Annotated in this window: 49 protein-coding genes (1 of these 49 running past the window's edge); 21 read left to right on the top strand and 28 right to left on the bottom strand. The window is 68.7% G+C overall.

All coding sequences use genetic code 11. The features are described 5' to 3' along the window. Positions 1-219, top strand: partial view of a phosphoribosylformylglycinamidine synthase subunit PurQ gene (purQ, locus tag ITJ67_RS00245; RefSeq protein ID WP_104240145.1) — the final stretch only. 486 nt of this gene lie to the left of the window's left edge; 219 of the gene's 705 nt are visible here — the last part of the coding sequence; its start codon lies off the left edge, out of view; the stop codon is at positions 217-219. Positions 220-252: 33 nt separating this feature from the next. Continuing rightward, a complete protein-coding gene (locus ITJ67_RS00240) occupies positions 253-759 on the top strand; it encodes a DUF3817 domain-containing protein (protein ID WP_160073862.1) in 507 nt (168 codons plus the stop codon). A 109-nt stretch (positions 760-868) separates the two neighbouring features. On the opposite strand, the gene ITJ67_RS00235 is transcribed toward ITJ67_RS00240, so the two are convergent. Then, entirely contained in the window at positions 869-1,897 is a 1,029-nt protein-coding gene (locus ITJ67_RS00235; RefSeq protein ID WP_160073860.1) for an ATP-dependent 6-phosphofructokinase, read from the bottom strand. Between the two features lie 192 nt (positions 1,898-2,089). After that, a complete protein-coding gene (locus tag ITJ67_RS00230) occupies positions 2,090-3,610 on the bottom strand; it encodes an MFS transporter (RefSeq protein WP_160073858.1) in 1,521 nt (506 codons plus the stop codon). Positions 3,611-3,664: 54 nt separating this feature from the next. Between ITJ67_RS00230 and ITJ67_RS00225 the strand changes: the two genes are divergently transcribed. After that, entirely contained in the window at positions 3,665-4,219 is a 555-nt protein-coding gene (locus ITJ67_RS00225; protein WP_160073856.1) for a TetR/AcrR family transcriptional regulator, read from the top strand. A gap of 251 nt (positions 4,220-4,470) precedes the next feature. Here the strand turns inward: ITJ67_RS00225 and ITJ67_RS00220 are convergent, their stop codons facing one another. Further along, positions 4,471-5,514, bottom strand: coding sequence for a LacI family DNA-binding transcriptional regulator (locus ITJ67_RS00220; protein ID WP_160073854.1), 1,044 nt, complete (start codon positions 5,512-5,514; stop codon positions 4,471-4,473). Between the two features lie 177 nt (positions 5,515-5,691). On the opposite strand from ITJ67_RS00220, the gene ITJ67_RS00215 reads away from it, so the two are divergent. The 3 genes from ITJ67_RS00215 (at position 5,692) to ITJ67_RS00205 (ending at position 8,877) form a co-directional block, all read left to right on the top strand. Beyond that, positions 5,692-6,627, top strand: a complete 936-nt coding sequence (locus tag ITJ67_RS00215; RefSeq protein WP_104332182.1) for a dihydrodipicolinate synthase family protein — start codon at positions 5,692-5,694, stop codon at positions 6,625-6,627. A 190-nt stretch (positions 6,628-6,817) separates the two neighbouring features. Beyond that, positions 6,818-8,119: an Nramp family divalent metal transporter gene (locus tag ITJ67_RS00210; protein WP_160073852.1), complete on the top strand. Its 1,302-nt coding sequence runs from the start codon at positions 6,818-6,820 to the stop codon at positions 8,117-8,119. A 185-nt stretch (positions 8,120-8,304) separates the two neighbouring features. Next, complete coding sequence (locus tag ITJ67_RS00205; protein ID WP_194676359.1) at positions 8,305-8,877, top strand: YdeI/OmpD-associated family protein; 573 nt, start codon at positions 8,305-8,307, stop codon at positions 8,875-8,877. 195 nt (positions 8,878-9,072) lie between these two features. On the opposite strand, the gene thrC is transcribed toward ITJ67_RS00205, so the two are convergent. Next, the gene (gene thrC / locus ITJ67_RS00200) at positions 9,073-10,497 is read right to left on the bottom strand and encodes a threonine synthase (RefSeq protein ID WP_194676358.1); all 1,425 of its coding nucleotides are present in this window, start codon (positions 10,495-10,497) and stop codon (positions 9,073-9,075) included. Positions 10,498-10,559: 62 nt separating this feature from the next. After that, positions 10,560-12,050 (bottom strand): amino acid permease, encoded by a 1,491-nt coding sequence (locus tag ITJ67_RS00195; protein WP_160074354.1) that lies wholly within the window; start codon positions 12,048-12,050, stop codon positions 10,560-10,562. Between the two features lie 247 nt (positions 12,051-12,297). Here ITJ67_RS00195 and ITJ67_RS00190 point away from each other — a divergent pair, with 247 nt between their 5' ends. Next, the gene (locus ITJ67_RS00190) at positions 12,298-12,813 is read left to right on the top strand and encodes a GyrI-like domain-containing protein (protein WP_194676357.1); all 516 of its coding nucleotides are present in this window, start codon (positions 12,298-12,300) and stop codon (positions 12,811-12,813) included. 714 nt (positions 12,814-13,527) lie between these two features. Here the strand turns inward: ITJ67_RS00190 and galK are convergent. Both galK and galT read right to left on the bottom strand, forming a co-directional pair. Next, complete coding sequence (gene galK, locus ITJ67_RS00185; RefSeq protein WP_194676356.1) at positions 13,528-14,691, bottom strand: galactokinase; 1,164 nt, start codon at positions 14,689-14,691, stop codon at positions 13,528-13,530. Further along, entirely contained in the window at positions 14,688-15,818 is a 1,131-nt protein-coding gene (gene galT, locus ITJ67_RS00180; protein ID WP_323741336.1) for a galactose-1-phosphate uridylyltransferase, read from the bottom strand. The genes galK and galT overlap by 4 nt, the downstream gene beginning before the upstream one ends. Positions 15,819-15,888: 70 nt before the next feature. On the opposite strand from galT, the gene ITJ67_RS00175 reads away from it, so the two are divergent. Beyond that, positions 15,889-16,692: a DeoR/GlpR family DNA-binding transcription regulator gene (locus ITJ67_RS00175; RefSeq protein ID WP_236558256.1), complete on the top strand. Its 804-nt coding sequence runs from the start codon at positions 15,889-15,891 to the stop codon at positions 16,690-16,692. 128 nt (positions 16,693-16,820) lie between these two features. Here the strand turns inward: ITJ67_RS00175 and ITJ67_RS00170 are convergent, their stop codons facing one another. From ITJ67_RS00170 to ITJ67_RS00155, 4 genes are read right to left on the bottom strand one after another with little or no spacing between them, the layout of a single operon-like run. Continuing rightward, complete coding sequence (locus tag ITJ67_RS00170) at positions 16,821-18,047, bottom strand: ABC transporter ATP-binding protein (RefSeq protein WP_194676354.1); 1,227 nt, start codon at positions 18,045-18,047, stop codon at positions 16,821-16,823. After that, positions 18,044-18,916 carry an ABC transporter permease gene (locus ITJ67_RS00165; protein WP_194676353.1) on the bottom strand — a complete coding sequence of 291 codons (873 nt, stop codon included), beginning with the start codon at positions 18,914-18,916 and terminating at the stop codon, positions 18,044-18,046. Before ITJ67_RS00165 ends, ITJ67_RS00170 begins: the two co-directional genes overlap by 4 nt. Beyond that, positions 18,913-19,863, bottom strand: a complete 951-nt coding sequence (locus ITJ67_RS00160; protein WP_228502147.1) for an ABC transporter permease — start codon at positions 19,861-19,863, stop codon at positions 18,913-18,915. Before ITJ67_RS00160 ends, ITJ67_RS00165 begins: the two co-directional genes overlap by 4 nt. Beyond that, complete coding sequence (locus ITJ67_RS00155) at positions 19,863-20,990, bottom strand: ABC transporter substrate-binding protein (RefSeq protein ID WP_160070771.1); 1,128 nt, start codon at positions 20,988-20,990, stop codon at positions 19,863-19,865. The genes ITJ67_RS00160 and ITJ67_RS00155 overlap by 1 nt, the downstream gene beginning before the upstream one ends. A 269-nt stretch (positions 20,991-21,259) precedes the next feature. Here ITJ67_RS00155 and purL point away from each other — a divergent pair, with 269 nt between their 5' ends. The 4 genes from purL (at position 21,260) to ITJ67_RS00135 (ending at position 26,829) form a co-directional block, all read left to right on the top strand. Beyond that, entirely contained in the window at positions 21,260-23,644 is a 2,385-nt protein-coding gene (gene purL, locus ITJ67_RS00150; RefSeq protein ID WP_236558257.1) for a phosphoribosylformylglycinamidine synthase subunit PurL, read from the top strand. Positions 23,645-23,668: 24 nt separating this feature from the next. Beyond that, a complete protein-coding gene (zapE, locus tag ITJ67_RS00145; RefSeq protein ID WP_194676352.1) occupies positions 23,669-24,952 on the top strand; it encodes a cell division protein ZapE in 1,284 nt (427 codons plus the stop codon). Positions 24,953-25,105: 153 nt separating this feature from the next. Continuing rightward, on the top strand, positions 25,106-26,665 hold the full coding sequence (locus ITJ67_RS00140) for a sodium-dependent transporter (RefSeq protein ID WP_194676351.1): 1,560 nt from the start codon (positions 25,106-25,108) through the stop codon (positions 26,663-26,665). Next, positions 26,662-26,829, top strand: coding sequence for a methionine/alanine import family NSS transporter small subunit (locus ITJ67_RS00135; RefSeq protein ID WP_160070775.1), 168 nt, complete (start codon positions 26,662-26,664; stop codon positions 26,827-26,829). Before ITJ67_RS00140 ends, ITJ67_RS00135 begins: the two co-directional genes overlap by 4 nt. Before the next feature lie 94 nt (positions 26,830-26,923). Here ITJ67_RS00135 and ITJ67_RS00130 read toward each other — a convergent pair whose 3' ends face one another. From ITJ67_RS00130 to ITJ67_RS00120, 3 genes are all read right to left on the bottom strand, one after another. Further along, positions 26,924-27,277, bottom strand: a complete 354-nt coding sequence (locus ITJ67_RS00130) for a VOC family protein (protein WP_160070776.1) — start codon at positions 27,275-27,277, stop codon at positions 26,924-26,926. A gap of 101 nt (positions 27,278-27,378) precedes the next feature. Continuing rightward, positions 27,379-28,215 (bottom strand): MerR family transcriptional regulator, encoded by an 837-nt coding sequence (locus tag ITJ67_RS00125; protein ID WP_160070777.1) that lies wholly within the window; start codon positions 28,213-28,215, stop codon positions 27,379-27,381. 175 nt (positions 28,216-28,390) lie between these two features. After that, positions 28,391-29,167, bottom strand: a complete 777-nt coding sequence (locus ITJ67_RS00120; RefSeq protein ID WP_194676350.1) for a lysophospholipid acyltransferase family protein — start codon at positions 29,165-29,167, stop codon at positions 28,391-28,393. 198 nt (positions 29,168-29,365) lie between these two features. On the opposite strand from ITJ67_RS00120, the gene ITJ67_RS00115 reads away from it, so the two are divergent. From ITJ67_RS00115 to ITJ67_RS00105, 3 genes are all read left to right on the top strand, one after another. Beyond that, positions 29,366-30,082, top strand: a complete 717-nt coding sequence (locus ITJ67_RS00115; protein WP_160070779.1) for a triose-phosphate isomerase — start codon at positions 29,366-29,368, stop codon at positions 30,080-30,082. A 38-nt stretch (positions 30,083-30,120) separates the two neighbouring features. Continuing rightward, entirely contained in the window at positions 30,121-30,969 is an 849-nt protein-coding gene (locus ITJ67_RS00110; RefSeq protein WP_104240125.1) for a class II fructose-bisphosphate aldolase, read from the top strand. Between the two features lie 83 nt (positions 30,970-31,052). Beyond that, on the top strand, positions 31,053-31,583 hold the full coding sequence (locus ITJ67_RS00105; protein WP_160070780.1) for a YjbQ family protein: 531 nt from the start codon (positions 31,053-31,055) through the stop codon (positions 31,581-31,583). A gap of 780 nt (positions 31,584-32,363) precedes the next feature. Here ITJ67_RS00105 and ITJ67_RS00100 read toward each other — a convergent pair. The 6 genes from ITJ67_RS00100 to ITJ67_RS00075 form a co-directional block, all read right to left on the bottom strand. Then, the gene (locus tag ITJ67_RS00100) at positions 32,364-33,317 is read right to left on the bottom strand and encodes a sugar-binding transcriptional regulator (protein ID WP_194676349.1); all 954 of its coding nucleotides are present in this window, start codon (positions 33,315-33,317) and stop codon (positions 32,364-32,366) included. Between the two features lie 267 nt (positions 33,318-33,584). Further along, positions 33,585-34,886 carry an NAD(P)H-dependent oxidoreductase gene (locus ITJ67_RS00095; protein ID WP_160070782.1) on the bottom strand — a complete coding sequence of 434 codons (1,302 nt, stop codon included), beginning with the start codon at positions 34,884-34,886 and terminating at the stop codon, positions 33,585-33,587. A gap of 45 nt (positions 34,887-34,931) precedes the next feature. Beyond that, the gene (locus tag ITJ67_RS00090) at positions 34,932-35,417 is read right to left on the bottom strand and encodes a transcriptional regulator GutM (protein ID WP_194676348.1); all 486 of its coding nucleotides are present in this window, start codon (positions 35,415-35,417) and stop codon (positions 34,932-34,934) included. Positions 35,418-35,420: 3 nt separating this feature from the next. Further along, a complete protein-coding gene (locus ITJ67_RS00085; RefSeq protein WP_104298078.1) occupies positions 35,421-35,795 on the bottom strand; it encodes a PTS glucitol/sorbitol transporter subunit IIA in 375 nt (124 codons plus the stop codon). Positions 35,796-35,882: 87 nt separating this feature from the next. Further along, the gene (locus ITJ67_RS20080) at positions 35,883-36,959 is read right to left on the bottom strand and encodes a PTS glucitol/sorbitol transporter subunit IIB (protein ID WP_104240119.1); all 1,077 of its coding nucleotides are present in this window, start codon (positions 36,957-36,959) and stop codon (positions 35,883-35,885) included. Continuing rightward, positions 36,956-37,558 carry a PTS glucitol/sorbitol transporter subunit IIC gene (locus ITJ67_RS00075; protein ID WP_104240118.1) on the bottom strand — a complete coding sequence of 201 codons (603 nt, stop codon included), beginning with the start codon at positions 37,556-37,558 and terminating at the stop codon, positions 36,956-36,958. The genes ITJ67_RS20080 and ITJ67_RS00075 overlap by 4 nt, the downstream gene beginning before the upstream one ends. A 275-nt stretch (positions 37,559-37,833) precedes the next feature. Between ITJ67_RS00075 and ITJ67_RS00070 the strand changes: the two genes are divergently transcribed. Both ITJ67_RS00070 and ITJ67_RS00065 read left to right on the top strand, forming a co-directional pair. Then, complete coding sequence (locus ITJ67_RS00070; protein WP_194676347.1) at positions 37,834-38,718, top strand: aldo/keto reductase; 885 nt, start codon at positions 37,834-37,836, stop codon at positions 38,716-38,718. A 433-nt stretch (positions 38,719-39,151) separates the two neighbouring features. Further along, complete coding sequence (locus tag ITJ67_RS00065; protein ID WP_194676346.1) at positions 39,152-40,036, top strand: helix-turn-helix transcriptional regulator; 885 nt, start codon at positions 39,152-39,154, stop codon at positions 40,034-40,036. Positions 40,037-40,573: 537 nt separating this feature from the next. Here ITJ67_RS00065 and ITJ67_RS00060 read toward each other — a convergent pair. The 4 genes from ITJ67_RS00060 to ITJ67_RS00045 form a co-directional block, all read right to left on the bottom strand. Continuing rightward, on the bottom strand, positions 40,574-40,984 hold the full coding sequence (locus ITJ67_RS00060) for a cupin domain-containing protein (protein ID WP_160070786.1): 411 nt from the start codon (positions 40,982-40,984) through the stop codon (positions 40,574-40,576). A gap of 85 nt (positions 40,985-41,069) precedes the next feature. After that, positions 41,070-42,131: a zinc-binding dehydrogenase gene (locus ITJ67_RS00055; RefSeq protein ID WP_194676345.1), complete on the bottom strand. Its 1,062-nt coding sequence runs from the start codon at positions 42,129-42,131 to the stop codon at positions 41,070-41,072. Between the two features lie 588 nt (positions 42,132-42,719). Next, positions 42,720-43,769 carry an FUSC family protein gene (locus ITJ67_RS00050; protein WP_194676344.1) on the bottom strand — a complete coding sequence of 350 codons (1,050 nt, stop codon included), beginning with the start codon at positions 43,767-43,769 and terminating at the stop codon, positions 42,720-42,722. Between the two features lie 57 nt (positions 43,770-43,826). Beyond that, positions 43,827-44,486 (bottom strand): hypothetical protein, encoded by a 660-nt coding sequence (locus ITJ67_RS00045; protein WP_160070787.1) that lies wholly within the window; start codon positions 44,484-44,486, stop codon positions 43,827-43,829. A gap of 37 nt (positions 44,487-44,523) precedes the next feature. On the opposite strand from ITJ67_RS00045, the gene ITJ67_RS00040 reads away from it, so the two are divergent. Next, positions 44,524-45,462, top strand: coding sequence for an alpha/beta hydrolase (locus ITJ67_RS00040; RefSeq protein WP_194676343.1), 939 nt, complete (start codon positions 44,524-44,526; stop codon positions 45,460-45,462). 63 nt (positions 45,463-45,525) lie between these two features. Here ITJ67_RS00040 and ITJ67_RS00035 read toward each other — a convergent pair whose 3' ends face one another. From ITJ67_RS00035 to ITJ67_RS00025, 3 genes are read right to left on the bottom strand one after another with little or no spacing between them, the layout of a single operon-like run. Continuing rightward, on the bottom strand, positions 45,526-46,656 hold the full coding sequence (locus ITJ67_RS00035; RefSeq protein ID WP_194676342.1) for a hypothetical protein: 1,131 nt from the start codon (positions 46,654-46,656) through the stop codon (positions 45,526-45,528). Then, a complete protein-coding gene (locus ITJ67_RS00030) occupies positions 46,653-48,698 on the bottom strand; it encodes a hypothetical protein (RefSeq protein WP_194676341.1) in 2,046 nt (681 codons plus the stop codon). The genes ITJ67_RS00035 and ITJ67_RS00030 overlap by 4 nt, the downstream gene beginning before the upstream one ends. 3 nt (positions 48,699-48,701) lie before the next feature. After that, positions 48,702-50,321: a phenylacetate--CoA ligase family protein gene (locus tag ITJ67_RS00025; protein WP_323741335.1), complete on the bottom strand. Its 1,620-nt coding sequence runs from the start codon at positions 50,319-50,321 to the stop codon at positions 48,702-48,704. Between the two features lie 171 nt (positions 50,322-50,492). Here ITJ67_RS00025 and ITJ67_RS00020 point away from each other — a divergent pair, with 171 nt between their 5' ends. Next, positions 50,493-51,497 (top strand): intradiol ring-cleavage dioxygenase, encoded by a 1,005-nt coding sequence (locus tag ITJ67_RS00020; protein WP_194676340.1) that lies wholly within the window; start codon positions 50,493-50,495, stop codon positions 51,495-51,497. A gap of 43 nt (positions 51,498-51,540) precedes the next feature. After that, entirely contained in the window at positions 51,541-51,834 is a 294-nt protein-coding gene (locus tag ITJ67_RS00015; RefSeq protein WP_194676339.1) for a twin-arginine translocase TatA/TatE family subunit, read from the top strand. Here the strand turns inward: ITJ67_RS00015 and ITJ67_RS00010 are convergent. Continuing rightward, positions 51,786-54,362, bottom strand: a complete 2,577-nt coding sequence (locus ITJ67_RS00010) for an excinuclease ABC subunit UvrA (RefSeq protein ID WP_194676338.1) — start codon at positions 54,360-54,362, stop codon at positions 51,786-51,788. The two genes, ITJ67_RS00015 and ITJ67_RS00010, sit on opposite strands and share 49 nt — an antisense overlap. Positions 54,363-54,507: 145 nt before the next feature. Here ITJ67_RS00010 and ITJ67_RS00005 point away from each other — a divergent pair, with 145 nt between their 5' ends. Then, positions 54,508-55,689 carry a Gfo/Idh/MocA family protein gene (locus tag ITJ67_RS00005; protein ID WP_160070794.1) on the top strand — a complete coding sequence of 394 codons (1,182 nt, stop codon included), beginning with the start codon at positions 54,508-54,510 and terminating at the stop codon, positions 55,687-55,689. The last annotated feature ends 569 nt before the right edge of the window (positions 55,690-56,258 follow it).

Here is a 56,258-nt window from a genome sequence, read left to right as displayed (position 1 = left end):
CAGGTCGCGTTCCGCTACGTCGACGTCAACCCGAACGGCTCCCGCAACGACATCGCCGGTCTCACGAACGAGCGCGGAAACGTCGTCGGCCTCATGCCGCACCCCGAGCACGCGGTCGAGCTCGGCTTCGGTCCGGACACGGCAACCCACATGGCCTCGGGCCTCGATGGGCTCCCGATCTTCCGCAGCGCCGTCGAGGCGCTGCTCGCGCGCGTCTAGACCTTGTCGCAGACGGAGAGCGCAGCGCAGCCGATGACGCAGACCCAGGTGCCCTCGCACGAGACCACCGCCGACGACCGGCGACTCACCCCGCGGGTCCTCCTGCGCGCCGTGTCGATCGGCGAGGCCATCACGTGGGCCCTGCTGCTCACGGGCATGTTCCTGAAGTACGTGACGCAGACCACCGACGTCCTCGTGTCGGTCGGCGGCTCACTGCACGGCGCCATGTTCATGGTCTACCTCGTCGTCACGGCGTTCGTCGGCATCAACCAGCGCTGGCCGTGGTGGATGTTCGGGCTCGGCTGGTTCGCCGCCATCCCGCCGTTCGCGACGCTCCTCTACGACTGGTGGGCAGAGCGGCGCGGTGCGCTCGAGGGCGGCTGGCGCGAGGCCCCGTCGAAGGGCTTCTCGCTGCAGCGCATCGTGCGCTGGTTCGTCGACCGCCCCATCACCATGAGCGCGGCCGTCATCGTCCTGGCCGTGGTCATCCTCACGGGCTCCCTCAGCGGCGCCCTCGTCGGCCCGACCGGCGCCCACTAGGCCCACTCGACCGTCGGAAGCAGACGGCTCCCAACACCCAAACGACACGAAGAGGGCGGATGCACGCGCATCCGCCCTCTTCGCTCGTCTCGGCCCGGGGGCCTCTGGCCTAGCGGCCGAAGAAGATCTTCGCCTGGTCCCAGCGGTCCTGCGGCACGGTCTTGAGGCCGTCGAGCGCCTCCTCGAAGGCAACCGTCTGCATCTCGGTTCCGCGCAGGGCGACCATGTTGCCCCACTGCTTCGCGTTGACCATGTCGACGGCGTACTGGCCGAAGCGGGTCGCGAGCACGCGGTCGAACCCGGTCGGAGCCCCGCCGCGCTGGATGTGGCCGAGCGTCGTGTTGCGGGTCTCGATGCCCGTCAGCTTCTCGAGCTCAGCGGTCACGTAGTCGCCGACGCCGCCAAGCAGCGGACGCCCGGAGACCTCGGTGCCCTGCGACAGCACGTCGTCCATACCCTCGGGGATGAAGCCCTCGGCGACGACGACAAGCGGGGAACGCCCACGCTGGTGGACCTCGGAGACCCACTCGGCGACCTGCGTCATGGGCACCTTCTGCTCCGGGATGAGCACGGCGTGAGCGCCAGCGGCCATTCCCGAGTGCAGGGCGATCCATCCGACGTTGCGACCCATGACCTCGGCGACCATGACGCGGTGGTGCGACTCGCCAGTCGTGCGGAGGCGGTCCATGGCGTCGGTCGCGATCTGCACGGCCGTGTCGAAGCCGAACGTGTAGTCGGTGGCCTGGAGGTCGTTGTCGATCGTCTTCGGCACGCCGACGACGGGGATGCCGGCGTCAGCGAGGCGCTTGGCTCCCGCGAGGGTGCCCTCTCCGCCGATCGCGATGAGCGCATCCACCGAGTGACGCTCGAGCATCACGGCGATGTTCTCGGGGCCGCCGTTCGGCCCGTCGAAGGGGTTGGTGCGGGACGTGCCAAGGATCGTGCCACCCTGCTTCGCGAGGCCGCGGACCTTGGTGCGAGGGAGATCCATGATGTCGCCCTCGGTGACACCACGCCAGCCGTCGCGGAAGCCCACGAACTCGTTGTCGTAGGTCTTGATGCCGTGGAGCACGCTGCCGCGAATGACAGCGTTGAGTCCGGGGCAGTCGCCGCCGCTGGTCAGCAGTCCGATCTTCATGCGTTCGCTCTCCTCTGGGTGTGGCAAATCTCGCAAACAGCCATCACGGTCGAGTAGCCCACCCCACGGAAACGAGTTCAGTGCAGAAGCGGATTCCTGCGTTGGAAGACGGCTCGACAGCGACAGTACCGGGTCCGGGTGGCTTGCGCGATTTCGGAGACCGGACGAGGACGCCGCAGCGCGCGCCGTCGGCTAGGCCGTGGCCTTGCCGACCATGCGCAGCGCGAGGATGATCGCGCCCACCATGAGCACGGCCCCGACGGCCGACGTGACGGTGCTGCCGGCGTCGAACGCGTGGAACGCCGAGTCGAGGAGTGTCTGCGCCTGCGCGGTCATGCCGCCGGCCTCGAGCTCGTTCGAGACGTTCACGGCACCGGCGAGGGTCTCGCGGGCGGCATGCGCCTGCTCGGCCGTCGCCCCCTCCGGGACGACCATCCCGGAGCGGTAGCTCGCCGTGAGCACGCCGCCGAGGACGCTCGTGCCGAGCACCGCGCCCACCTCGTAGGCCGTCTCCGAGACGGCGGACGCCGCCCCCGCCTTGGCGGGCGGGACACTCGCGATGATGACGTCGTTGGAGAGCGTCTCGGCGATCGCGATGCCAGCCGCGAGGAGCGTGAATGCCGCGACGAGCATCCACAACGGGGCTGAGCCGCCCGTGATCGCCAGCGAGAGGTAGGCGAGGAACGCGAGTCCCAGGCCGAACGCCATGGCGATGTGCACCTTCACGCGGCGCACGACGCGCACGATGAGGAGCCCGGCGACGATCATCGTGACGGTTCCGGGGAGCAGCATGAGGCCAGCCTGCAGGGGCGTGAGGCCGAGGATGAGCTGCAGGTGCTGCGACAGGAAGAAGAGGAGCCCGACCAGCGCGACGACGCTCACGAGGTTCACGAGCACGGAGCCCGTGAACGCGGGCACCGCGAAGAGGCGCATGTCGAGGATCGGGTTCTCCTGCTTCAGCAGGCGACGCACGAACAGCCATCCGGAGAGGACGCCGATGAGGAGCGCACCGACCGAGATGAGGTCGATGCCGTCGGTCGCCGTGTGCTTGATCGCGAAGACGATGGGCGCGAGGGCCGCCATGGAGAGCAGGATCGCGGGAACGTCGATGGGGCCCGGGTTCGGGTCGCGCGACTCGGTGACGAGCAGCGGCGCGAAGATCAGAAGCGGCAGGAGGAACGGGACGGCGATGAGGAAGACGGAGCCCCAGTGGAAGTGCTCGAGGAGCACGCCGCCGACGATCGGGCCGATGGCCGTGCCCGCAGAGAAGCCCGTCGCCCAGACGGCGATGGCGAGGCGGCGCTGGGCGCGGTCGTGGAACATGCCGCGCAGCAGCGAAAGCGTGCAGGGCATGATCATGGCGCCGAAGAAGCCGAGGAGGAGTCGCGAGATGAGCAGCATCTCGGCGGAGACGGAGAAGGCTGCGAGCACGGAGACGAGCGCGAAGCCCGTCGAGCCGATGAGGAGCAGCTTGCGGCGGCCGATGCGGTCGCCGAAGGAGCCCATCGTGACGAGCAGACCCGCGAGGACAAGCGGGTAGATGTCGATGATCCAGAGCTGCATCGCGGCGCTCGGCTGGAGGTCGAGGGCGATGTACGGGAGGGCGAAGCTCAGGACCGTGTTGTCGATCGACACGAGGAGGACGGGGAGCATCAGCACCGCGAGGCCGAGCCATTCCTTCCGGCCCGCGCGCTGTTCGATCAGTGTGGTCATGAAAGAGGACTATACCGACCAGACGGTACAGTTGGCAACTGTAGGATGGCGGCCATGAGTTCAGCTAGAGACCGGATCCTGGACGCCTACGAGGAGTCGCTGACCACCGTGGGTGTCGCCGCGACCACGCTCGACGCAGTCGCCCGCATCGCCGGCGTCTCCAAGGGCGGGCTCATCTACCACTTCCCCTCCAAGGAGGCACTGGCGGACGCCCTCATCGAGCGCTTCACCGGCATGGCCCGCGCGAGCGCAGAACAGCTCCAGGGCGACGCGGCGTCGACCGTCCGGCACTTCATCGAGATGAGCAGCTCCGTCGGCGACGAGCTTGACACTGCCTGGCTCGCCGCGATGAACCTGTCCCGCAACGGCAACCAGAGCGCGACGCGCGCCATCCTCGAGCTCGAACGCTCCTGGCACGACGCGATCCTCGAATCGACCGGCAGCCCCCTCGTCGCCCACATGACCAAGCTCCTCGGCGACGGCCTCTACCACTCGAGCTCGTTTGTCACCGAGTCACGCGAGAGCCTGCCGGAGGCCGCGAAGCTCCTGCCGAGCGACGAGGAACGCGAGGAGATCATCCGCACCCTCCTCGACCTGCTCGACGACTAGCCTCCTCCCGCCCGACCAGCTTCCGGGACGAAACGCGTCAGGCGGATCCCTCGGGCGAGGCTGACGTGCATCCATCACGGAAGTTGGTCACGCGGGTCACGAGCGGACAGCGGGCCATCTGAGTGCAGGGGGTGACCAGCATTCGTGCAATATCGGGCCAACGCGGGCATCACGCGCCAGATCTACTGCATATTGCACTCATGTTGGTCAGGACTGCCGCGAGCGCACCGCGTCCCGCCAGCCGCCGCGACTCAGCGCTGCGGGGGCGGGCAGCTGGATGCGCGCGGAATGAGCGTCGGCATCGCGCGCCGGATGACGGACCCGATCCCGGGCGTCAGCAGCAGCTCGAGCGCCGTCGTGGCGATCTGGTCGAACGATGTGCGCACGGAGGTCAGCGGAACAGGCAGCGCCTCGGCGAGGGGGACGTCGTTGTAGCCGACGAGCGCGAGGTCGGTGCCGATCTGCAGGCCGTGGCGGTGCGAGGCCGCCATGACCCCGAGCGCGAGGTTGTCATTGGCGGCGAAGATCGCGGTCGGGGGCGTCTCGGTCGCGGCGAGGATGCGCTCGGCCGCGGCCGCACCGTGCTCGATGCGGAAGCCGTCGCCCGCGATGCGATGCGGCGGGATCTCGATGCCGGCCTCGCGCGCCGCCCGCAGGGCGCCGGCCAGGCGGTCACGCGCACTCGAGGTGAAGTCGGGACCCGTCACGAGCGCGATGTCGCGGTGGCCGAGGTCGACGAGGTGGCGCACGGCGAGGTAGCCGCCTACCTCGTCGTCACCCAGCGATGAGGGGCTGACGCCGTCGGTGCGCAGCACGAGGGCGAGCGGAATGCCCGACTCCTGCAATGACTGGGGAAAGCTGTCGACGCGGCGTGACGAGGCGATGATGAGCGCGTCCACGTTGCGGTCGAGCAGCACCTGGGCCGCGCGCTGCTCACCCTCGGCGTCGTCCCCCGTGGTGGCGACGACGGCGACGTAGCCCCTGGCGGCAGCGGCACGCTCGATGGCCTCGTACATGAGCGCCATGACGGTGTCGCTGAGGCGCGGTACGAGCACGCCGATCGTGCTCGTCGAGCCGCGGCGGAGCTGGGATGCGAAGACGTTGCGCCGGTAGCCGAGCTCGTTCGCGACCTCACGGACACGCACTGCGGTCGCCGACTGGGACTGCGCGGTGCGCTCGTCCAGGATGCGGCTCACGGTGGAGATGCTGACGCCGGCCTCGGCTGCGACTTCCTTGAGGGTCACGACTCGTCGCTCGCCCGCTCCGGGGGCAACGGCACTGTCGTTTCGCCTCATGCGGAGGAGTGTATCCCGCCCCTCGACGCCCGTCCGGCAGGAATCTCCAGACTCCACCCTTGACATCGGGAACGTTTGCATGAAGACTTGCAATCGTTCCTGCAAACGTTTGCATTATCTCGAAAGAGCAGCGGCGAGCAGGACCCACCACCTCAACGATGAGCAAAGGAAGACAAGATGTCGATCGACCTCCGCGGCCTCTCCCCCGCCCCCGTCACCCCCTTCACCGAGGATGGAGCCGTCGACTACGACGCCATCCAGCGCCTCGGCTCCTGGCTCGGCTCCGTCGACGGCGTCAAGAGCCTCGTCGTCCTCGGCCACGCCGGCGAAGGCACCTTCCTCACCCAGTCCGAGCAGGCGAAGGTCATCACCGCCTTCCGCGAATCGGTCGACTCGCGCATCCCGATCGTCGCCGGCATCACCCAGGAGGGCAACGCCGTCGCCGCCGAGGAAGCGAAGCGGGCAGTGGATGCGGGTGCATCCGCCGGCCTCGTCTACCCGTCCCACGGGTGGCTGCGCTTCGGCTACCAGGACGGCGCCCCGCAGACGCGCTACCGCGACATCTACGAGGAGAGCGGACTGCCGCTGATCCTCTTCCAGTACCCCGACAACACCAAGGCCAGCTACAACCTCGACACCCAGCTCGAGATCGCCGGGCAGGAGGGCGTGTTCGCGACGAAGAACGGCGTGCGCAACATGCGCCGGTGGTACACGGAGATCCCGGCGCTGCGCGCCGCGTACCCGGAGCTGCAGATCCTCTCCTGCCACGACGAGTACCTGCTCCCGACCATGTTCGACGTCGACGGCCTGCTCGTCGGCTACGGCAACATCGCCCCTGAGGCGCTCGTCGAGCTCATCGAGGCGGGGAAGGCACACGACTACGACAGGGCGCACGAGATCCACGAGCGCCTCCTGCCCGTCACGAAGAACGTCTACCACCGCGGCTCCCACATGGAGGGAACCGTCGCGCTGAAGTGGGGCCTCGTGCACCGCGGCATCCTCGACCACGCCACGGTCCGCACCCCGCTGCTGCCCCTCGCCGACGGCGCGGACCGCGAGATCGCCGAGGCGTTCGCCATCGCCGGGCTCGACCGCGTGACGGTCGCCTCCTAGCAGGGAGGGGCAGCGACAACAGGGTCGCTGCCCCTACGCTTGGCGTCGACTGCTGCAAGCTCGACGACACACGCCGCCCAGACGCGGCACCGGAAGCACCGGTTCCCGAACCCGTGCGACCCCCAAGTCAATGACGACTTCGCGGCCGGATGCACCCCATCCATCGGCCGCACTCCACGAAGGAGACCCCATGGGCGACACCCGCCTCCACTCGACGCCAGGCACCGGCCACGCGCGAGTCTCGACCGAAGCAGTCCGCACCATCGTCGAATCCCGCCGAACTCGGCGGCGCTTCTGGCAGCAGCTGGCCCTCATCGGCCCCGCCTTCGTCGCGGGCGCCTGGCAGTTCGGCCCAGGCAACCTCACCACGGCAGTGCAGGCCGGAAGCTCCTACCAGTACACGCTCATCTGGGTCATCGCCGTCTCGACGGTGCTCATGATCTTCCTCACCGACATGAGCGTGCGACTCGGCATCAAGTCGCCGGTCTCCCTCATCGCCTCCATCAAGGACCACCTCGGGAAGCCCCTCGGAGTTGTCGCGGGCGTCGGTGTCTTCCTCATCACGCTGTGCTTCTCGGTCGGCAACGCCGTGGGCTCCGGGCTCGGCCTCTCCATGCTGGTCGACGGCTCGTCGCCCGTCATGTGGACCCTCATCTGCACCCTCGGCGTCGCGGCGGTGCTGTTCATCCGCAGCATCTACAACGTCATCGAGAAGGTGCTCATCGCCATCGTCGCGCTCATGGCGATCTGCTTCGTCGTGAGCGCATTCGTCGTGAACCCCGACTGGTCTGCGGCTGGGCGCGGGCTCATCCCCACGGCGCCAGAAGGCTCATGGCTGCTCATCGTGGCGCTCGTCGGCACGAACTTCTCCATCAACGCCGCCTTCTACACCTCCTACGGCACGAAGGAACGCGGCCGGAAGGAAGAGGACTACCGCGATGTGACGATCGTCGACACCATTCCGGGCATCATCGCCCCTGGCGTCATGACGGGGCTCGTCATCATCGTCGCGGCCGGCGCCCTGGGGAAGACGTCCGAGACGGCGACCTCCATCACCAGCCTGGCTGCCATCTTCGAGCCGCTTGCCGGCCCCATCGGCGGCTTCATCTTCGCGCTCGGCTTCGCGGGGGCGGCCTTCTCCTCCATGATCCCGAATGCGATCGCCGGAGGCACGATGCTCTCGGATGCGTTCGGTCGCGGAGCATCCGCCAACACCCTCACGGCACGACTCACGAGCGGCTTCATCCTCGCCTTCGGGCTCGGCGTCACGCTCATCTTCCAGACCTCGCCGGTCGAGCTCATCGTGCTCGCCCAGGCCCTCACGATCCTGGTCGCTCCTATCCTGGCCGCGCTCATCATCATCATGGCGAACCGCCGCTCGCTCATGGGCGAGATGCGCAACAGGTGGTGGCAGAACGCGTTCGGCATCATCGGCCTCGCCGCCGTGCTCGCCCTCTCGGTTCGGCTCCTCCTGAGCTTCCTCGCGGGGTAGGCGTTCCGGCGGCCGTCGGCCAGGGTCCGTGCGCGGCAGCATGCCGCGCGAGGACCCTGGCCGATTTGCGTGACCAGACCGATCGGCGCTCGCCGGGGCCCGGCGTCGTCCTGGGCGGGCAGGCGCATCCATCACGGAACTCGGACAGCGCCCGGGCGCCCCGGGCGCCCTCCTAGGATGACGGCATGGTGAGCTTCGCCGACAAACCCATCCACGAATTCACGATCGAGCAGTGGGAGGCGTTCCTCGCGTCCGGCCCCGACGACGGTGGCGTCCGGTTGAAGCTGCGCAAGAAGCTCTCGAAAGCGCCGGGCATCACCTGGCAGGAAGCCCTCGACGTGGCCCTCTGCCACGGGTGGATCGACGGTCAGTCGGCGCGATTCGACGACGACTACATGCTGCAGGCGTTCACGCCCCGGCGGAAGAACAGCCCGTGGTCGCAGATCAACGTCGGGCACGTGGCCCGCCTCATCCAAGAGGGGCGGATGCAGCCTGCCGGCCACGCGGAGATCGAGCGCGCGAAGGCCGACGGCCGCTGGGACGCCGCCTACCGGGTCAAGGACGCGGTTGTCCCCGCCGACCTGCAGGCGGCACTCGACGCGAACCCCGAGGCACTGGCCTTCTTCGAAGCGATGAAGAAGCAGGCCCGCTTCCAGGTGATCTTCCGGATCACGGGCATCAAGACACCCGCGATCCGCGCCGCCCGCATCCAGGATGTCGTCGAGAAGGCGGCGCGCGGCGAGCACCACTACAAGTAAGCGCCCCGCCCGCTCACGGCGAGCGAACGCTCGCGGGGCGAGCACGCGCGCTGGGCTCCCCACCAGAAGAGTCACCCCCATCAGAAGAGTCACCCAGATGCACCCTCGTTGGACAAGGAGGGTGCATCTGCCTCACTCTTCTCGGCACGCTCGACGACCCGAGCGCATCGCGGATGCGTTCCGGACGGCCAGCGGCTAGCGGAGCACGCGCTCCGAGATGAACGCGCGAAGCGCCTGCTCGTCGTCGTCGAGCTCGACGACCCGCTGCGGGGCGTCGAGGAGGGCCTGCGTCTCCGCATCCACGTCGACGGCCGAGCCGAGCGCCTCCGAGATGGTGTCGGCGAACTTCTGCGGCTTCGCGGTCTCGAGCACCAGCATGGGCACGCCGTCCTCGAGGTGCTCGCGCGCGACCTTCACGCCGTCTGCCGTGTGCGGGTCGATGGTGACACCGGATGCGTCGTGCACGCTGCGGATCGTCGCGAGACGGTCGGCGTGCGTGCTCGTTCCGCTGACGATGCCGAAGAGCGGCTCGAACGTGTGCTGCGCGATGGAGAGGTCGATTTCGCCGGTCTCGGCGAGCTCGCTCCACGCGGCAGCCGTGCGGCCGCCGTCGCGACCGAGCAGCTCGAACACGAACCGCTCGAGGTTCGACGCGCGCGACACATCCATCGACGGGCTCGACGTGGCAAGGGTGTTCTCGGCGTTGCGCGGGCGGTAGAAGCCCGTGCGGAAGAACTCGTCGAGCACGTTGTTCTCGTTGACGGCGAGCACGAGCTTGCGGACCGGCAGGCCCATGAGCTTCGCGTACAGACCCGAGAGGATGTTGCCGAAGTTGCCGGACGGCACCGCGAACGAGACCTCGAAGCCGTCGCGCTCATCCGCCGACAGCTCATCGGTCGCACGCAGCCATGCCCACACGTAGTAGGCGATCTGAGCGGAGATGCGGCCGAAGTTGATGGAGTTGACGGCGCCGATGTTGTTGCCGCGCTTGAAGTCGATGTCCTCGGCGAGGCGCTTCACGAGGTTCTGGCAGTCGTCGAAGACGCCCTTCACGGCGATGTTGTGCACGTTCTCGTCCTGCAGCGAGTACATCTGAGCGCGCTGGAACGCGCTCATGCGGCCCTGCGGCGAGAGCATGAAGACCGAGACGCGCTCGCGGCCGCGCAGAGCGTGCTCCGCGGCTGAACCGGTGTCGCCCGAGGTCGCGCCGAGCACGTTGAGCACCCGGTCGCGCTTGCCGAGCACGTAGTCGAGCGTCTGCCCGAGGTACTGCATGGCCATGTCCTTGAACGCGAGGGTCGGCCCCTCGGACAAGCCGACGAGCGTGAGCTGCGCATCCAGCTTCTGCAGCGGAACGACGTCCTCGGACGCGAAGCGGCCCTCCCCGTAGGCGTGCGCGGTGAGCTGCTCGAGGTCCTCGCGCGGGATGTCGGTCGCGAAGAGGCCGAGCACCGCCGTCGCGAGCCCGGCGTAGTCGAGCGAGCGCCAGCTCTCGAGGTCCTCGTTCGTGAAGTGAGGCAGCAGCTCCGGCACGGCGAGTCCGCCGTTCGGGGCGAGGCCCTCGAGAAGAACGTCGGAGTAGGAACCGAGCGTGCCGCCACGGGTAGAGATGTATTGCAAGTTCGCTCGCCTCAGTCGTCGTGTTTCACCGGGAATGTGCGCTCCCATCGTATCGGGGCGGCTCAGTCGCGGGAGGTGCCCTTGACTTCCGGCGTCTGCCGACCAGGCTGAACCTCGAGCGCCGTGGTCTCGTCGACCAGCTCAGCGCGGCGCTTGCCGGCGGAGCCGACCGCGAACCGGTACGCGAGCAGCAGCAGGGCCAGCCACACCGCGCCGACGATGAGCGCCACGCGGGTGCTCTCGAACCAGCCGAGCACGCCGAGCACGAACACGAGGAAGCCGAGGGTCGCCCAGGACGCGAACGGCCACAGCGGCACAGGGAACTCGGACGCGCTGCGCCCACCGCGCGCGATGTCGCGCTTCATGGCGATGTGCGAGCAGACGATCATGATCCACACCCACACCGTCGCGAAGGTCGCGATGGAGGCGATCACGAGGAAGACGTCCTCGGGGATGACGGCGTTCATCCACGCGCCGACCGCGAGCGCCGCGACCATGAGCGCGACCGTCGCCCACGGCACGCCGTTTCCGGAGACGCGGAGGAACACGCGCGGCGCCTGCCCCTGCTCGGCGAGACCGAAGATCATTCGGCCAGCCCCGAACACGTCCGAGTTGATGGCCGAGAGGGCTGCCGTGATGACGACGAAGTTCAGGATGTGCGGGGCCGCGGGGATCCCGAGGCCGTCGAAGATCGACACGAACGGACTCGCGTCACCCGTGATCGTGTTCCACGGCGCGAGCATCATGATGACGGCGAGCGCGCCCACGTAGAAGAGGAGGATGCGCAGCGGCACGCTGTTGATGGCCTTCGGGATGACGCGCTTCGGATCCTGCGCCTCGCCGGCCGTGATGCCGATGATCTCGATGCCGCCGAACGCGAAGACCACGATCGCGAACGACGCGATGACGCCCTCGATGCCCATGGGGAAGAAGCCGCCCGTCGCCGGATTGAAGAGCGCCCCGATGCCGGACGCATCCGGTGACTGGTTGCCGAAGCCGAAGATGATGATCGCGATGCCGCCGGCGATCATGGCGATGATGGCCGTGACCTTCACGAGCGCGAGCCAGAACTCGAGCTCACCGAACGCACGCACGCCGAGCAGGTTGATGGCGGCGATGAAGAGGATGACGGCGACGATCCACACCCAGCGGGCGACGTCCGGGTACCAGAAGCCCATGTACACGCCGAACGCGGTGACGTCGGCGATCGCGACGACGATCATCTCGAACGCGTACGTCCAGCCCGTGATGAACCCCCAGCGTGCGCCGAGGTAGCGGTTCGCGAACTGCCCGAACGAGCCCGTCACGGGGTGGCGCACCGTCATCTCGCCGAGCGCGCGCATCACCATGAAGACGGCGGCGCCCGCGATCATGTAGGCGAGCAGCACCGCTGGACCTGCCGCCTGGATCGCGGCGGAGGACCCGTAGAAGAGGCCGGTTCCGATGGCCGACCCGAGCGCCATGAAGCGGATGTGCCGTGCAGTAAGAGCCCGCGCGAGCGGCCGCTTCGGGGTCGCCCCGGTTTCGATGCCGTCGTTCTCGACCGTGTTCATGCGCAGCTCGTGTCTCTCGTCGCTCTGGTGGCGCATCCACCCGACCGTCTTCTGCGCCGGCGCGCCACCTGCGGAATCGTAGCCCCTTGGCGCGCCATCGTCGGCGCTGGACCCACGCTGGAGCGATGCCAGGAACCCGCCGAGAATCCGGGGAGGTCACCCGCGAATGACGTCCAGCGCACGGCCCGTTGCCCTAGGTTGGCGTCAAGCATCTGCCCCGCTCGAGTGGGGCGTCGAGGAGGACACCATGCCAGAGACACTTCCGCTGCCCGATTCGCCCCGCCAGGGCGTGGAGCGCTTCGAGCTGAGCGCCGTTCCACTTGCCGTCGCGCGTTACGACAACGTCAGCATGCGCGAGCTGCGGACGCTCTTCGACACGACCTTCCAGGCGATGGCTGCAGCGATCGGTGCGGACAAGGTGCATCCGGCCGGACCCGCCCTCGCGGTCTACCACGGCGACCCATCACAGACGTTCGACGTCGAGATCGGCTTCCCGGTCGTCGAGCCGATCCGCGAGAAGACGCTCGTCGGCGATGTGACGATCCAGAATTCCACCCTCCCGGCGGGAGCCGCGGCCGGTGCGTCGCACCTCGGATCGTTCGACGGCCTCGGCGAATCGTGGCGTCGACTCATCCAGGACCTCCGCGACTCGGGCGACGAGCCCGGCCCCATGGTGGAGATCTACGTCACCGAGCCGAGCCCCGACATGAACCCGGACGACCTGCGCACCGACCTCATCGTGGCGCTCGCCCCGCGCGGGTAGGCACGCGGCCGGTCCGCGCGCGCACAGACCTCACAGACCTGCGCCTCCCGCACCCACCCGACAGCAGCTAGATGCGCAAGCCCGACGTCTGCGCCAAGAAGGCAGAGCACACGCACAGACCTCACAGACCTGCGCCTCCCGCACCCACCCGACGGCAGCTAGATGCGCAACCCCAATGTCTGCGCCGACAAGGCAAAGCACCCGCACAGACCTCACAGACCTGCGCCCCCCGCACCCACCCCGCAGCAAGCAGATGCGCAACCCCAACGTCTGCGCCAAGAAGGCAAAGCACACGCACAGACCTCACAGACCTGCGCCTCCCGCATCCACCCGGCAGCAAGCAAATGCGCAACCCCCAAGTCTGCGCCGACAAGGCGAAGCACACGCACAGACCTCACAGACCTGCGCCTCCCGCATCCACCCCGCAGCAAGCAGATGCGCAACCCCAACGTCTGCGCCAACAAGGCAAAGCACACGCACAGACCTCACAGACCTGCGCCTCCCGCACCCACCAGACGGCAAGCGGATGCGCAAGCCCGACGTCTGCGCCAAGAAGACAGAGCACACGCACAGACCTGCGCCTCCCGCATCCACCCCGCGGCAAGCAGATGCGCAACCCCCAAGTCTGCGCCGACAATGCAAAGCACACGCACAGACCTGCGCCTCCCGCACCCACCAGACGGCAATCGGATGCGCAAGGCCGACGTCTGCGACTCAGACGCGGCCTGCGCCCTGCGACGGGAGCACCTCGAAGGTTGCGGGCTCCGCAAACCCGGCCGCGGCGAAGGCCTCGTGGATGCTGCGCGAGACCTCGGCGAGATCGCCGCGTTCCACAAGCGCGATCGCCGCTCCCCCGAAGCCGCCGCCCGTCATGCGCGAGCCGATGGCTCCCGCAGCGACGGCCGTCGATACAGCGAGGTCGAGCTCGGGCACGGAGATCTCAAAATCGTCGCGCATCGATGCGTGCGACTCGGCGAGCAGCGGGCCGATGCTGCGCGGGCCGCTGTCGCCGAGCGCAGCGACCACAGCGAGGACCCTCGCGTTCTCGGTCACGATGTGCCGCACCCGACGGAACGTCTCGTCGTCCAGCACCCGCTCGGCGCGCTCGAGGTCGCCGACCGTCACGTCGCGCAGCGAGGCGACACCGAGCCCCGCCGCTCCCTTCTCGCACGACGCGCGCCGCTCCGCGTAGCCGCCGCTCGCGTGGGAGTGCTCGACACGGGTGTCGATGACCAGCAGCGCGAGGCCCTGCGCCTCGAACGCCAGCGGCACGATCCTCGACTCGAGCGAACGGCAGTCGAGCAGCACGCCGGAGTCACGCTGACCGAGGAGCACCGCCGACTGGTCCATGATGCCCGTCGGCGCGCCGACGGCCTCGTTCTCCGCGAGGCGTCCGACTCGAGCGAGCGTCCGCCGGTCGAGCCCGAGGCCCCACAGCTCATCGATCGCGACCGCAACAGCCCCTTCGAGGGCGGCGGATGAGGACAGGCCGGCCCCGAGGGGCACATCCGACTCGATGTGCAGGTCGAGGCCGCGCACCTCGCTGAGGTCGGCACCCAGCTCGCCAGCCGCCCAGAGGACTCCGAGCGCGTACGCGGACCAGCCGCCGAGCGCATCCGGTGCAAGCGCATCGATCGCGATCTCCTCGACGCCCTCGCGGAGGCCGCTCGAGACGCGCACGAGTCGGTCGTCGCGGAGCCTCGCCGCGACCACCGTGTGCCGGTCGATCGCGAACGGGAAGACGAAGCCCTCGTTGTAGTCGGTGTGCTCCCCGACGAGGTTGACGCGGCCGGGCGACGACCAGAGGCCGTCGGGCGCCCCACCGTGGATGCGCGCAAACGCCTCGGCAGCCGTCGTCGCGAGCTCCGGCCGGGTCACGCTGCGTCCGCCTTCGCGAGCGCCGCGCGCAGGATGCCTGCCGTGGCTTCGGGTGGGACGTCGCCGATGAAGGCACCCATCGCCGACTCCGAGCCGGCGAGGAACTTGAGCTTGTCCTCCGCGCGCCGCGGCGAGGTGATCTGCAGCATGAGCCGGATGTCCTCTCGATGGGAGTTGACGGGCGCCTGATGCCAGGCGGCGATGTAGGGGGTCGGGGTGTCGTAGATCGCGTCGATGGCGCGGAGCACGCGGCGGTACTCGCGGGCGATCTCATCGCGCTCCTGGGCCGTCGTCTCGGCGAGGTCGGCGACGTGACGATGCGGAAGCATGTGCACTTCGAGCGGCCAGCGCGCCGCGAACGGCACGAAGAACGTGACGTGCTCGCCGCGCAGCAGGACCCGCTCGGAGGCCTGCTCGAAGTCCAGGATGTCCTGGAACAGCGTCGGCCCATACGTCTCGATCGAGCGGATGAGGGCGCTCGTGCGCGGAGTGATGTACGGGTAGGAGTAGATCTGGCCGTGTGGGTGGTGCAGCGTCACCCCGATGTCCTTGCCGCGGTTCTCGAAGGGGAACACCTGCTGCACGCCGGGCAGCTGCGAGAGCGCCGTCGTGCGGTCAGCCCAGGCCTCGACGACCGTCCGGGCACGCGAGAGGGAGAGCGATGCGAAGGATCCCTCTGACTCCGGGCTGAAGCAGACGACCTCGCAGCGGCCGATCGACGGCTTCGTGCGGCCGAGGCCCACGGATGCGAGCTCCTCGAGCTGCACCTCGACGTCGTCGTCGTCTCCGCCCAGCGTGGGGCCGAACGAGGGCGACTTGTTCTCGAACACGGCGACGTCGTAGTTGCTCGGCACCTCGGTGAGGTTGGCGGGCGTGGACGGCGCGAGGGGGTCGAGGTGCTTGGGGGGCAGCATGACGCGGTTCTGCCTGGCGGCGGCAATCGAGATCCACTCACCGGTGAGCGGGTCCTGACGCATCTCGGCGACCGGTGGGCGGTCGGCGGGCACCCGGCTGTCGAGGGCGCGCTCGGGGTCGAGCTTCGTGTCGGCGTCGTCGAAGTAGATGAGCTCGCGACCGTCGGAGAGCAGCGTCGGACGCTTGACGATGTTGTTGGTGAGGGAATGCACGCTCCGATTACGCCACTTTCGATTTCGAAAGTCAAGTGCCTTTCGCTTGCGAAGGCGTAAGCTGATTCCTGTGGTGAACATCGAGACGCCCCCAGAAGGCCCCGCGCACGCACGCAGAGCCGACCTCGTCGAACTCGTGAAGCGTACCGGCTTCGCGAGGGTCGCCGACCTGAGCCGAGAACTCGGCGTCTCCGAGGTGACCGTGCGCTCGGACCTCACCGCGCTCGAGCGCGACGGAATGCTGGGCCGCGTGCACGGAGGAGCGATCTACGGGCACGGGCCGACCGGCCTCGAGACCTCGTTCGAGACGGCGCAGCAGAGCGCCGCCGACGAGAAGCGCCGCATCGGCGTCGCCGCGGCCGCACTCGTGACCAGCGGCTCGAGTGTGCTCCTCGACGTCGGCACCACCACGACGGCCGTGGCGGAGGCGCTCCTCGCCCGGGAAGACCTCGACGACGTCGTCATCATCACGAACGGCCTCTCCATCGCGCTCGCCCTCGAGTCGGCCATCCCCCGCTTCACGGTCGTCGTGACCGGAGGCACCCTCCGCCCGCTGCAGCACTCGCTCGTCGCGCCGTACGCCTCCGCCATGCTGGAGCGCATCCACACCGACCTGGCGATCATCGGCTGCACTGGCGTGCAGGTCGCGGCTGGCGTCACCAACGTGAACCTGCCGGAGTCGGAGCTCAAACGGGCCATGCTCCACGCCGCGGACCGCTCGGTCGTCGTCGCCGACGCCAGCAAGCTCGGCCGCGCCCACGTCGGCGTCATCGGCGGGCTCGCCGAGTTCGCGAGCATCATCACCGGTACCGAAGCCGCAGCCGCCGAGGTCGCGGCGCTTCGAGCCGCCGGCAGTGACGTGCAGCAGGTCTAGCCGCGCTCAGCCGGCCGGGCGGGCGCCTCGGCACCTCCCCCGCGTGTCCAACATCAGTGCGATTTCGGCGTTGTCCGACGCTCAAACGCCAGAACGCAGCGAAATCGCACTCATATTGGTCAGCAGAGCTACTGCCCGGCGGGCACCGCGAGCGCGGGGGCCGGATGCACGTCGACGGCGACGACGCTGCCCGGCTCGAGCGCGCCCGTGTCCCGGCTCCGCATGTGCGCGCGCAGGAGCGTGCCGTCCGCGAGCCGAGCCTGGACGACGACGTGGGCCCCGAGGAATCCGGTCGAGACGACCCGCGCGAGCGCCTCACCGGCTGGCAGAGCTTCGTCGGCATCGACGCTCGTGGATGCGCTCGGACCGCTCGTGGATGCCTCGGCGGTCGCGGCACCCGAGACTCCCGACTCGTCTGCCGCGAGCCGGGCACCGGCCACCGCGAACGACACATGCTCCGGCCGGAGCAGCACGTCGACGGTGCCCTCGGCGCTGCCCGCGAGCAGCGGCACCCGCTGCCCGAGCACCGTCGCGACTCCGCCCTCCGCGCTGGCCCGCACGCGCGAGTGGTGGCCGATGAAGTCGGCGACGAACGCGTTCTCGGGCGTCGAGTAGATGGTCTCGGGCTCGCCGAGCTGCTCGATGATGCCGCCGCGCATGACGGCGACCCGGTCGGCGACGGCGAGCGCCTCCTCCTGGTCGTGCGTGACGAAGACGGTCGTGATGCCCACCTCGAGCTGGATGCGGCGGATCTCGTCGCGCAGCTGCACGCGCACCTTCGCATCCAGCGCGGAGAGGGGCTCGTCGAGGAGCAGCACCTTCGGCTGGACGGCGAGCGCGCGTGCGAGCGCGACTCGCTGCTGCTGGCCACCGGACAGCTCGTTGGGGTACCGCTCGCCGAAGCCGCCGAGCCCGACGAGCTCGAGGTACTCGGGCACACGCGTGCTGCGCTCCTTCGCCGAGATTCCGCGACGGAGGCTGAGGGGGAACGCGACGTTCTGCGCCACCGTCAGGTGCGGGAACAGCGAGTACGACTGGAACACCATGGCCATGTCGCGCTTCGAGGCCGGCACGTTCGCGACGTCGCGGCCGCCAACGAGGATCTCGCCCTCGTCGATGTCCTCGAGTCCCGCGAGCGCGCGCAGGGCGGTGGTCTTCCCGCATCCGCTCGGCCCGAGGAGGGCGACCATCTCGCCGGGCTTGATGCTCAGCTCGAGTCCGCGCAATGCCACGGTCTGGCCGAATCGTCGCGTGACGCCGCGCAGCTCGACGCCGACGGCCACCTGGGAGTGCGCGACGGAGGTGGATGCGTCGACGCCGCCAGGGGAGGTGACTTCAGGGAGGGTGCTGGTCATGAGCGTGCCTTTCGGGTCGTGCGCTTCCTGCGCCCCGCGAGCAGGTCGAGGGCGATGAGCAGGATCGTGGTGACGCCGAGCGCGAGGAGCGACATGACGGCGGCGATCTGCCCGTCGGAGAGGTTGATCTGGAAGAGGGCGGTCTGCAGGTTGTCGCGGGCGAGGAAGCGGGCGACGGTGAACTCGCCGAGCACGACCGCGATGGTGACGAAGCTCGCCGAGATGAGGGCGGTGCGGATGTTCGGCAGGATCACGCGCATGATGATGACCGGCCAGGATGCCCCGAAGGAACGGGCGGCCTCGGTGAGGGTCTTCAGGTCGATCGACCTGAGGCCCGCGTCGATCGAGCGGTAGGCGAACGGCAGCACGAGCACGACGTAGGCGAACGCGAGCCACACGGTGTTCGATCCGAGGGGCGTCGAGGCGAGGAAGCGGTAGATCGGTGCGAGCCCGACGACGAGCACGACGGCGGGGATGGTGAGCGGCAGCAGGCAGATGAACTCGACCGCCCGGTCCATGGCGGGCACCTTCAGCCGCACCCACACCATGGTGGGCACGAGCAGCACGAGCATGATGGCGACGGTGAGGACGCACATGATGAGCGAGTTCGTGAGCCCGGACCAGAGCACGTCGAGGGTCGAGTACTCGCCCGTTTTGCCCGCGAAGACGCGCTGCCAGGCGTCGAAGCTGACCTCCCCCGTGAGCGGGAAGCGGATGGAGAACTCGAAGAGGCTCACGAGCGGCACGAGCAGCGCGACGGTCGTGAGTGCGAGCACCGTGACGCGGAAGGCCTGCTGCCGGCGGCGGGCCCGCTCGACGAGGCCGCGGCGGCGCGGACGCGCACGATCGGATGGTGCGAGCTGCGTCATCGCGACAACCACCTTGCGCTGCGCTTCTGCAGGAGCGCGTAGAGCGACATGACGATGGCGACGACCACGATCATCCCGAGCGCGAGGGCCTGCGCGTAGGACTCGAGCCCCGCGGTGTTCTCGTTGCGCAGCGCCGCCTCGATCTCCATGGGCACGATGATCGTCTGCTGCGAGATGAGGGCGGCCGCCGTCGCGAAGGCGGAGAAGGAGTTCGCGAACAGCAGGAGCACGGAGCCGAGGAAGCTCGGCGCGAGCAGCGGGCCGGCGACACGGAACCAGTAGACGAGCGAGCTGCCGCCGAGCATGACGGTCGCGTCGCGCCATTCCCGGCGGATGCCGTCCACTGCCGGCAGGAACACGATGACCATGAGCGGCACCTGGAAGTAGAGGTAGACGGCGACGAGGCCGGGGACGCTCGACAGGAAGCCGGAGTCGACCTGGAAGCCGGCCGCTCCTTGCAGGAAGCGCGTGAGCATCCCGTTCGTGCCGATCGTCGCGACGAACGCGAACGCGAGCATGACGCCGCCGAACTGCGCGAGGACCGAGTTGAACGCCGTGAAGACGCGGCGACCGAGGCTGTTCGGCGGGCTCGTGGAGAGGGCGTACGCGACGACGGCGCCGATGACAGCGCCCAGCACGGCGGTGACGACCGACAGCCACGTCGATGTCCAGAAGATCGTGATGGAGGCGGGAGCGAGGAGCCGCTCGAATCCGCTCGTCGTGAAGACGCCCTGTCTGGTGAAGAACGCGCCGATGGCGACGAGCACGGTCGGCAGCAGCAGGAAGATGCCCGTGTAGAGGAGGAAGGGGGCGACACCGAAGAGCGACGTCCGCGACGCCGCCTTGGATGCGCCCGACGGGCGGCGCCCGAGCGCGTCAGGCATGGCTGCGAGTGCAGCTGCGCCTGACGGCTCGGTCGCCGCCGCGAGGGGTGCGGTTGCGGTCATCAGGAGATCGTCGAATCCCAGTTCTCGGCGAGGAACGCGTTCGCGGTCTCGGCCTCTTCCGAGGTGGGCGTCATGGGCGTGCCTTCGACCTCGGGGAGGCTCTCGAGCGCGGTCTGGTCGACCGTGCCCTCGGCTTCCATCCAGTCGAAGAGGACCGGCATGGCGCCGCCGGCGAGCCAGATGTTCTGCACCTCCGGCGAGTACAGGTACTCCATCCAGAGGCGAGCGGCGGCGGGGTTCGGGGCGTCGACGTTGATGGCCTGGTTGTAGTACGCGGCGATCTCGCCGCCCTTCGGCACGAAGGTCGCCCACTCGACACCCTTCGCCTCGAGACGCTCGACGGTCGAGAGCTGGTTGTAGCTCCAGTCGAAGACGACGCCGTGCTCGCCGGCGTCGACGGTGCCGGCCGTGACGTCCTTCAGATTCAGGGTGCCAGCCTCCTTGAGCTTCGCGAAGTAGTCGAGGCCGGGCTGCAGGTCGGCGAAGTCGCCGCCGACCGCGTTGTTCGCCGAGAGGAAGCCGTTGAACGCCGCGCCGGCCTCGGCGGGCTTGCCGTTGAGGGCGACGGAGTTCGCGAACTTCGCGTCGGTGAGCTGGTCGATCGAGGTGATCTCGCCGTACTTGGTGGCGTTGTAGCCGACCGACATGATGCCCGTGTAGTCGTTCACCCAGAGGCCAGTGGCCTCCTTGTTGGCGTCGGGGATGTGCTCCCAGTTCTCGACCTGGTACGGCGCGAAGTAGTCGGTGGATGCGAGGGCGACGTTCGCTCCGAGGTCGAAGACGTCCGGCGCCTGGTCGGTTCCCTTGTTGGCGTCGGCCGCCGCGATCTCCTCCTGCGAGGAGGCGTCGGGGAGGATCGAGTTGACGGTGATGCCGTACTTCTCGGTGAAGCCGGCCTTGATCTCGCCGTAGTTCGCCCAGTCGTCGGGCAGCGCGATGACGTTGATGGTGCCTTCGGCCTTCGCGGCTTCGACGAGCGCATCCATGCTGCCGAAGTCGTCGAGGCTCGTCGCGGTCGCCGCGGCCGCGGTGTCGCCGGTCTCACCCGTCGCGGGGCTCTGCGAGCACGCGGTCAGGGCAAGTCCCGCGAGGGCGAGGGTCGCCACAATTGAAAGTCGCTTGTTCATGCGAAGTCGATGTCCTTCTCGGAATCCTGGTGGGGCCGGAGGCCGAGAGGCCAGCCGGCGCAACCCTGCCGACTGGCTGGGCGGACACAGGCCACCACGCCAGCGTGAACACGAGCAGTCACCGGATGAACGCCGACGGACGCGCATCTGAACAGCCCATCCGCGCGCATCCGCCGCCCATCGCGCGGTCGCCCGCGAACGCCGTAGACTCGTCCGGTGCGGACACGCCCCGACTTCTCCGCATCGCGCCGCCAGAAGGAGCCTCGCCAGTGAGCAGCCAGACCACAACCCCGTCTTCCGAAGCAGTTGGCCCGGACACCGTCGACAACGCGAAGGCGACCCCCGAGAAGGAGCAGCCATACGGCGCCCTCGGGTTGAAGCCGGACGAGTACGACAAGATCCGCGAGATCCTCGGCCGCCGCCCCACCTCGGGCGAGCTGGCCATGTACTCGGTCATGTGGTCGGAGCACTGCTCCTACAAGTCCTCGAAGAACTACCTGCGCCAGTTCGGCCAGAAGGTCTCCGACGAGATGAAGAAGAACCTCATGGTCGGCATGGGCGAGAACGCCGGCGTCATCGACGCTGGCGAGGGCTGGGCGGTGACCTTCAAGGTCGAGTCGCACAACCACCCCTCCTACATCGAGCCATTCCAGGGCGCCGCGACCGGCGTCGGCGGCATCGTCCGCGACATCATCTCCATGGGTGCCCGCCCCGTCGCGGTCATGGATGCGCTCCGCTTCGGCGCGATCGACGAGGCCGACACGGCACGGGTCGTGCACGGTGTCACGAGCGGCATCTCCTTCTACGGCAACTGCCTCGGCCTGCCGAACATCGGCGGCGAGACCTGGTTCGACAGCGTGTACCAGGCGAACCCGCTCGTCAACGCGCTCGCGGTCGGCGTGCTCCGCCACGAGGACCTGCACCTCGCGAACGCCCGCGGCGCCGGCAACAAGGTCGTGCTCTTCGGCGCGCGCACAGGCGGCGACGGCATCGGCGGCGCATCCATCCTCGCGTCCGACTCGTTCGACGAGAAGGGCCCCACGAAGCGCCCGGCCGTCCAGGTCGGCGACCCCTTCGCCGAGAAGGTGCTCATCGAGTGCTGCCTCGAGCTGTTCCGCGAGAAGGTCGTCGAAGGCATCCAGGACCTCGGTGCCGCAGGTATCTCCTGCGCGACGAGCGAGCTCGCGGCGGCCGGCGACGGCGGCATGTACATCGAGCTCGACAAGGTGCTGCTGCGCGACCCGAACCTCACGGCCGAGGAGATCCTCATGTCGGAGAGCCAGGAGCGCATGATGGCGGTCGTCGCTCCCGAGAAGCTCGACGCGTTCATGGCGATCGTCGACAAGTGGGACGTCGAGACGAGCGTGCTCGGCGAGGTCACCGACACGGGCCGCCTCGTCATCAACTGGCGCGGCGTGGAGATCGTGAACGTCGACCCGCGCACCGTCGCGATCGACGGGCCCGTCTACGACCGTCCCGTCGCCTACCCGAGCTGGATCGACGCGCTCCAGGCCGACTCCGCCTCCGCCCTCCCCCGCCCCCAGTCGGGTGAGGAGCTCCGCGAGCAGGTGCTCGCCCTCATCTCGTCGGCGAACCTCGCCAACCCCGAGTGGATCACGCAGCAGTACGACAGCTACGTGCTCGGCAACACCGCCTTCGGCACTCCGGAGGACGCCGGCATGGTGCGCATCGACGAGGAGTCGGGGCTCGGTTTCGCCATCAGCCTCGACGCCAACGGCCGCTACGCGCAGCTCGACCCCTCCGCCGGGGCCAAGCTGGCGCTCGCCGAGGCGTACCGCAACGTCGCCGCCACGGGCGCACGCCCCGCCGCCGTCTCCGACTGCCTCAACTTCGGCAGCCCCGAGAACCCCGAGGTCATGTGGCAGTTCGCGCAGGCCGTCGAGGGACTCGCGGATGGCTGCCTCGAACTCGGCATCCCGGTCACGGGCGGCAACGTGTCGTTCTACAACCAGACGGGCGACGTACCCATCCACCCGACCCCCGTCGTCGCCGTGCTCGGCCTCATCGACGATGTCGCACGCCGCGTCCCGTCGGGCTGGCAGGAGGAAGGCGACAACCTCTACCTCCTCGGCACGACCCTCGAGGAGCTCTCCGGCTCCAGCTGGGCCGACGTCGTGCACGGCCACCTCGGTGGTCTGCCCCCGCAGGTCGACCTCGAGCGCGAGAAGGCGCTCGCCGACCTCGTCATCGGCGCAGGCCAGCAGGGCCTCCTCACCTCGGCGCACGACCTCTCCGAGGGTGGCCTCGCGGCAGCGATCGTCGAGGCGTCGACACGCTTCGGCGTCGGTGCGCGCATCGTGCTCGATGGCCTCATGCGCAAGGAAGGTGTGGACGCGGCTACCGCGCTCTTCAGCGAGTCGGCCGGGCGCATCCTCGTCTCCGTCCCGCACGACGACGACGTGCGCTTCCAGGCGATGTGCGAGGCGCGTGACTTCCCCGTCACCCGCGTCGGCGTGAGCGACGGCATGGGTGCCGACGCGAAGCTCGAAGTCCAGGGCCTCTTCGAGTTCACGCTCTCCGAGCTCTCCGAGGCCCGCGGCGCAACACTGCCGAAGCGCTTCGGCGATGTCGTCGGGCCGAACTCCGCGCCGATCTCCGCAGCCATCACTGCGGCAGCTGCAGCGGCACACTAAGCGCCGTACCTCTTGAGTCTCGGGATGGGTTCCACGCTTCGGGATGGGTTGCTTCCCATCTCGAAGCGTGGAACCCATCTCGAAACCGTTGGTGCGAGCGCTGTCGAGGTCTTCGCTGCGATCGCCGCGTCAGCGACCGCGGACGGCTTCGCCCTCGATGACGGCCAGCGGATGGTCGCTCGGCGCCTCGCAGGACTCGGCGCGCAGATCGTCGAGCACGAAGCCCTCGCCGTTGAGAACGCCGCTCCGAACCCAGCTGCCGACGCCGACCCCGACATCGCCGGGTTGCGCGACGCCGACGTGGCCGAGGCGGAGCGCCCCGACGCATCCGCCGCCGATTCGACGGCGCCGCGCGGCCTCTACCTGTGGGGGCCCGCCGGCCGCGGCAAGTCCTGGCTACTCGACGCCTTCTACGGCGCAGTTCCCGTGGACCGGAAGCTGCGCGTCCACTTCCACTCGTTCTTCAACGAGCTGCACTCGCGCATCTTCGCGAACCGCGGCTCCGAGACCGTCTTCGCGAACGCCGTCCGCGAGCTTATCGGCGACGCGAAGCTGCTGCTCTTCGACGAGTTCCACGTGCACGACCCGGGCCACGCGACGCTGCTCACGGCCCTGCTGCGGTACGCCCTCGACCACGGCATCACGGTCGTCGCGACCTCGAACTACCGGCCGCAGGGCCTCCTCCCGAGCCCCGTCTACCACCACATCTTCGAGCCGGGCATCGAGCTCATCGAGCGCGAGCTCGACGTGGTGGAGCTGCCCGGCGAAGTCGACTACCGCCGTTCTCGCGCTGACGCCGTCGAGCGCCGGGGCTTCGCGACCGGTTCGTGGGTGCACGTGCCGAGCGTCACGTCGACGCAGGCCGACGGCGCAGGCGGCGCAGACAGCGCCGACAGCGCAGACGAGCAGTCCACGGCAGACGCGGGCAGTGCCCCCGACGCCACGCGCCCGGCATCCGCCGAGGCGACGAGCCTCGAACTCGGCGGCCGCACCTTCGAGGTAACGGCAGTGCGCGGCCGTGAGCTGTGGGCGACGTTCGCGGAGCTCTTCATCGTGCAGACCTCGTCGCTCGAGTTCCTGCAGTGGGCGCGCGACTTCGACACGTGGCACATCCTCGACGTTCCGCTCCTCGCCGCCGTCGGCCGCGACCCGCAGCAGCGCTTCGTGAACGCCGTCGACGTGCTCGTCGACTACGACATCGAGGCGCACTTCCACGCCGACGCGTCGTTCGACGAGTTCGTCGCCGCTGCGGCTGGCCGCGCCGACGCGTTCCGGATGGTCAGCCGCCTGCACCTCCTGCAGCGCTGAGGCTCGTCTGCCTGGGGCGTTCGCCGCCCGGCCACGAGTCACGATTCGATGCCGGGCATGCACGGTACAGCTCGAATTCACTAGGCTCGTCGGGCAAGCAGAGCGCTTGTCCTCGCAGGCGCACCCGCTCACCACGCTCTTGGGGGATTCTCAATGACGACATCCGCAACAACCGAGGTAAAGCCTCGCGAGCAATGGACCGGGCAGACCGGCTTCATCCTCGCCGCCATCGGCTCCGCCGTCGGCCTCGGCAATATCTGGCGATTCCCCGGTGTCGCCTATGAGAACGGCGGGGGCGCGTTCCTCATCCCGTACCTTGTCGCGCTCATCACCGCGGGCATCCCGATCCTCTTCCTCGACTACGCGATCGGGCACCGGATGCGCGGGGCCGCGCCGACGGCATTCCGTCGCGTCGCGAAGTGGATGGAGAGCCTCGGCTGGTTCCAGGTCTTCATCTGCTTCGTGATCGGCCTGTACTACACGGCCATCATCGCCTGGGCGCTGAGCTTCTTCGTGCTCTCGTTCAACCTCGGCTGGGGCGACGACCCAGCGGCGTTCTTCACCGGTGACTTCCTGCAGCTCAGCGAGCCTGGCGTCTCGATGCAATTTGTGCCCTCAGTCCTGATCCCGCTCGTCGCCGTGTGGGGAGTGACGATCTTCGTGCTCGCGGCCGGTATCGCGAAGGGCGTAGAACGCACGAACTTCATCTTCCTGCCGCTGCTGCTCGTGTCATTCCTCATCCTCGTGGTGCGCGCGCTCTTCTTGGAAGGCGCGGCGGACGGGCTCAATGCACTCTTCACGCCCGACTGGGTCGCGCTCGGCGACCCCAGCGTCTGGATCGCCGCGTACAGTCAGATCTTCTTCTCGCTGTCCATCGCCTACGGCATCATGGTCACGTACTCGTCCTACCGGAACCGTCGCTCGAACATGACGTCCCCCGGGCTTGTCGTCGCCTTCTCGAATTCGTCGTTCGAGATCCTGGCGGGCATCGGAGTGTTCGCGACGCTCGGATTCATGGCTCACCAGCAGAACGTCGCTGTGGGCGAGCTGGAGGGGCTCACCGGGCCGATCCTGTCGTTCGTGACCTTCCCCGCCATCATCTCGGAGATGCCAGGTGGGCAGATCTTCGGCGCGCTGTTCTTCGGGTCGCTCGTGATGGCGGGATTCACCTCCTTGCTGTCGATCCTGCAGGTCGTCTCGTCAGCCTTCCAGGACAAGTTCGGCTGGTCGCCCCGCAAGGCGGCGGTAATCCTCGGCAGCGTGAGCGCCGTCATCTCGATCCTGCTCTTCTCGACGACCACGGGCCTCATCGCGCTCGACACAGTCGACATGTGGACGAACAACATCGGCATCATCTCGTCCGCTATCGCCACCTGCGTCGGCGTCATCTGGGTCGCCAGACGCGGCGAGGAGATGCGTCTGCACCTCAACGCCGTGTCGACGTTCCAGGTCGGCAAGTGGTGGCTCGTCCTGACGGGCATCATCGCGCCGGTAGTCCTCACCTACATGCTCATCGAGCAGATCAGGACGCTTGTCGTCGACGGCTACGAGGGCTACCCGCTGTGGTACGTCGGCGTCTTCGGCTGGGGCGCGGTCCTCGTCATGCTGGTCGCGAGCGCGATCATGACCATGGTCCGCTGGCGCAACAGCCCGGACACGTTCACTGCCTGGCCGACGTCGGCTGAGCTTCGCGAGAAGGAGACGGTCCGATGACCCCAGAAGCCATCACGATGCTCATCATCGCGATCGGGATCGTGTGGGGCGGATGCGCCGCGTCCGTCATCGCACTCCGTCGGCATCCGGAACGCGCCGACTACCCGGCGGGTGGCCATGACGACGGGCGGGCCGAACAGGCCCCGGTCATCCACGACACCTGATTCGCGGCGCAGGCCCCGGTCTGCGCTGCGAGAGGGGAACGCAACCCCGCCCGCGATTCGTTCGCGGGCGGGGATCTGCGTTCCGTCGCGCTGCTCAGGCCTGCGGCTTGCGCTGCCAGACGCCGAAGCGGTTGCCGAGCGGGTCGCGCAGATGCGCGAACTTGATCCTGCCGTTGTCGACGAGCGGGATGACGGTCTCCGCCCCGTTCGCGGCCGCCTGCTCCAGCTTCGCCTCGATGTCCTCGACCTCCACGTAGAACACCGCCCAGCTGCCGCCGCCGACCGTGTCGGAATCCCAGAGCCCGCCTCCGTTGCCGGCGCCGTCGACCATCCCGTAGCCGCCGGGCTCGAGCGACCCGAACGTCCACCCGAAGGTGTCACCGTAGAAGGCCTTCGCAGCCTCCGGGTCGGTGGTGCCGATCTCGAAGTAGTTCACGTTGTCCGACATGGTTGCTGTCCTCTCATTCGGATGCACCGCAGCGATTCTGGCTGCGCCGCAGGCCTGTTCAGCCGTTTGATCCGATCGTGAGGTCTCACACAGTGTGAGAGTCAAGCCGCGATGGGGACGTTGACCTCGGTGACCCAGTTGTCCGGATTCGGCTCGCGGCCCGGGCCGTGCACGTAGACGTTGAAGATCGGGCCGACGCGGGTGCGCCCCTGCTGAGCGACCCAGCTGCCCGCCGTCGCCGTGGCCTCATTGATCGTCTCGAAGCCGCCGCGGTGGGTGACCGTCGCGACACGCTGCTCGGGGAGTTCAACGACCTCGTACCCCTCGGGCACGGATGCGCCACGGTACTCGCGCCAGATCGCCATCTCGACATCGGCGTCTCGATACTCGTCGTCGAAGTAGGTGGCACCACCGACGTCGCCGAAGGCAGCGGGGTCTCGCGAGGTGAGCTCGGCCACCGGCCCCCGGAAGTCGACCCAGAGCGGACCCTCGGAGGGGTAGTCGGCGACCGTGCGGCGCAGGTACAGCACGCGCAGCGCCGGGAAGGTGCGCTCCGTGACGTCCAGAAGGGTCGAGCGCGCCGCGAGCCCATCGAGGAGCGTCGCCGCGAGCGCCTGCTGATCGGCGACCCGTTGCGCCTCGGCCTTGAGCTCATCGAGGTGCAGCTGCAGGCGCGGCCGGAGCACGTCCGGGGCCGCGAAGAGCGGCAGCAGTTCCGCGATGGCGGGGATTCCGCACCCGGCGTCGCGCAGCATCCGCACGCGCCCCGCATCCCGCAGCTGGGCTGCGGCGTAGCGTCGGTACCCGCTGAACTCGTCGACCTCGGCGGGCGCGAGCACGCCCCGTTCGGCGTAATGCCGCAGCATGCGCACGCTCAGACCCGAGTACCGCGAGAACTCGCCGATGCTCATCAGACGTGCGGGATGCTCACCGTTCATGCACCAAGTCTGGCACCGGGTCGCGTGTGCCGGCGATCGCTGACCAACATCAGTGCGATTTCTGGCCTTCGACCCGCGTCCGGCACCGGATGCCGGGATTCTGCACTGAAGTTGGACACGGCTCGCGGCGACTGCAACCGCAGCGGCAGACGCAGCGCCAGTGGCGGCAGCCCCGCTACTTCCTGGCTGCCTGCTGCGCTCGCGCGGCCTCGCGCCGGCGGTCACGCGCGGCGTCTGCCGCAGCCGCAGCCTCGGGCGTTGGGGCGGTGCCGCCGAGCACGCGGGGCTGCCACCACTTGCCTGCGCCGTCTTCTGGGTAGTTCGACTGCAGCTCGCTGAGGAGCGACTCCATGACCGTCTTGAGCTTGGCCGTGGCGTCGGCGGGGTCGTCGCCTGGTGCGACGTGGATGGGCGCGCCGAAGGAGAAGTGCACGGGGATGTTGAGGCGCTCTCGCAGGGTGATCTTGCGGTTCTTGGTGAGAAGCCGGTGCCCACCCCAGACGGCGACGGGGATGATGGGCACGCCGGCCTGCGCAGCGAGGCGTGCAGCTCCGGTCTTGAAGTCGCGAATCGTGAACGACGCGCTGACGCCAGCCTCGGGGAAGACGCCGACGAGCTCGCCGTCACGCAAGGACGTCGCGGCGGCGGCGAACGCGTCCGCACCGGCCTTCATGTTCACGGGGATGTGTCGCATGCTGCGCATGAGTCGGCCGACGACGGGCTTCTCGAACACGCTCTGCTTGGCCATGAAGCGGATGCGCCGCCGGTTGTGCATCCAGGTCGCGCACTCGACGAGGGCGAACTCGAGGTAGCCGAAGTGGGTCATCGCGATGACGGCGCCGCCGGCGTCTGGAAGGTGCTGCGCGCCGCGGACCGTCTGGCGAACGCGGAGCGCGGCGAAGACAGTGCGGCCGACCCCGATCGCAAATGAGTAGACGGGTTCGCGAGTCATGTGGCTCCCTGGTCCAAGTGTGAGGTGCCACCTTATTCGGGGCACCTGGGACGATTCCGGTGTGCACGCGAACGCCGACGGGGCCCACGCATCCGCGCTCTTGCCAGTTGCTCTCCGCAGATGCGATACTTGCCAAACTGCACGTTCGTACATTCTTTAGTGCAACTTTGTGCATTTATCCGCTAGGAGCAACTGACAATGGCTGTCCCCATCCCTGTACGGAGCCCGTTTCTGATCGTCAACCCGAAGGCGTACCTGACGGGCAGCGAGCTCATGAAGCTGGCACACCTCACCGATGAACTCGCTGGAGCTTTCGACATCGACGTCGTCTTCACCGCGCAGCACATCGACCTCCGGTCGGTCGTCGCCGAGACGACGAACCTCTGCGTCACCGCCCAGCATGTCGACCCGATCGTGCCAGGCCGCGGCATGGGGCACATCCTCGCCGAGGGCCTCGCCGAAGCCGGAGTCAAGGCCGTCGTGCTCAACCACGCCGAGCACCCCCTCACCTTGGCCGACCTCGACGCGACGATGCGCCGTTGCGAAGAGGTCGGTCTTGCAACCATCGTCTGCGCCGACTCCGACCTGCAGTGCCGTGCGGTTGCCGACCTCGACCCCTCCGGCATGATCTGCGAGCCGACCGCCAACATCGGCACGGGGCAGATGGACGCTGGCGACTACATCGAGCGCACGACCCAGATCGTGAAGAACGTCGACCCGGCGATCCTCGTCGTGCAGGCGGCCGGCGTGAGCCGCGGCGCCGACATCACGCGCGTCCTGCAGCAGGGCGCCGACTGCTCGGGCGGGACGAGCGGCATCATCAAGCACCCCGACTGGCGCGAGATCCTCACCGAGATGTTCCAGGCGCTCGCCGACCACCGCGACGCGCAGGCGACCGCCGCCCCCGCCAACTGACCCGCTCCCCACAGAGCAACCAGAGAGAAGACCAACACATGCTCATCGGACTCGACGAAGCGCTCCGCTACGCACAGAAGAACAACATCGCCATCGCGGCGGTCAACACCCCCTACTTCGAGGGGCTGCTCGGCACGATCTCCGCCGCCGAGAAGGCAGGCGTTCCCGTTATCCTGCAGCACGCGCAGGTGCACGAGAGCACCCTGTCGATCGACGACATCGGGCCCGCGATGCTCGCCCTCGCGACGCGCAGCGAAGCGCCCTTCGTGCTCCACGTCGACCACGGCGAGGACATCGAGTACATCGCGCGCGGCCTCGACATCGGCTTCAACTCCGTCATGATCGACGGATCGACGCTGCCGTACGAGGAGAACGTCGCCCGCACGACCGAGGTCGTGAAGCTCGCGAAGGAGCGCGGCGTGGGGGTCGAAGGCGAGCTCGGCGTCATGACGGGCAACGAGAACGGCGACCCAAGCCAGGGCATCGCCGACGAGACCCTGTACACGGAGCCAGCGCAGGCGAAGGAGTTCGTCGAGCGAACGGGCGTGACCGCGCTCGCAGCCTCCTTCGGCACGGTGCACGGCATGTACCACCAGGAGCCGAAGCTCAACTACGAGCTCATCGAGCAGCTGCGGGACGCGACGGGCGTGCCCATCGTCATGCACGGCGGGTCGGGGCTCAGCCTCGACGAGTACCACCGTTCCATCACGCGCGGCGTCCGCAAGATCAACTACTACACGTACGCGGCGAAGGCGGCACTGGATGCGGCGCTCCGGGCCGCAGAGCAGCCCAACACCATCCTGTTCCCGAAGGTCGCAAAGGCGGTCTCCGCGCAGGTCGAGGCCGACGTGGCCGAGTTCATCCAGGCCCTGCGCCCGGGCGCCTGAGCCGAGCCAGCCCAGCCAGCCACACCAAGCGACATCTGCGCGCGCGGCGAAGCACGCGCATCCACGACGACGAAGGAACACCGATGACCGTCTACCAGACCACCCTCCAGCTGCAGTCGCACGGCGGCACCCCCAGCTACATCGACGTCACCGCGGAGGTGAAGGAGGCGATCGCGACGAGCGGCATCACGGCGGGCACGGTCACGGTCATCTCTCCTCACACGACGTGCGCCGTGTTCTTCGAGGAGTTCGTGCACGACCGCCTCGAGGACGGCACCGAGTTCCTGCAGGCCGACCTCGACGACGTGCTGAACCGCATCGCCCCGAACCAGACGGCCGTGCCTCCCGAAGGCGAGTACCGCTACCCGGGCCCGGAGCACTACGCCGATGTCGAGTCGTGGCCGGACGCCGAGGTGTACCTGCCCGGCGGCGACAAGACGGCGCTGCTGAACGCCGAGGCGCACATCAAGTCGACGATCATCGGCTCGAGCGAGGTGTTCGCGGTCATCGACGGCAAGCTCGGCGTCGGCGTCACCGGATACATCTACTTCGTCGACTTCGACCGCACGCGCGCCCGTTCGCGCAAGTGCCAGGTCGTCGTCATGGGCGAGTAGGCCCACGCTCCTTCCTGCGAGCATCCGCCTCCACTGCCTCCACTGCCGCCGCCAACGCCGTCGGCGCACCGATGCCGCCGTTCGATCGCACCCTGACTCCCCCGTCAGCGGCGTGGTCGAGCGGCGGCGTTCTGCGTAGTTGAGCCGTGGCGACGGTTCTGGACGTGGATGCGGTTTGAGACGTGGCTGCGGTTTGGGACGTGGATGCGGTTTGGGACGTGGATGCGGTTTGGGACGTGACTGCGGATGCAGATGCAGATGCATCGGCGTGTGTCGATCCAAGAGTTCCTTCCACCGGCAGCTGCGCTCCGCGTATCCCGCCCCTCCCGGTGCATCCGAGCCCCTGGTGCTTCCCGGCGTTTTTCGGCCCCTCCCGGGCCCTCCCTGCCCTCCCTGCCCTGCCTGCCCTCCCTGCGCCTCCTCGAGCGCGCCAGGAGTCATCAGGAGTCAGCAGGAGTCAGCAAGAAGCACGGAGCTCCGCCACAGAACCTGCTTCTCGCTGACTCTTCGGCCCCGCTCAGGCCCGGACCTGGGCCAAACCCCGGAACTTGCCCCCGCGCCCGCCTCACGTACACGACCACGCCCACGCCCACGCCCACGCCCACGCAGAACGCTGCCAGTGAAGTGGCCGAAAGCACGCGCGTTCTGGCCACTTCCCTAGCAGCGATCTCAGCCGCGGAGCATCCGAGAGGCAATTGGCTGGCAGCGTTCCGCCAGCAGCAGCGTCGGTGGAGGGCGCGCAGGCCTCGCAACCTCAAGCGCAGCGGGCGCGGCAGCGTCCTACACGAGCTCCACGAGGGCGCGCGCGAGGTCCTCGTCGAGGATCACGCCGTCGAGCGCCCCCGTGCGGAGCGCGCCGGCGACCCCAGGGGCCTTCTCGGCGCCAGCGGCGAAGCCCACGACTTCCGGGATCTTCGCCAACTGGCCGAGGGTGATCCCGATGACCCGCTCGGAGACCGGCGCTCCGAGCGCGCGCCCACTGGCATCGAAGAAGCGACCACAGATGTCGCCGACGGGCTGCTGCGCGTCCAGTTCGGCGCGTTCGGAATCGCTGAGCCGCATCGCGGAGACGATGTGCCTCGACGCGTGGAGGCCGTAGGAACCGATGCCAACGAACGCGAGCTGCACATCCGTCGCCCGCTTGATGGCCATGGAGATCGACGACTCCCCGGTGAGCGCAGCCCAGGTCTGGGGCGACTCGACGACGGCGGGCGACTCGAAGCGGAAGGCCATCGCCCCCGACTTCTGCGAGAGACGCTCGAGGGCCGTGTTCCCGGCCGGCCCCGAGTCGAACGGCATGCCGCCGACGAGGGGGCACAGCGTCAGAGCACGCCCCGTGGACTCGACGTGGATCTGCTCGACGAACGCATCGATCGACTTGCCCCAGCTCAGGCCAACCGACCCGACCGACGGCACACGCTCCGAGAAGTAGTCGGCGGCCGCTCCGGCCACGATGTCGAGGGGGTGCCTGCCCGGCAGCGCCGAGACGACGACTGCGGCACCGACACCGAACGCATCCACGATCTGTCGTTCAAGCTCGTCGACGCGACCGACCACGTGGGGGTCGTGGATACGGATCTCGACGATCCCCTGGTCGCGTGCAGCGGACAGGATGCGTGAGACGCTCGCTCGCGAGACGCCGAGTGCCGTTGCGACGTCGCTCTGGGAGAGGCCGTCGAGGTAGTAGAGGCGCGCTGCTCGGACGAGGGTATCGGCGTTGCGGGGTGCTGGCATCCCGAGCCTTCCTTCCTGTGGGTGGTGCAGAGCGACGCGCAGGCTGTGCCGGGCAGGAGGCGCAGCGCTGCTCACTCCTGCGCGGCCCTGCGGTGCGGGACGGCTTTCCCAGATGGCGACGGCCCCCGCACCGCGCTCTCGCGCCGTTTGGGAGCCGTCCCGACGCCGCGCGCTGGGCGCGGCATCGGTGATCCGGTTCACATGATCCTATCGACCGACGATCAGGCGCCCGGTTCAGCCGGGCGCCCGACGGGTGTCGGACCGGGGTCAGGCGCCGATGACGCCAGCCGCGACCAGCGAGTCCTGCAGACGGCGCATCGCGATGAGCGGACGCGTCTCGTCGAGCTCGACGTCGTCGTAGGAGACGATCTCGCCCGCCTTGATGTCGCGCTTCAGGATGCCACCGGAGATGAGTCCGATCGGGATCGAGTTGTCGGCGCGTGCCTCGTCGGCGTCGACGGCCCAGCCGTGCACGTGGTGCCCGCCCATGCCCTCGAGCTTCGTGCCGGCGGCGAGGTCGAACTTCGCCTTCGAAGCGACCTCGGTGCGCCACGTGGTGGTCTGGAAGTCGGCGCGGCGCTCGAGCACGGCCTCGCTGATCGAGAGGATCGCCTCGACGGAGGCGAGGTGGTACGGACGGTAGAGGGCGTAGTACGGGCCCTTGCCGAGCTTCAGGTAGTCGAGCTCGTGCGTGACGACATCGTCTTCCGACTTCACGACGACGAATACGCCTGGCGCGACATCGCCCTCGACCGTATACTCGACAGCCGGGGTCGAGGTGAGGACTCCGCCGTCCTCGACGGGGATGAGCGTGGTCGCGAGCGTCGCGATGTCAGCAGCCGGGCCGTGCATGCCCGGCTTGTTGACGGGGAAGCCGGTCGCGTTCGAGAGGGAGGCCATCTCGATCTGCGTCTTCGTTCCGTCGGTGAACTCGCACAGGATGCGCGGGTTCATGTTCTTGGCCTTCGCCTCCTCCATGACGTCCTCCGGCACGTCCGTCGGGCGGTTCGGGTTGTTCTTGCCCTTGCCGGCCGCGACGACGGTGAGGCCGAGGTCGGTGGCGTGCTCGACGAGCTTGAGTGCCTCGACGGGCTCGTCACCGCGGCAGATCGTGTAGATCTGCTGTCCGGCGTTGGCGATGCTTGCCAGGAACAGCCCAACGGTCACGTCTGCCTCGACGGTCATGAGAGCGACGTCCTTCTTGCCGAGGAGCGACGCGTAGGCGACCTGCGCCGCGATCTCGGTGACACCGGAGACCTCCAGCACGACGTCGACGGGGAGCTTCGGGATGAGGAGACCGTCGTTGATGACCACCGGGCGGCGAGCCTCGATGTGCTCGGCGACCACGGCGAGGTCATTCTCGACCTGGACGTCGCTGCGGCCGGCGCGAGTGTACGCATCCACACCGCGCTCGACGGCGATGTCGGCGACGACGGCGACCTCCATGCCCTTCGCTCGCTCGATCTGGGCGATGAGGCCTGAGCCCATCTGACCGGCCCCCACGACGCCGACGCGGATGGGGCGGCCGAGTTCTGCTTCACGCTGGATGAGGCGCTGGGTGTAGTTCATGTGCGTTCCTTGCTGAGTTCGTGGGGTGGGGTGCTGATCAGGGGGCTAGTTGCTGACGCGGGAGAGGCCGGCGAACTGCTTCGGGGCCGCGCCCTTGACAGCGTTGGGCTGCGCACGCTTCTTCTTGCCCTTGACCGGTGGCAGCGTGACCTGGGCGCGCACCGTGTGCGGCAGCATGCTGATCGCCTGGCGGACGGCGGTTCCGAGGTGCTTGTGGCGGGCCTCCGCGCGGTCGTAGACCGTTTTGAGCGGGCCCTCGAGGTCGGGTGCGGGCTTCAGGCGTCCGAAGACGCTGAACCCGAGGAGCGCGCGCGCCTCGACGACCTCGAGCGTGGTCGGGTCGACGAGCAGCACGGCGATAGCGCCGCGGAAGGCGCCCTTGCCTCGACCGCTGACGAGGTTGAGGTTCTTGCCGGCGTTCGCCTTCGCGATCTCGTTGACCTGGCTCATGTAGGCGCGCATCTGCACGACCGTCATGAGCATGCTCAGGACAAGCGCGAGGACCAGAACGGCGGGGAATCTCCAGTCCATGATCTACACCTCGTTCCGGCGCACGCTGATGAGTGCGCCCTCGGCGGGAGTCGTGAGGGTGCCGGTCGCCTGGATGGCGCCCGGGAGGAGCGCGGTGTCTTCCGCGTTCAGGTAGAGCACCACGTGACCCAGTTCCTGCAGGTTCGGGTTGGCGAGGTCGCCGACCGCGGTGACCGTGACGGCCTCGTCGCCGATCACGAACTCGTCGCCGGCCTGCACGGGGACGAACTCACCCGAGTGGCCCTTGTGCACGAGGCTGACCTCGGCGAGCGCATCCGGAACGGGTTCGCCGAAGAGGATGTAGACGCCACCCTCGAACATGTCGTTCGCGTCGGGTCCGATGCGTGCGATTTCTGACTGCCAGATGGTCGTGGACACGTGGTGGTCCTTTCTTGAGGCGGGAGGTTGAAGCGAAGTTCAGGGGTGGATGCGCGGGCGGGCCGGGTGCGGCCCGCCCGGCGCCCACTAGATGAGGAGGAAGGAGGCGAAGTAGGCGAGCACAACCGCGAGAGGCGACGTGATCTGCCTGGAGAACAGCACGGCGGGGACACCGACCGCGACCGTCTCCGGCTCAGCCTCACCGAGGGAGAGACCGACGGGGATGAAGTCACAGCCGACCTGGCCGTTGACCGCGAAGAGCGTCGGCAGTGCGTACTGCACCGGCAGCGCGCCTGCCGCGATCTGCGTGCCCATGAGCACGCCGACGACCTGGGCGATAGCGGCACCTGGGCCGAGGATCGGCGACAGGAACGGGAGACCCGTGATGACGCCGAGCAGGATCAGGCCGATCGGGTTCGAGGCCAGCGGCGAAACCGCGTTGGCGATGAAGTCCGAAGCACCCGTGTACGTGACGACTCCGATGAGGAGCGAGACGTACGCCATGAACGGCAGGATCGTGTTGAGGGTCAGCTTGATCGCCTGGCGGCCCGAGGAGAGCAGCGTGTTGATGAAGTAGCCGATGGCGTTTCCGAACTTCACGACGAAGCCCGTGAATCCGCTTCCCTGCGCTGCGACCCTGGCGCGTGCATCCGCCTTGGCCTTCGCCGCGACCTCTTCCGGGCTCAGGCTGGGCGCCTCGGCTGCGGCCGGGGCACCAGCTGCTGCCGTTGCCGCCGCGTCGAGCGCGACCACGTCGCGAGGGGCGACGTCGGAGACGAAGATGTCCTCGGTGATGAACTGGGCGAGCGGGCCGCCCGGTTCGCCGGGGTACACATCCACCGTCGGGATGCGCTTCTTCGGGTACACGCCGATGCGCGCCGTGCCACCGCAGTTGATGACCGCGCAGAGCACGTTGGCGTCCGGCACGTTGTTCTTGAAGCCGTCGACGGCCTCAGCGCCCGTGAGCTCAGCGATCTTCTGGGCAACCGGGTGGATGCCACCGCCCGTGACCGACAGGACGATGTTCTTCTCAGCGTTGGGGACGAGCGTCAGCCCGTCGCCCCAGCCGCCGCGACCGCGGTTGACCTTGACGCCCTTGTAGTCCGCGGTGCTCGCGCCGCCGTCGGCCGAGTTGGCGTTCGTGTTCTCAGCGTCTGTGCTCACAGGACACCACCTTCGCTCTTGGAGCCCTGGAGGTGGCCCTCTGCATACATCTCGTCGAAGCGAGCGAACGTCGCCTCGTGTCCGCCGCGCTTGATGAGGATCTTCGTGATCCACTGCGTCGTTATGCCGCGGATGAAGATGACGACGATGCCGACCATGAAGTACAGGGCCGCGAGGGTCGCGTACTTGTCCGGCGCGATGGAGAGGACACCGGCGGAGATGCCCGTCCAGACGAACAGCTCACCCGCGTTGGCGTGAGGCAGGAATGCGGTGACCGGGTGCACGAACGACACTGCGGAGTCGTAGAAGGCCGGCTTGTAGCGCTCGGGGAGGAAGCGGCCGAACGTGTAGGCCATGGGGTTCGTCAGCATGATGACCGCGATGATCGGCATGACCGTGTAGCGCGTGATCGCGTACTTGCCAGCCCAGCGGACGGCGCGCGTGACGCGCTCCTCGCCGATCCACGTGGTGACGGCGTACATTGCCGTGAGCAGCACGAGAAGGAGGGGGAGGATGCCCGTGATGAGACCCATGAGGCTCTCGGCGGAGGCGTTGAAGAGGCCGATGAAGTTCTCGGCGATCCAGGTGATTACTTCCATGCCGGCTGCCCTCCCGACGTGGTCGTCGAGCTGTGCTCGACTGTGCTGGCCGCGAGGGCGGCGAGCGGCGACGTAAACCGCATGTTCTGACTCCTTTGTCGGGGTGTGCACGAAGTTGCAAATAGATATGATCGTTTGTGCACCTGCCGAAAGTGTAGGCATGCGGGACCCAGTGCGCAAGTGCGGGTTTTCGCCCATCCGAAACGGCTTCGGTTCGACTGACAGGTTCTGTCAGAACCTGCCACCCCTCAGCCGCCAGACGTAGCGTTTTCAGCATGAGCACCACGAACCTCACCCTGAACAACGGCGTCGAACTGCCCAGCATCGGCTTCGGCGTCTACCAGTCCGCACCAGAAGAGACCGCAGCCGCCGTCGCCGAAGCCCTGCGCGTCGGCTACCGCCACATCGACACCGCCGCCGCCTACGGCAACGAGCGGGAAGTCGGCCAGGCGATCGCCGCATCCGGAGTGCCCCGCGACGAGATCTTCGTCGAGACCAAGGTCTGGATCAGCGACTACGGCTTCGACGAGACCCTCCACGCCTTCGACAAGTCGGCCCGCAAGCTCGGCCTCGAGCAGCTGGACCTGCTCATCCTCCACCAGCCGCTCCCCACCGACTGGGAGAAGACGATCGGCGCCTACCGTGCCCTCGAACGGCTCTACGCCGACGGCAAGGTGCGCGCCATCGGCGTCAGCAACTTCATGCCAGACCACCTCGACCGGATGCTCGACGCGACCGACATCGTGCCGGCCCTCAACCAGATCGAACTGCACCCCTACTTCCAGCAGAAGGACGTGCAGGAAGCGGATGCGCGCCACGGCATCCTCGACCAGGCCTGGTCACCCATCGGCGGCATCACCTTCTACCGCGAAGGTGACGGCGGAAGCACCCTCGAGGACTCGACGATCCGCACCATCGCGGACGCCCACGGCAAGAGCCCGGCGCAGGTCATGCTGCGCTGGCACGTGCAGGAGGGCCGCTCGGTGATCCCCAAGTCGGTCAAGCCGCACCGCATCGCCGAGAACTTCGACATCTTCAGCTTCGAGCTCACGCCCGACGAGGTCGCCCAGATCGACGCCCTCGACAAGGGCGTGCGCCGCGGGCCCGAGCCCGAGTCGCTGACCCTCGAGGCCTACGGCATGCCCATCCCCGAGGCCTGATCGGTGCGGCCTGATCCGCGAGGCCTGATCCGCGCGGCCGCGCGCCTCTCTGCGCTGACCCCACCTCGCGGTGGTTCTCCCCTCGCGAGTGTCCAACTTCCGGGACGAGAACGCCCGCGCAGGCCCGGCCCGCGCGCCTGAGCCGATCTGGTCCCGGAAGTTGGCCAGCCACCCCGTCTTCAGCCGAGCCGGGACGGCCTGGCTCCCGGGCAGGCTCCCGGGACAACGCCGGGGCCAACGCCGGGGCCGAGGCCCCGAGGCCCGGGCCGGCTTGCCTACGCCCCTGTCCAACTTCAGTGCAGAATCAGCCCCGACGGGCGCTCTGCTCGCGTTCCCGCAGAGATCTGCACTGAAGTTGGACAGCGCTCCTGCATCCGCCACCAGGTACTCGCGGGGCCTCCCTCGCTCGGGCCTGCGGGCGTAGCTTGGACACATGAACGATGTGCGCGCGCAGGTGAAGGAGTTCCTCAGCTCCCGCCGGGCGAAGATCACCCCTGAGCAGGCCGGGTTGCCGGCCTACGGAGGGAACCGCCGCGTCGCGGGCCTCCGGCGCGAAGAGGTCGCGATGCTCGCTGGCGTCTCTGTTGACTACTACGTGCGGCTCGAGCGCGGCAACCTGTCGGGCGCCTCGGAGAGTGTGCTCGATGCCATCGCGTCGACGCTGCAGCTCGACGAGGCAGAGCGCGAGCACCTGTTCAACCTCGCACGGGCGAGCGCTCCATCCAGGCGAGTGTCGAAGAAGCGGGGCGGCGGCGAGCTGCGCGCCTCGGTGCGTCAGATGCTCGACGCGTTCTCCGAGGCACCCGCGTGGGTGCGCAACGACCGTCACGATGTCCTCGCGGCCAACCGCCTCGGCCGGGCGCTCTACTCCCCCGTCTTCGACGACCCTCGCCGGCCCGTCAACACGACGAGGTACATCTACCTGAATCCGGCGGCCCGTGAGTTCTGGCCGGACTTCGACCGCATCGCCGCCGACGCGGCATCCATGCTGCGAATGGAGGCGGGCCGGAACCCCCACGACCCCCAGCTGCACCAGCTCATCGGAGAGCTATCGACGCAGAGTGAGCTGTTCCGCGAGATGTGGGCGGCGAAGGACGTGAAGTTCCACCGCAGCGGCGTGAAGCGCCTGAACCACCCAATCGTCGGCTTGCTCGAGTTGAACTTCGAGTCGCTGCCACTGCCGAGCGAGCCCGGCCTCACGATGAACGTCTACACGGCCGCCGAGGGAAGCGCCAGCGCCGACGGCTTGCGGATGCTCGCGTCCTGGGCGGCGACAGAGTTCCCCGTCGAAGCGCAGGCAGCCTTCCAGCAGCAGTAGGCGCGGGCTCGCTGCCATCTGCCTGCTGCCTGCTGCTTGCTGCTTGCTGCTGCCCTGCCGCACGCAGTCGCCTCTCTGACGGACGCAAAAGTGAGCCAGAAGCATCCACCGCCAAGGATTCTGGATGTGCATCTGGCTCACGTTTGCGGAGGCGCAAGGTGGAGAGTCAGCGGGTGGCCGAGCGACGCCCGAGGCCTCGCCTGCCGGCGCGCGAGCTCTCGCTCGCTCGCTCGACTGACGGGCGCAGAAGTGAGCCAGAAGCATCCACCGCCAAGGATTCTCGATGCTTCTGGCTCACTTTTCAAAGGCGCCGGGCGTGCAAGGTCAGCGGGTGGCCGAGCGACACCCGAGGCCTCGCCCGCCGGCGCGCGAGCTCTCGCTCGCTCGACTGACGGGCGCAAAAGTGAGCCAGAAGCATCCACCGCCAAGGATTCTGGATGCACTGGCTCACGTTTGCGGAGGCGTGGGTCGGTGGGCAGGGTCAGCGGGTGGCTGAGCGGCGCACGAGGCCCTGCCGGCCGTCGCGCGCTCTCCCCACTAGCTCTGCGGGTATTCCTCCGGCGTGAGCAGCTCGCCCCAGACCGTCTCGGGCTCGTCGGAGTCAGCACCTGGAGCTTCCCAGAGCGCGAGGTGGCACATGAAGTTGTCGGCGGATGCGCCGTGCCAGTGCCACTCGCCGGCCGGGGTGTAGACGGTGTCGCCCGGGCGCAGCTCGATGAGCTCCTCACCACGCGACTGCACGTAGCCGTACCCCTCGGTGACGTGCAGGGTCTGACCGACCGCGTGGCGGTGCCAGGCCGTGTGCGCGCCCGGTGTGAAGCGCACCAGGTTGAGGCGGGTGCGCGACGGTTCGGTGCCCGCGTAGTAGGCATTGAAGTAGACGTCGCCGGTGAACCACTCGGCTGGCCCCTTGCTGGTCGCGCTCTTCGGCTGGAGTTCAGTGCTCATGAAGGTGTTCCTCTCGACAATCGATCACGCAATTTCGGTTCGTGCGCGGCCGCGCATGCGGTGAGCGTGCACGGCCGCTGGGCGCCTACATCTGGACGAGCACCTTGAGGGCTTCGCGCGCATCCATCGCGGCGTAGCCGGCCGGCACCTCGTCGATGCCGATCGTGCGGTCGAAGACGAGGCCGGGGTTGATGTCGCCGTTCAGCACCTGCTGGATAGCCGGTTCCATGTAGGCGCGGACGGGGGCGGGCCCGCCGGTGAGGGTGACGTTCCTGCCGAAGAGCGAGCCGAAGCCGATGGGGGCTTCCTCGTACTGCGGCACACCGACCCGGGAGATGACGCCGCCGGGGCGCACGATGCCGTAGGCCTGCTCGTAGGCGGGCATGTGGCCGACTGCTTCGAGGACGACGTGGCTGCCTTCGCCGTTCGTGAGGTCCATGACCTGCGCGATGCCGTCGTCACCGCGCTCGGCGACGACGTCGGTTGCGCCGAACTCGATGCCGAGATCGGTGCGCGAGGTGTGGCGACCCATGAGGATGATGCGCTCCGCGCCGAGCTGCTTGGCGGCGAGCACAGCCGAGAGCCCGACGGCGCCGTCACCGATGACGGTGACGGTCTTGCCGGCTTCGACACGACCCATGTGGGCTGCGTGGTAGCCGGTCAGATACACGTCGGACAGCGTCAGCAGGCTCGCAGTGAGCTCAGGGCTCTCCCCTCGGCCGAGCGCTGCGGCGTCGACGCCGGGCACGACGACCAGGCTGCCGTCGGCCTGCGGGATACGGGCGAACTCCGCCTGCAGACCGCCGACCTCGGGGCTTCCGTAGAAGCCGCCATGGAGGCACGACGTCTGCACACCCTCGCGGCAGAACACGCACGTGTTGTCCTGGAACGCGAACGGCGCGATGACGAAGTCGCCGACCTCCAGGGTCGTGACGGCAGCGCCGATCTCCTCGACGATGCCGATGAGCTCGTGTCCCATCGGGGACCCCTGTTCGCTCGACTGCATCGAGTGATACGGATGCAGGTCCGAACCGCAGATGCACGCCTGCGTGACGCGAACAATCGCGTCGGTGGGCTGCTGGATGGTCGGGTCGGCGACGGTCTCGACTCGGACGTCGCCTGCCGCGTACATGAATGTGGCCTTCATGGGTGCCTCTCGTTGCGCTTCCGGGAATGGCAGCGCGCCCGCCGCCCTCCTCGAGAGCGCCGGCCGCCGCCGTTCCTCCATTGGATCGCTACCAGCCTGCGCCCGGGAGGGTCGGTCGTGCCAGGTACTGGCATGCCCTGCCACGGCGCGCGCGGCGGGCGTCCGGCGTGGAGCGCGGCCAACTTGCGTGACGAGAACGGCGCACCGGGGCCCGAAGGGCACATTCCGGGCCCATCCATCCCGCGAGTTGAACAGAGGGGATTCCGACGGCGGGGCAGGGGGCCGCGACGGCGGGGCAGGGGGCCCCGAGGACGGGATAGGGGATTCCTAGGTCTGGATAGCAGGCCAGCTCTCTCAGCGGCGGCCAACTTGCGTGACGAGAACCGCTGCCGGGCCCCTGAGAGCGCATCCCCGACCGCCTCATCACGAAAGTTGGCCAGGTGGGGCAAACGGGCGGCACGTGCGCGCGGCCAACACAGGCGCGCGGCCAGCACGGCCGAACGGCCGGTGCAGGCGCGCAGGGCGAGAGACTCGGCCGAGCAGGCCCGGGCGACCAACCGCGCGAAGGCGGAGAGGCGTGCCTTGCCGCTACGCGTCAGCGGTGAGCCCCTCGTGGATGCGGCGGAGGTCTTCGATGAGGGAGCCGATGAGCACCCAGCTGCCGCCCTTTGGTGCCGAGACGACCAGCGGAGCGGTGAGGGCGGGCGGTTCGAGGATGAACCCGCGGGGCTCTCCGGGTTCGCTCGGGATGAGGATGCGCGTGTCGTGGGCGGCCCGTCGGAGTTGCTCGGCGATCGCGATGGCCTGCGGCTCGTCCGCGAGGGTCGGCTCCCAGTGCTCTGCGACGGCACGGGTCATGCCGGTGAGCTGTGTGACGATCGGGCGGAAGCGGTCGAGGAGCTGCCGGCACTCGACGAGTTCCTCGTGGTGGCTCGACTTGCGCGGGTTGAACGCGAGGGACTCGAGGCCGTCGGCGATCGAGTTCTCTGCGGCGCCGGCCATGGGTCGCAGCAGGCGCGCCTTGAGGAGCATCTCGGTGAGGCTCGCGGCGGTCTGCGGCTGCTCGATGGCGTCGGCGAGTCGCTCCAACGACGCGGCGATCTCGTTGCCGAGCATCGCGGTGTCGCGTTGCGCAGGCCCGACGAGCACTGGCGGCAGGATGATGGCGTTCACGAGCAGCCCGAAGGCCGCGCCGATGAGGGTCTCGAGGATGCGGTCGAGCGCGTACTCGGGCGTGGATGCGCCGAGCGCGAGCACGAGCATGGCGCTGATGGCGACCTGGTTGCTGGTCGTCGCGGTCATGCGCAGCAGCCAGGCGACGACCATGGCGACGACGATCGCGAGGAGGATCACCCACGACTGGGGGCCGAGGACAAGCGAGATGGCGCTCGCGACGGCGACGCCGATGACGACGCCGGCACTTCGCTCGAGCGCCTTCGCGAACGACTGGTTGACGCTCGGCTGTACGACGAGCAGCGCGGCGACGGCCGCGAACACCGGCAATGGGCCAGGGATGAGCCACCCTGCGAGCAGCCAGGCGCCCACCGCCGCGACGGCGGTCTTCGCGACCTGCAGTGCGGGCACGCGCTTGCTCGCCTGAATCCGGTCGAGGCCGGTGAGACGGGAGAGGGAGCGCACTGACTCAGCGTATGCCGCGGGCCGGGGACGATGCTCAGCGAGTGCCAGGAGCCTCGGTCAGGACGTGGTCGCCGTGAAGATGACGAAGGCCAGGACGATGAGCAGCAGGATGACGAAGACGAAGACGCCGCCGGCGATCAGCAGGGCGAGGGCGACCGGGTGCGCCTGCCACCACGGCACGAGGCGAGGGTCCCGCTGGCGCAGCTGCGGCGGCGTGACGAGCTCGGGGACGGACATCCACGGCACGCCCCGGCTCGAGAGGTCCTGCATGATCGCCGTGAGCTGCTGCGTGCTCCACATCTGCCCGACGAGGATCAGCAGGCGGCGGTCGTGGCCCGTCACGATGAGGTGATGGGTGGGAGGTCCGGAGAAGCCGCCGAATGACATCCGGTCGACCGTGACGACGCTGGTGGCCTCTGCCGCCGCGAACCGGCGGGTGCGGAACATCCACTTGTGCTCGATCCAGCCGTCGCCGAAGCGGATGTAGGTCTCGCGCATCGACTTGCGCGCGAGCCAGATGGAGAGCGGCACGGAGCCCCCGAGGAGGACGACGATCAGTGCGCCGTAGCCGAAGCCGAGCCAGAAATCCTGCAGCGAGAAGATGACGGTGAGGATCAGCAGGAGAGGAGCGAGCATCCCGAGGCTGATCCAGGACTGCCGCATGTTCAGCGCGACGGCACGGCGCTGGGTTTCCGGGGAGAGGCGTAGCTCGTGCATTCGAAGAGCCTAGAGCGTGTGCCCGTATGGTGGGCGGATGCCGAGACGCTCGCCGACTGCACCGCACGGGGTGGATGCGACGGGTTCCTCCGTCGCTGGACCGAACGGCCCGGTTCCGGTCCGCAGCTACGCGCCCGCCGCCGGCACTCCCCTGATCTCGGGTTCCCCAGTGATCTGGCTGCACGGCGGCGGCTTCTACTCGGGCGGCCTCGACCAGCCGGAGACGCATGAGGTCGCGCTCGCGCTGGCGCGCACCGGGTTCGAGGTGACGACGGTCGACTACCGGCTCGTGACGCTCGGCGGGCGCGACCGGGCCCAGCGCGAGGCGTCCGGGTCCGCGAAGGGTCCGGAGCGGTCCGGACGTGCGGAGCAGTCAGGACGCTCAGCTCGGTCGGAACGCGACCGCCGCCCCGATGTGCGTTTCCCGGTACCGCTCGACGACGTGCTCGCGGTCGTCGAGGCGGTCGCCTCCCGGTCGGGTCGTGATGTGGTGCTCGGCGGGGCGAGTGCCGGGGCGTGCCTCGCTGCTGCGGCGGCGTACCGGCTCGCGCGGGCTGAGCGCTCTCCCGTGCGTGGCCTCTTCCTGACCTACGGGACGTTCCACGCGCAGCTGCCGACCCGGTCCTCCGAGCTGCTGAGCCGACTGCGCGGAAGCCGCCGCTACGTCCACACTCCCTGGCTCATCGGTGCTATGAACCTCAACTACGCGGGGAGCGAGGACGTGCTCTCACGTCCGGATGCGTTCCCCGGCGGACACGACCTGACGGGCCTCCCGCCGTCGCTTGTGGTGGACGCGGACCGCGACGCGATGCGCGCATCCGGTTCGTCGTTCGCGCGCGAGCTCACCGCAGCCGGTGTCGACACCGAGTACCGCGTGATTGCCGGAAGTGCGCACGCCTTCCTCAACCGGCCACGCGACCCGGCCTTCACGCTCGGCATCGACCTGATCAGCGAGTGGATGCGGCGCCTCGACTGAGTGGACCTGAGTGGACCTGAGCGGACCGCAGCGGACGGTGAGGTCCGCGCGGAGGGGCGCTGTTCAGCGTCGCGGGGATCTGGGCGGATGTGCGTCTCTCGGCACTCCGACGCGCGTGACGAACAGTGGCACGTCGCGGCGGGAGAGGCCGAGCCGGTAGCGCAGCTCGCCCTGCGCGAGCGATGAGTCGATGACCTCTGAGGCTGGCGCGAAGGCTGCCCCGCGCGCAGTCGCACGCAGCCAGAGGCGCATGAGCGCCCGGCCCGCTTCGAGCACTCGCGCAGGTGGCAGCCCGAGCGGGGAGTTGAGCACCCGCGTGATCTCTGCCCCAGAGCCGAGGTCGAGCAGTTTGGTGTCGGCGACGAGCACGAAGGCCGTCGCCTCGGCGGGGGCGTCTTCGTCGGCGGCCGAAACGGGTACCTCCAGCAGCACCCGACGCCACAGCTCGCCGAGCGGTGCGGTGACGCCGACTGCCGCGTCTCGGAGGCGCCGCTTCCTGGTGAACGCCGAGGCGACCCGGGTGGCGAACGCGGGGATGCCGAGCGCCTTGTCGTTCAGCCCATCGACCGTGTAGCGCGGATGGGAGGGGTGGAGCCGCAGCCAGTGCGCGAGCTCGCGCGCCACATCTGGCTCTCGCAGAGTGTCGGCTGTGCCGAGGGACGAGAAGTGCCGCAGGTCATCGGCGTCGATGGGAACGAGCCGCAGCCACTCGGGGAGCGAGCCGGAGAGCTCGAGCACAAGACCACGCGCGGGCTCGAGCCCGCTGCGCACGGTCTTGCGTGCGGCGAGCATCCGTCGCTCGGAGTCGGGGTCGAACGCGGACTCGGCGTGCTGTGTCGTGTCGCCGCCGGCCGAAGACGCGGTGTCGTGGTGCAGCTGGATGCGGAGCACCGGTTCGTCGCTTCTGGCCTGCACGATCGCTTCCGGGTCTGCAAGCGCGGGGAGGAGCTCGACGTCGAAGGCCACGCCGTGCGCTGCCGCGCTGACGCTGAAGGCCTCGAGCCACGCGCCGAGACCGAGCAGCGTGTCGCGACCGCTCGGGTCTGCGGCGGGGAGCGTCCGCTTCCGCGAGACTCTCAGCTCCACGGCCGCCCCGTCACCGATCATGCGCGGCGACCACGGCTGGGTGTTGTGCGCTGACGGTGCCGACGCTGCGTCGGCGATGATCTGATTCAGCGTGTGGATGCCGGTCATGGCTGCTCCCCCTGGTTCGTCCCCTGCTGCTGCCCCGCGATCGGTGTGTCTGCGCTCTGACTGCTCCGAGAGCCCACGGGCCGCCGGTAGAACACCGTGCTGTGCAGCTCCGATCCGCCCATCCTGCTGAGCTGCCTCGCCGAGGCGGGGTTGTCGAGGCCGATGTAGGTCGAGCGCAGCGCCGTGTAGCCGCCCTCGATGAGTGCCTCACCGACGGTGCGCCCCAGCAGCGTGCTGATCCCGCGGCCGCGAGCGTCGGGTGCTGTGCCCTGAATGGTGAGCACCGCTTCCCGTGGCTCCCGCCGTTGGCGCCAGATCTCGAGCAGCTGCCTCGCCCCGATGCGACCGGAGGAACGCTGCACGATGCGAGTCACGTCGGGCACGCAGAGCAGGAAGCCGAGTGGCGCACGTGTCTTCGCGTCGAGCGCGAACACCCAGATGGCGGGGTCGATGATAGCCACGAGCCCGCTGGTCGCCTCGCGCATCTGCGTTGGCGAGATCTGCGTGTAGTAGGGCAGCTCGGCGAAGGCGGCGTTGACGAGTTCCCGCTGACGGGCGACATCGCGCGCGAACCGCAAGCGCGACGCCCGCTCGATGACGATGCCGGCGGCCTCGAGTTCGGCCTCTGTCGGGGCCGTGAAGGCGTCGCTCTCGATCTGCCCGAGGCGGCCTTGCTCAAGGCGGGCGATCCAGGTCGCCGACTCGTTCCACGTCGTGAAGCCCAGCTCTTCGTACGCGCCTGGTACCCAGTCCGGGTTCCAGGCCCCCTCGACGAACCCTCGCTCGCCGAAGCCCGAGGTGATGACGCCGCCCACTTGATTGGGGAGCAGGGTGACAGGTCCGAGGAGCTCGCGCCGACCGGTCTTCGCCGCACGTTCCTCGACGGCTCCGACGATGGCTCCAAGTGCTTCCGCGTCGGCTGCGGCGACTGCCCCGAACAGCTGCAGCCTCGAGTTCAGCTTCGCATCGAGGGCGCTGCTCGTGTGCGTGACGGCGCGGGCAACCGGCATGCCCCCGCGGTAGGCGAGCAGCAGCTCGACCTTCGACTCGTGCGCGTGCTTGTCCTTCCACCACGAGCGGAGTGTCGACTCGAGCACCGGCACCTCACGGCTCGGGTCTGAGACGCGCCCCGGCAGCTCCACGAACTCCAGGAACTCGAGCTCAGAACTGACGCATCGCACCTCGATCCCGCGTGACTTCGGCTTCTCCCCAGCACGGCCAGAAAGCACATCGGTGGTCAGGACCGAGCCAGGCACCGCTGCGACTGGGCCGCGCGCACCCACATCAGTCCCGCGACCATCCGCTTCGTGAGCCACTCTGCCTTCGACGGTCGCCAGCTCCTCCTCGCTGGCGAAGAGTCGGATGAACCCGGCGTCGGCGTTCTTGGTGTCCTTGACGATCCACTGCATGAGGTGCCGGTGCTCGGGCATCCTCGCGAAGCGGATGAGGGCGTCGCGCGTCGAGAAGTTCGCCAGCGTGCCGAGCGTCCACGGCGCCTCCCAGTAGATGCCGTGCCAGCAGTAGTCGGGCATGCGCCGCATCTTGCCGGTCATCCGGCCCCAGATTCGACTCGTCACTGCCCAGGCGAGTGGGGTCGTGTAGCGGGTCGCACCCACGAACATCGATGCGGTGTCGAAGATCGTGTGCGACGGCGGCGGGATGGGCGTCGTGAGCCGCTTCGGCTTGCGCGTGGGCTCGGCGACGAGCGGTGGCGTGCGCCCTTCGGCCCGTTCCTTGGCGACGGGGGCGAAGTGGGGGTTGTGCGCCATCTCGCCGGGTGGCGGCTCGGGGTCGGCCCGCCAGATGCCGTTCGAGTAGCCGCGGGTCTCGGCGAGCAGGAGCTTCGTGCGCCCGTCGTGTCGAGCGGCGACCTCGCGGGCGCGCTCGACGCTCGCGAAGAGCAGCAGCTCCCCCGTGACCCGACGGTCGCGGAGGCGTCGCCGCCAGATCACGCCCTCCCGCTCGGCGCTGCGCCCCTCGACGATGACAAGGGCCTCCGCCCTTCCCTGGATGGGCGCCTTCGAGAAGTCGGTGGTGTACACGGCCTACTCGGCGTTCTTCACGACGTAGACGTTCTTGATCTTCGCGTTGCCCCCGGTGAACGGCCCCGTGCCGAAGGAGTGCACCTCGATGCGGAGATCACCCGTCGTCGGGTCCTCGTCGAGCGACTGGGCGAAGTCGCGCGAGACGGAGGCGAGGTGGTCGACGATGCCCGCCCTCGTCGTCTCGCTGAGCGCCGCGAGCTCCTCACTCGAGAGCGCCGCGCCCTCTCGCAACTGGAGATGCACGACCGGCCGCTGCTCGTGGCCGTCGAGCTCCAGCAGACCGAGCTTGAACGACTCGATGTCGCCAGCGTGCGGGTTGTCTCGGTAGAGCCCGTTCTCGATGTCGATCGGATAGAGGTTCGCGCCCATGTACGAGATGGTCGAGTCCTTCCTGCCGAAGAGCAGGAGGAACGGCAGCTTCATCCGCTGGACCGCGAATGCGCGGTGAAACGCCCTGGACAACGCGGGGTCGAGCTCGGCGATCTTCTCCCGTACCTCGGGGAACGAGAGGATCTTCGCCTCGTCGCCGATGTTGTAGCGCAGCTTCGGGCTGAGCACGGCAGACGAGTTGAGGGTCACGACGAGCTCGTTGCTCGCGTTCGTCTCGAGGTAGGTCTCGAGCGGGTTGTACTGGAAGACCATCGGGATGCGCGACTCGTCGTCACCGAGGAGCGCCCGCCTCAGCCGCTCGTCGGCGAACATCGCCCGGCGCAGCCAGACGCATGCGTCTGACTCGCCCGCCATGCCGATCGTGAGGTCGGATGCCCCGTACCCCGAGTACACGCGGCCGAAGCGCTCCTCCAGGTAGTCACGCAGCCCCTCGGTCATCGCCTCGCCTCCGACGAAGCCGTTGAGTCGATGCTTCGACCAGTCGAACCACTCCTCGCCGTCGAGCCGGTCGCGAAGGTGCTTCAGGAACGGCGGGTAGGCGCTCACCAGGTACTGGTACTTCGGGCCGAAGTGACGGATGGTGTCGACGATCTTGTCGATGTCCGGCCCGGTGTTCTTGACCATCGAGATCTTCGACAGCGCGTGGCCCGTGTTGGTGCCGGTCGCCCAGGCCCCCATCGAGAAGGCGTTGATGCCGAAGAGCTTCTTCGTGCCGAACAGCAGCGTGATGTAGCCCGCCACGTTGTTGTGGATGGTCTTCAGCTCGTGCCGCCCGCGGATCCAGTTGAAGGGGGAACCGCTCGACCCGCTCGACTCATCGACCACGGTGCCGACCGTGTCGATCTCCCCGCCCCAGCAGCGCTCGTCTTCCGTGTAGCGCTTGACGTAGTCGTCCTTGCTCGTCTCGGGGTAGCTCGAGAGCTGCCACCACCGGAACGTGAAGTCGTTCTCGTGCAGCCACCGCTGGTACGCGGGCACGTCGAGGTTGGCGCGCTGGCAGATCATCCAGGCGTTGAACTTCGCGAAGTCGCCCATGGCCGGCACGTAGTGGCGGGCGGTCCACCGCCAGACGGCGGGGTGCAGGTGGTAGAGGTCGTAGGTCTTCGTGAGCGCACCGGAACCGAGTCGCAGCAGCGTCTGCCGCAGCTTGGATGCACGCTGCAGGCCGGCTGGTCCTGGGCTCGCCGCTCTGCCTGTCGCCGACTCCCGAACATCGATCTGCTGCGTCACGTCGCTGCCCCGCCTCTCGCCACCGCCGAAGTGTGCGCATAGCTAAGCACGAGCCACGGACATTCAGCCTGGGATCAACGCCATAGCCAGAGCATAGGCATGGCATAGCCCCCTCCTGGGCCGGCGACTCATGCTGACGTCCATCCCACGACGAAGAGCAGGAGCACCACGATGATCAAGATCCCCGAACCAGACCTCACGCCTGACGGACCCGCCTACGAGGGCAGGCTCCTCGACCGAGCGGACGAGGAGGTCGTCGACCAGGGCGTCGCCTTCGACATCGGCACGCTCCTGTCGCGGCGCGGACTGCTCAGCATCTTCGGGGTGGGGGTCGGAACGGTCGCCCTCGCCGCGTGCACCCCAGCCGGATCCGGTGCTGCGGGCACCGCCGCGGCGACGGCAGCGGCCACGGCCAGCCCGTCCGCGAGCGCATCGGCAGCAGCCGGCGCCCTCCCCGCGAGCGAGATCCCCGACGAGACAGCCGGCCCCTATCCGGGCGACGGCTCGAACGGCGCGGATGTGCTCGAGCAGTCCGGGGTCGTGCGCAGCGACATCCGCACGAGCATCGGCAGCAGCACTGCAGCTGCCGGTGTGCCCATGACGCTCACGCTCACGATCCTCGACATGGCAGACGGCGACCGGCCGTTCGAGAACGTCGCCGTCTACGTCTGGCACTGCGACGCCACAGGCGGCTACTCCATGTACTCCGAGGGCATCGAGAACGAGACCTTCCTCCGCGGGGTCCAGGTCGCCGACAGCTCGGGCAGCGTCACCTTCACGTCGATCTTCCCTGCCTGCTACACGGGCCGCTGGCCGCACATCCACTTCGAGGTGTACCCGACGGTCGACGACATCACCGAGTCCACCAACGCGATCTCGACCTCGCAGGTCGCGCTGCCCGAGTACGCCTCGAACGCCGTCTACGCGCTCGCAGGCTACGAGGGATCCGCCTCGAACCTGGCCCAGGTCAGCCTCGACTCCGACAACGTGTTCGGCGACGACGGCGGTGCCCTGCAGCTCGCAACCGTCACGGGCGATGCGACGAGCGGCTACAACGTCGCGCTCACCGTGCGCGTCGACACCACGACCGCCCCGACCGCAGGCGCGGCCCCCTCCGGCGGTGGCGGTGCCGGAGGGCCAGGCGGCTCCGGCGGGCCCGGGGCACCCGGGAACTGATCGACCGCCGACAATCGACAACCGACAACCGAAGGGACCCTTCATGCTGGCGAATCTCACCGGCTGGCACGGCCTCGCCGTGCTCGCCATCATCGTGCTCATCTTCGGCGCGTCCAAGCTGCCCGCCCTCGCGAAGAGCGTCGGACAGTCGATGCGCATCCTCAAGACGGAGGTGCGAGAGCTCGACACCGAGGTGACCGAGGCACCCCCGGCACCCCCGGCGGAGGTCAGCACCGACGGTCACCCCAAGAGAGGAACGCCGAGCCAGCCGCGAGGAGCGGACCCGGATCAGCGCTTCCCGGATGCCGCCAGCCGCTCCACGGCGAGCTTCAAGTAGGGAGCGGTCGCGCTGCCGTCGGCAGCCGCCACCTCCTGCGGGGTGCCCTGCGCGACGACCTCGCCGCCCTCGTCCCCCGCACCCGGCCCCATGTCGATCACCCAGTCCGCGCCGGCGACGACGCGCATATCGTGCTCGACGAGGATGACGGTGTTCCCCAGATCGACGAGGTCGTGGAGATGCCCGAGGAGGCGATCGGAATCAGCGGGGTGCAGCCCCGAGGTCGGCTCGTCGAGCAGATAGAGGGTGTCACCCTGCTGAGCCCGACGCAGCTCGGCAGCAAGCTTCACGCGCTGCGCCTCACCGCCTGAGAGCTCCGGCGCGGGCTGGCCGAGCGAGACGTAGCCGAGCCCGACATCGGTGAGCGCGTCCAGATGCTGGAGCACCTCCGCCCGACCGGCGAACTTCTCCCGAGCCTCGGTGACGCTCATCGCGAGCACGTCCGCGATCGACGACCCCTCGTACTCGATCTCCAGCGTCTCCGCGTTGTAGCGCTTCCCGCCGCAGGTCGAGCACGGCGCCTGCACCGTGGGCAGGAAGAGCAGCTCGACCTCCATCGTCCCCTCGCCCTTGCACGTCGGGCAACGACCGCTCGGGAGGTTGAACGAGAATCGACTCGCCGAGTACCGCCTGCGCTTCGCCTCATCCGTCGCCGCGAACAGGGAGCGGATGCGGTCGAACAGCCCCGTGTAGGTCGCGACGTTCGAGCGTGACGTGCGCCCGATCGGCGCCTGGCTGACCTGCACGATGCGCGTGAGCCGCTCGGCCGGGCCGATGGCTCGACCGCGCGTGGTCTCTGCCGCGACAGCGACCATGGGGTCCGCCCCGTCCGGCTCCTCATCGGCGACGGCCTCGCCCAGCTCACTCGCCAGACTCGCACGAAGCAGGTCGGGCAGCGCCTGGTTCACCAGCGTCGTCTTCCCCGAGCCCGAGACCCCCGTGACCGCGGTGAGGCAGCCGAGCGGGAACGCCACGGACAGTCCGCGGATGTTGTTGCGCACCACACCCTCGAGCGCAACCTGCTGCTCCCTGGGCCGAGCATCACGCAGCCTCGGTTTCGGCGAGTCCTCGCACTCGAACAGGTAGCGGCGCGTCACCGATTCCTCGGCGGACGTCACCCCCTCGAGATCGCCCGAGTACACGATGCGGCCGCCGGAGGCTCCGGCCCCCGGGCCGATGTCGACGATCCAGTCCGCCTCGCGGATCACGTCGAGCGAATGCTCCACGTAGAAGACCGTGTTGCCGCGATCACGAAGCCCGCGCAGGATCCGGAGGAGCGCCTCCGTGTCTGCAGGATGCAGACCCGCCGAGGGCTCATCGAGCACGAACACGACACCGAAGAGCCCAGCGAGCAGCTGGTTGGCGAGCCGAAGCCGCTGCAGCTCACCGCCGGAGAGCGTCCCAGTCTGCCGGTCGAGGGAGAGGTAGCCGAGCCCGAGGTCCGAGAGCGGCGCGAGTCGCGCGCACAGCTCACCGGCCAAGCGTCGCGCCGCGAGGTCCTGCTCCGGGGCCAGCGCCTGCCCCGCCCGAACCCAGCCGGGCTCGAGCACACGCTCCATCAGCACAGCCAGTTCGCGCAACGGCATCGCCGCGAGCTGCGTGATGTCGAGCCCCTCGAAGGTCACGGCAAGAGCATCCGGCTTCAACCGCGTGCCCCGACACGACGGGCACTGCACGCTCTCCATGAACGCGGCAGCCTTCTCGCGCATCCGCTCGCTCTTCGAATTGGCGAAGGTATCGAGCACGTACCGCTTCACGCCGACGAACGTGCTCATATACGAGGGCTCGTCGCCCGCCGCCACCGCAGCGCGAACCTGCGCGGGCGACCTGCCCGTGAACACCGGCACCTGCGGCTTCTCCGTCGTGTTCAGCAGCCACGACCGGCGCTCGCTGGGAACCTCGCTCCACGGGATGTCGATGTCGTAGCCGAGCGAGACGAGGCTGTCCCGGAGCTGCTTGCCGTGCCACGCCGTCGGCCACGCGGCGATCGCCCCGTCGCGGATGCTCAGCGACGCATCCGGGATCATGAGCGACTCGGGCACCTCGTAGACGCGGCCGAGCCCGTGGCAGTTCGGGCAGGCGCCCTGCACGGTGTTCGCCGAGAAGTCCTCCGCGAGCAGCATCGGCGCACCCTCCGGATACACGCCGACCCTCGAGAACAGCATGCGCACGACATTCGCGATCGTCGACGTGCTCCCGACCGTCGAACGCGCGCTTCCGCCTCCTCGCTGCTGCGGGAGCGCGACCGCAGGCGGCAGGCCCTCGACCGAATCCACGTCGGGCGGCGAGACCTGGTTCATGAGGCGGCGTGCGTAGGGTGCGACCGACTCGAAGTACCGCCGCTGGGCCTCCGCATAGAGCGTGCCGAACGCGAGCGAGCTCTTCCCAGAACCCGACACCCCCGTGAAGGCGACAAGCGCATCCCTCGGGATATCGACGTCCACGCCGCGCAGATTGTGCTCACGAGCACCCCGAACGACGACTCGATCCGGCGGCCCTGCGGTCAACTGTCCCTCGGCGAAACCCATCGACACAGCATGCCGCCCGCGCTCCTCCCGAAACTGAACGCTTCAGGTAACGCAAGGTTACGCAGAGCTACGACACGACCACACCGAGTAGAAATGTCTCGTTGTCCGAACATATGACAGCTCCCAGCTGGACAAAGGAGTTCCCATGACCGACCAGACCACCACCTCGCCCCGCACCATCGGCGTCGGCCTCATCAGCGTCGGCTGGATGGGTCGCCTCCACTCGCGCGCCTATCGAGCCGTCCCCGACCACTTCCCCGAGCTCGGCATCAAGACGCGGCTCGTCGTCGCGGCCGACCCCGTGCCGGAAGCCCGCTCACAGGCAGAGGAACGACTCGGCTTCGAGCGCACCGTCGCCGACTACCACGAAGTGCTCGCCGACCCAGAGGTCGACGTCGTCTCGATCTGCTCCCCCAACTTCCTGCACGCCGAGATGGCCATCGCGGCAGCCGAAGCCGGGAAGCCGTTCTGGATCGAGAAGCCCATGGGACGCTACGCGTCCGACTCGCGGCGCATCGCATCCGCAGTGGATGCCGCCGGCATCGTCACGGCTGTCGGGTTCAACTACCGCAACGCACCCGCGATCGCGCACATGAAGCAACTCATCGAGGATGGCGCCATCGGCCGCGTCACGAACGTGCGCGGCGCGCTCCTCGCCGACTACTCGTCCGACGCCCTCGCACCGCTCACGTGGCGCTTCGAGCGCGAGCGCGCAGGATCCGGCGTGCTCGGCGACCTGCTCTCGCACGGACTCGACCTCGCCCAGCACGTCGTCGGCCGCATCGGCAGCGTCTCCGCGACCGCCGAGACCTTCATCACCGAGCGCCCAGCCCCGGGCACGGGCATCGTCGACCGCTCCGCCCCCGGAACCGGGGAGCTGAAGCCCGTCGAGAACGAGGACTACGCGGCCCTGCTCATGCGCTTCGACAACGGCGCCATCGGCATCATGGACTCCAGCCGCATCATGCGCGGCCCCCGCGCCGAGTACGCCCTCGAGGTGTACGGCACGAACGGCTCGCTGCGGTGGGACTTCCAGCGCCTCAATGAGCTCGAAGTCTGCCTCGACTCCTCGACCCCGTACGGCTACACGACCGTCTACATGTCCCCCGGACACGGCGAATTCCACCGTTTCCAGCCAGGCGGCGGAACCGGCATGGGCTTCGACGACCTCAAGACCATCGAGGCGGCGCGATTCCTGGAGAGCGTCGTCACGGGCCGCCAGGTCGCTCCGTCGGTCGCCGACGGGCTCGTCGCCGCGCAGATCGTCGAGGCCGCGGAGGCGTCCATCGAGGACGGCCGCTGGCACGACGTGCCCGCGCGCGCGTAGCCGCCGGCACGGCGCCTCCGCCGACGCCGATCCCGATTCCGGCGTCCCGAACCTCAGAGTCGCGGAGCCCGTGGAAGTCTCGGGATGGGGAAGTCACTTCGTTGCAGGAACATCCCCAGCACGAAGTGACTTCCCCAGCCCGAGACTCCGCGCCACGCACCCGAGACCACATCCCCGCCCGCGTGTAACCGCCGCTGGCGCCGCCGCGACTGCCGAGCCCCGGCACCCAAGCCCCTGGAGCCTCCGAATCCCCAAGCCCCGGGGTCCCGGAGCCCGCGAAAGTCTCGGGCTGGGAAAATCACTTCGTTGCAGGAACATCCCCAGCACGAAGTGACTTCCCCATCCCGAGACTCCGCGCCGCGCACCCGAGACCACATCCCCGCCCGCGCGCAGCCGCCGCTGGCGCCCCAGACTTCGACTCCGCCGACACGTCGCCAACGACCTCGCCCCCGCCGACGAGTCCCGGAACCCCAAAGTCGCGAAGTCACCGGAGTCCCCAGAGCCCCCAGAGTCCCAGAGCCCCGGAGCCCGTGGAAGTCTCGGGATGGGGAAGTCACTTCGTTGCAGGA

The organism is Pseudoclavibacter sp. VKM Ac-2867, from assembly GCF_015351275.1.
GTDB lineage: Bacteria > Actinomycetota > Actinomycetes > Actinomycetales > Microbacteriaceae > Pseudoclavibacter.
This window is presented reverse-complemented; position numbering and strand designations above follow the sequence as displayed.

What these genes read in the sequence shown, in the direction of transcription:
- ITJ67_RS00070 (WP_194676347.1), top strand. Translation starts at nt 37,834, where the DNA reads ATGAGCACCACGAACCTCACCCTGAACAACGGCGTCGAACTGCCCAGC.
- ITJ67_RS00095 (WP_160070782.1), bottom strand. Translation starts at nt 34,886, where the DNA reads ATGAACTACACCCAGCGCCTCATCCAGCGTGAAGCAGAACTCGGCCGC.
- ITJ67_RS00155 (WP_160070771.1), bottom strand. Translation starts at nt 20,990, where the DNA reads ATGAACAAGCGACTTTCAATTGTGGCGACCCTCGCCCTCGCGGGACTT.
- ITJ67_RS00020 (WP_194676340.1), top strand. Translation starts at nt 50,493, where the DNA reads ATGATCAAGATCCCCGAACCAGACCTCACGCCTGACGGACCCGCCTAC.
- ITJ67_RS00110 (WP_104240125.1), top strand. Translation starts at nt 30,121, where the DNA reads ATGCTCATCGGACTCGACGAAGCGCTCCGCTACGCACAGAAGAACAAC.
- ITJ67_RS00065 (WP_194676346.1), top strand. Translation starts at nt 39,152, where the DNA reads ATGAACGATGTGCGCGCGCAGGTGAAGGAGTTCCTCAGCTCCCGCCGG.
- ITJ67_RS00130 (WP_160070776.1), bottom strand. Translation starts at nt 27,277, where the DNA reads ATGTCGGACAACGTGAACTACTTCGAGATCGGCACCACCGACCCGGAG.
- ITJ67_RS00230 (WP_160073858.1), bottom strand. Translation starts at nt 3,610, where the DNA reads ATGACCACACTGATCGAACAGCGCGCGGGCCGGAAGGAATGGCTCGGC.
- ITJ67_RS00125 (WP_160070777.1), bottom strand. Translation starts at nt 28,215, where the DNA reads ATGAACGGTGAGCATCCCGCACGTCTGATGAGCATCGGCGAGTTCTCG.
- ITJ67_RS00075 (WP_104240118.1), bottom strand. Translation starts at nt 37,558, where the DNA reads ATGGAAGTAATCACCTGGATCGCCGAGAACTTCATCGGCCTCTTCAAC.
- ITJ67_RS00205 (WP_194676359.1), top strand. Translation starts at nt 8,305, where the DNA reads ATGGTGAGCTTCGCCGACAAACCCATCCACGAATTCACGATCGAGCAG.
- ITJ67_RS00010 (WP_194676338.1), bottom strand. Translation starts at nt 54,362, where the DNA reads ATGGGTTTCGCCGAGGGACAGTTGACCGCAGGGCCGCCGGATCGAGTC.
- ITJ67_RS00005 (WP_160070794.1), top strand. Translation starts at nt 54,508, where the DNA reads ATGACCGACCAGACCACCACCTCGCCCCGCACCATCGGCGTCGGCCTC.
- ITJ67_RS00105 (WP_160070780.1), top strand. Translation starts at nt 31,053, where the DNA reads ATGACCGTCTACCAGACCACCCTCCAGCTGCAGTCGCACGGCGGCACC.
- ITJ67_RS00235 (WP_160073860.1), bottom strand. Translation starts at nt 1,897, where the DNA reads ATGAAGATCGGACTGCTGACCAGCGGCGGCGACTGCCCCGGACTCAAC.
- ITJ67_RS00165 (WP_194676353.1), bottom strand. Translation starts at nt 18,916, where the DNA reads ATGACGCAGCTCGCACCATCCGATCGTGCGCGTCCGCGCCGCCGCGGC.
- ITJ67_RS00135 (WP_160070775.1), top strand. Translation starts at nt 26,662, where the DNA reads ATGACCCCAGAAGCCATCACGATGCTCATCATCGCGATCGGGATCGTG.
- ITJ67_RS00220 (WP_160073854.1), bottom strand. Translation starts at nt 5,514, where the DNA reads ATGAGGCGAAACGACAGTGCCGTTGCCCCCGGAGCGGGCGAGCGACGA.
- ITJ67_RS00115 (WP_160070779.1), top strand. Translation starts at nt 29,366, where the DNA reads ATGGCTGTCCCCATCCCTGTACGGAGCCCGTTTCTGATCGTCAACCCG.
- ITJ67_RS00040 (WP_194676343.1), top strand. Translation starts at nt 44,524, where the DNA reads ATGCCGAGACGCTCGCCGACTGCACCGCACGGGGTGGATGCGACGGGT.
- ITJ67_RS00210 (WP_160073852.1), top strand. Translation starts at nt 6,818, where the DNA reads ATGGGCGACACCCGCCTCCACTCGACGCCAGGCACCGGCCACGCGCGA.
- ITJ67_RS00240 (WP_160073862.1), top strand. Translation starts at nt 253, where the DNA reads ATGACGCAGACCCAGGTGCCCTCGCACGAGACCACCGCCGACGACCGG.
- ITJ67_RS00055 (WP_194676345.1), bottom strand. Translation starts at nt 42,131, where the DNA reads ATGAAGGCCACATTCATGTACGCGGCAGGCGACGTCCGAGTCGAGACC.
- ITJ67_RS00090 (WP_194676348.1), bottom strand. Translation starts at nt 35,417, where the DNA reads ATGGACTGGAGATTCCCCGCCGTTCTGGTCCTCGCGCTTGTCCTGAGC.
- ITJ67_RS00060 (WP_160070786.1), bottom strand. Translation starts at nt 40,984, where the DNA reads ATGAGCACTGAACTCCAGCCGAAGAGCGCGACCAGCAAGGGGCCAGCC.
- ITJ67_RS00045 (WP_160070787.1), bottom strand. Translation starts at nt 44,486, where the DNA reads ATGCACGAGCTACGCCTCTCCCCGGAAACCCAGCGCCGTGCCGTCGCG.
- ITJ67_RS00035 (WP_194676342.1), bottom strand. Translation starts at nt 46,656, where the DNA reads ATGACCGGCATCCACACGCTGAATCAGATCATCGCCGACGCAGCGTCG.
- ITJ67_RS00190 (WP_194676357.1), top strand. Translation starts at nt 12,298, where the DNA reads ATGCCAGAGACACTTCCGCTGCCCGATTCGCCCCGCCAGGGCGTGGAG.
- ITJ67_RS00170 (WP_194676354.1), bottom strand. Translation starts at nt 18,047, where the DNA reads ATGACCAGCACCCTCCCTGAAGTCACCTCCCCTGGCGGCGTCGACGCA.
- zapE (WP_194676352.1), top strand. Translation starts at nt 23,669, where the DNA reads ATGGGTTCCACGCTTCGGGATGGGTTGCTTCCCATCTCGAAGCGTGGA.
- ITJ67_RS00120 (WP_194676350.1), bottom strand. Translation starts at nt 29,167, where the DNA reads ATGACTCGCGAACCCGTCTACTCATTTGCGATCGGGGTCGGCCGCACT.
- ITJ67_RS00015 (WP_194676339.1), top strand. Translation starts at nt 51,541, where the DNA reads ATGCTGGCGAATCTCACCGGCTGGCACGGCCTCGCCGTGCTCGCCATC.
- ITJ67_RS00215 (WP_104332182.1), top strand. Translation starts at nt 5,692, where the DNA reads ATGTCGATCGACCTCCGCGGCCTCTCCCCCGCCCCCGTCACCCCCTTC.
- ITJ67_RS00100 (WP_194676349.1), bottom strand. Translation starts at nt 33,317, where the DNA reads ATGCCAGCACCCCGCAACGCCGATACCCTCGTCCGAGCAGCGCGCCTC.
- ITJ67_RS00140 (WP_194676351.1), top strand. Translation starts at nt 25,106, where the DNA reads ATGACGACATCCGCAACAACCGAGGTAAAGCCTCGCGAGCAATGGACC.
- ITJ67_RS00160 (WP_228502147.1), bottom strand. Translation starts at nt 19,863, where the DNA reads ATGACCGCAACCGCACCCCTCGCGGCGGCGACCGAGCCGTCAGGCGCA.
- ITJ67_RS00225 (WP_160073856.1), top strand. Translation starts at nt 3,665, where the DNA reads ATGAGTTCAGCTAGAGACCGGATCCTGGACGCCTACGAGGAGTCGCTG.
- ITJ67_RS00195 (WP_160074354.1), bottom strand. Translation starts at nt 12,050, where the DNA reads ATGAACACGGTCGAGAACGACGGCATCGAAACCGGGGCGACCCCGAAG.